Origin of the sequence: Caulobacter sp. X (assembly GCF_002742635.1) — a bacterium.
Lineage (GTDB): Bacteria > Pseudomonadota > Alphaproteobacteria > Caulobacterales > Caulobacteraceae > Caulobacter.
In genome coordinates this window covers 1,452,599-1,509,045 of sequence record NZ_PEGF01000002.1, presented here as the reverse complement: position 1 = coordinate 1,509,045, position 56,447 = coordinate 1,452,599, and the positions used below count along the sequence as shown (strand labels likewise).

Below are 56,447 nucleotides of genomic sequence, written 5' to 3'. Positions count from 1 at the left end.
TTCCAGGTTGCCGCTGATCGTCAGCTGGGTCTGCTTGTTGAGGTCACGGCTGTAGGAGCCGCGCAGCGTGGCCTTGTCCGACTTGGAGATCAGCGACCGGTCACGGGTCAGGTCGTCGGTGCTGTAGCTGTTGGCCAGCGCAGCGTAGTCGGCGAGGCTGGCCTTGCCCGTCAGCGCTGAACTGGGAACGCCGGCATAGGCGACCGAGCTTCCGGTCAGGCTGGACAGGTCCGCGATCGCGGCGCCGCCGACGCCGGCGATGTTGCCCGTCAGGTCGTAGGGCTGGCCGCTGGCGGCGCGGACGATGTCGCGGTCGGTCTCGAGCAGATAAGGCTCATGCGAGACCTGGACGTCGACGTTCCAGCGCTTGTCGCCGTCGATATGGACGCGATTGCCGCCAGCGCTGGGCGAGGTGCGGCCACCATCGGTCGCCACGGTCGCCGCGGCTTGGGTCTGCAGCGCTTTGTAGTTCTTCTTGAGGATGATGTTCACGACCCGCTGGTCGGCCTTATAGCCGTAGCTGAGCGCGACCTCCTCGGGCAGGATCTGGAAGCGCTCGATCGCCTCGGGCGGGATGCCCTGGATCTCCTGGAAGCCCGAGATGCGGCGGCCATTGACCAGCAGCACTGGACCGCTGCTGGAATCGCGGCCGCGCGTGCTGGTGGTCTGCGGGGTCAGCATGGTCAGCAGTTCGCCGATGCTGGTCGCGCCGAAGCTCTGGATCTCGGCCTCGTTCAGCTCGATGTCCGGCTTGATGTCGCCCTCGACCTTGCCGCGCGGATCGGCCTGGATGACCAAGCCTTCCACCTCGTTCGGACCATCGTCCTTCGGGGTCGTCTGCTTCTGCTCCTCGACGACCGGCGTCGCGGGAAACGGCGGGGCGGCCACGGCGGCGTTGGTGGGATCGAGCGCGGCGGCGGCCAGCCCGTAGAGAAGCACGGAAAGGGTCATTCGGCCCACGGAAGACGAGTTGCAAACCAGGTCGCCGCGACTGCGACGCAAACACTGGGGATCGCCGCTCCTTACGGGTCAGCGTCCCGCGTCGCAACGCCCCCGGGCGTTATCAAAGACTATGTGTGATAAAGCGCGCACCAGTGTGTCCTCTGCGCGCCTCCCTTAGGGTGAAGCTTTGAAAGCTGGTCACATTTGCAGCGCGGAAAGGCAACTTGTCGCAACGATGTTTCAAGAAAGAAACAAAACTGGGACTAGCCGACCTTCGCCATGTCTCAGCGCGCGCCCCGCCGAATCTCGCTGAGCAGCGCCTCTATCGCCTTGGCGTGCCCCGCGAAAAGATCATCCGGTGGGAAGACCTCCATGGGCGCGTCTGGCGTCAGCCCCCTGCCCTCCAGGTCCCGTCCATCCGGCGCCTTGTACAGCTCGGCCGGCAGCGCGAAAGCCCAGCCGTTCGGCAAGGGCTTGGGGAGCTGGTCGGAATAGGCGCCGCGCGTGGCGCCGCCCACCTGCTTCACGTTCGGCAGGGCCTTCATCATCAGGCCAAAGGTCTCGCCAGCGCTGACGGTGATGTCGCTGGTGACCAGATAGACGGGTCCGGTGAAGCGCGGTCCGTTGGCCGGTTCGACCGTCACCGCCTGCAACGGGGCCTTGGCGCCCACCGCGACCTTGGAATAGGCGGCGCGCGGCTGATCGGTGAACCGGCCGGCGATGGCGCGGCTGATGGCGTCGTAGCCGCCGCGATTGTTGCTGACATCGACCACCACGGCCTTGGCCCCGGCGAAGGCGGTCATCGCCTCGTCGAGCGCGGCGTCCAGCGGTCGCGGATCGTCGGGCGCGGCGTTACGGGCGAACGCGCCCATGGTCACGACGTTCAGATAGCCGATGTCCTCGGCCCGTCCCCAGAAGATCCGATTGTTGGCGGCCTGGCGCCCCTTGCCCGCCAGCACCCGGGTCAGGATCCCGTCGCGATAGGCCTGCAGCCACGCCTTTTCGCTCCCGTCGGGATCGGCGGCGTGGACACGCGCCAAGGTCGGCGCAACGCCGGGCTCCAGGTCGCGCTGGTCGCCGGCGACGAGGCCATGCAACTCGACGTGCGGATCATCCAGGCCCGCCAGCAACTCAGAAAGCGCCGCCCAGAGCTGGGCGTCATTCGCTTGAGGACCGACCTTGGCTAGGGCGGCCGCTCGCCGCGCTTTCCAATCCAGGCCGCGCTCGGCGGACCGTGGATAGACCTCGGCGAAGGTGTCGGCGACCAAGGCGGTGATGCGATCGGGCGTCCACGGCGCGGTCGAGGCGCAGGCCGCCGGGAGGCTGGGAAGACGGTCGAACAGATAGCGCGTGCTGGCGGGATCGCCGGCCAGGGTGATCGTTCCCTGCCCTTCCGCGCGCCAGACGCCCATGATCCCGTCCGGATCGGGCTCTCGGCGCGGATCGGCGTAGCAGGCGCCGCCGGCCGTCTGGAACAGCTTGCCGCCGTCCGGACCGAACTCGACGATCCAGCCATAGCCTCGGGACTTCCAGACGCCCCGCAGTTCGGAGGCGACCGCGCCCTTGCTCTGGACGGGCCAGAAGGGGCTTTCGGCGGACGCGGGAACGGCAAAGGCCAAAACGGCCGCCGCGAGACTCAAGGCTTTCATGGCGTGACGGTGAAGGTCGGCCTTGACCAAAGCCAGTGAAATCAGCGCAAGGCGACGAAGCCTGTTCTAGGCCAGCAAGACAGCCTGGGCCGACCGACGCAAGGACCGCGGCAAATCCGGCCCGTAGCCAAAGCGAACGACAAGGTCGGGCCGCTTGCCCGGCTCGCCCATCCAGGCGGCCATCCGGCGGCGCGTCGGCAGATCCTCGACAGGTTGGTTGAGGAAGGCCAGCTTCAGGCCCGCCGCCGTCGCCGTCAGCGCGAAACGGGTGAAGGCCCGGCCGACGGCGATCCAGCCGTCGGGCGTCTCGCTGGGACCGGTGAAGATCGCCGCGCCCGCCGAGCTGCGCATCCAGCGGGTGACGCGCTCGGCTTCGCCCTTCTTCGTCATGACCAGCGGCAGGAGCCGCTCGCCCAGCCAGCGCGGCGTGGTCAGGTTGCCCGAGGCGGCCGCGAACAGGCCATCACGCCGCGCCAAGGCTTCGGCCGCGTCGAAGCGGATCCAGTCGGTGAGCTCGCGCATGAAGGCCGGATCGGCGATCTGGGCGCTGTTTCCGGCGACGATCATGTCCGTCAGATGGTCGCGCTGGTCAGGGTCCAGGACCAGGCGCAGTCCGACCTCCCGTCCCACGGCCGCCTCCAGCCGGCGCAGCGTGGCCGCGTCTACGGGCCGACCGTCATAGGCGGTTCGGGTGGAGGCGCGGCGCGGGATCGCCTGGAATAGGGCGTCCGGACGGGGCTTCGCGCTGGACAGGGCGATGCGGACGCCGCCGCCCGGCAGCATCTCCGGCTCACCCGCCCAGCCGTAGCCGAGCCCCGCCTGGAGCAGGGTCTCGGTCGCGCAACCCAGACTCACGAACAGGTGGTGGTCGTCCGGATCGACGACCGGCGTGCGCCGCGAAAAGTCCGGCAGGATCTCGATCGCGCGCGCCTCGACGCGGAAGCGCCAGGGCTGGGTGTTATGGCCGTTCGCCGCCAGCGTCGCGGCGTGGATCAGGGCCATCATGGGCGCGCCGCCGCCGCCCAGGTCCGGCAGTCGCCAGAGGTCCCGGACGGCGCGGTCGTAAGGGTTCTCGCCGCCCGAACATCCCGTGACCAACAGGGGCGTGGCGGCGATCAGGGCGCGGCGGGTCGGCATGGCGGCGGCTCCGAAAGCCTGAGCGTGAGCCGCCGCCCGCCACTGCGCCTTGCGGCGCGTCAACCCCGCCCTATTCCGTCTTCAGATAGATCTCCGAGCCCTGTTCGCGGAACTTCTCGCTCATCTCGGCCATGCCGAGCTCGGCGCTGTTGGGCGCCTTGCCCGCCGCGAAGTCGCGGACCTCCTGGCTGATCTTCATCGAGCAGAACTTGGGCCCGCACATCGAGCAGAAGTGGGCGGTCTTGTGCGCTTCCTTGGGCAGGGTCTCGTCGTGGAACTTGCGGGCGGTTTCCGGATCGAGCGCCAGGTTGAACTGGTCCTCCCAGCGGAACTCGAACCGCGCGCGGCTGATGGCGTCGTCCCACATGGCCGCGCCAGGGTGGCCCTTGGCGAGGTCGGCGGCGTGGGCGGCCAGCTTGTAGGTGATGACGCCGGTCTTGACGTCGTCGCGGTCTGGCAGCCCCAGGTGCTCCTTGGGCGTGACGTAGCAAAGCATGGCCGTGCCGAACCAGCCGATCATCGCCGCGCCGATGGCCGAGGTGATGTGGTCGTAGCCAGGCGCGATGTCCGTGGTCAACGGGCCGAGGGTGTAGAACGGGGCCTCGTGACAGTGCTTCAACTGCTCGTCCATGTTGGCCTTGATCTTGTGCATGGCCACGTGGCCCGGCCCTTCGATCATCACCTGGACGCCGTGCTTCCACGCCACCTTGGTCAGCTCGCCCAGCGTGCGCAGCTCGGCGAACTGGGCCTCGTCATTGGCGTCGGCGGTCGAGCCCGGACGCAGGCCGTCGCCCAGCGAGAACGACACGTCGTAGGCGCGCATGATCTCGCAGATGTCCTCGAAGCGCTCGTAGAGGAAGTTCTCCTTGTGGTGGGCCAGGCACCACTTGGCCATGATCGAGCCGCCGCGCGAGACGATGCCGGTGACGCGCTTGGCGGTCAGGGGCACGAACGGCAGGCGCACGCCGGCGTGGATCGTGAAGTAGTCGACGCCCTGCTCGCACTGCTCGATCAGGGTGTCGCGGAAGACCTCCCAGTTCAGGTCCTCGGCCACGCCGTTGACCTTCTCCAGCGCCTGGTAGATCGGCACCGTGCCGATCGGCACGCTCGAGTTGCGGATGATCCAGTCGCGGATGTTGTGGATGTTGCGGCCGGTCGACAGGTCCATGACCGTGTCGGCGCCCCAACGCGTGGCCCAGACCAGCTTGTCGACCTCGTCGGCGACGGTGGAGAGCACCGCCGAGTTACCGATATTGGCGTTGATCTTGACCAGGAAGTTGCGGCCGATCGCCATCGGCTCCAGCTCGCCGTGGTTGATATTGGCCGGGATGATGGCGCGGCCGCGAGCCACTTCCTGGCGCACGAACTCGGGCGTCACGAAGTCCGGGATGCTGGCGCCGAAGTCGTCGCCGTCGCGCACGCACGGAGCGTTCTGCTCGCGGCGCAGGTTCTCGCGGATGGCGACATATTCCATCTCGGCGGTGATGATCCCGGCGCGGGCGTATTCCAGCTGGGTGACCAGCTTGCCCGGCTTGGCGCGATAGATCTTGCGGCCGGCGTTGGGAAACTCCGGAGCCAGGTGCTTGCCCTGCGCGAAGCCGTTGTCCTCGGGCTTCACCTGGCGGGGATCGGCGACGACCTCGACGTCGCCGCGCGCCAGCACGAAAGCCTCGCGCGAGCGCGGCAGGCCCTTCTCGATGTCGATGGCGACCGTGGGATCGGTATAGGGACCCGAGGGGTCATAGACCGTCACCGGAGGCTCGTTGGCCGACGGATGGACCGCCACCTCGCGGAACGGCACGCGAAGGTCGGGGAACAGCGCGCCGGCCTGATAGACCTTGCGCGAACCGGGGATCGGACCGGTCGAGATCGTCTCGGCCACGGCCTTAATGGTCGTCTGGATATTCATTTCGGGCGCTCCTCAAGCTTCCAAGGAGACCCGGACGTGTCGTGCTTGAGTCGGTCTGACGGACGCCTTCAAGGCCGCGCCCGCGTTCCCTCCCTTCGCCGGCATGACCCGGATCAGGTTCTACGGGTCAGGGCGGAAGCCCAATCTCAGCCGCGCGCGCGGCCCCCCGGTGAACAGGGGTCCGAAACTAGGCGGGTTGGCGGGGAGGTCAAGCGTTGATGCCGGTCAAGACAGGCTCTAGGCGTCGTCGCCCGCCTCGACCACGCCGCGCATGTGCATCAGCACGTCGGACTGGCCGCGTCCGACCTGGACAAAGCTCTCCGCCAGGGCGCGGGTCGCTTCCTGAAGGTCATATCGACCATCGTTGAACCGCAGCAGGACGCTCTCGATGTAGCGGTCCAGCAGCACTCGGTCTTCGCTTGAGAAGGTCATGGACATGGTCGAACTCTCCCGCTTGCTGAACGACCGCGCGTTGACGGAGATCAAAGGCTCGCCGCCGAGAAGGTATCGCACGCCGATGGATCGCCCTGGTCGTAGCCGCGACTGAACCACCGCATGCGCTGGGCGCTCGTGCCGTGGGTGAAGCTGTCGGGCACGACCTGGCCCTGGGTCTGCTTTTGCAGGGTGTCGTCGCCGACGGCTGCGGCCGCGCCCAGGCCATCCTGAATGTCGGCGCGATTGATGACGATCCGCCCGCCCGAAGCCTCGCCGGCATGCGCGGCCCAGACGCCAGCGTAGCAATCGGCCTGCAGCTCCAGCCGCACCGAACCGCTCTCCTCGCCGCGCGCGCCGAGGCGGCGGGCTTGCTGATCGGCGCCCAGCAGGTGCTGGACGTGGTGGCCGATCTCGTGGCTGACGACATAGGCCCGCGCGAAGTCGCCCTTCGCGCCGAAGCGGCCTTCCAGTTCCCGCCAGAACGACAGGTCCAGGTAGACCTTCTGGTCGGCGGGACAATAGAACGGGCCCATCGCCGACTGGCCCGTGCCGCATCCGGTGCCGGTGGAGTCGTTGTAGAGAACGATCGCCTCGGGCGGCCGGTACTGGACGCCTTGGTGTTGGAAGATCGGCCCCCAGACGTCGCGGTTGGAGGTCTCGATCACATCGATGAACTGGCCTTCGCGGTCGGAGACCTCGCCCCTGACGCCCTCCTGTTGGGCTGGCTGCTGCAGGCCCTGGGCGACGTCCATGGTCGTACGCGGATCGATGCCGAACACGAAATAGCCGATGGCCGCCAAGACCACCGCGCCGATCCCCCCGCCGGCGATCCCAACCGGTCCGAGACCGCGCCGATCCTCGATATTGCCGGACCGACGGCCGCCTTCCCACTCCATCAAAACCTCTTCGTCTTCAGCGTTTCGGTTCGCTCGCGGGCCGGATGGCGCGCATGCGGGCGTTGCTCTGCGCCAGGGCGTCCTGGGTCAGCTGGTCGATACGGCTCATGGCGTTGGCGCGGTCGGCCTCGCGTCGCGCCGGATCGTCCACGGGCCGCGCGGGCGGGACGGTCATCGACGGCGCGGTGAGCACGGAATTGGCGCGCTGCTGCTCCAGACCGCGCAGCAGGCTGTCAGTCCGGGCGCGCTCCTGGGCGTTGGAAGCTTCGATCTGGCCGGCCAGCAGGTCGCGCCGGACGTCTTCCAGCGCGTGGGCGGCGGCGTTGCGCGCCTCGATCTCGCGCAGGCTCTGAGCCTGGACGCTTCCGCCCATAGCCGTGATGCAAACCGATAGGCAAAGGACCTTCCGCACGCGACGCGCCGCTCCTGTTCGGGCCGGCCCGCCGCGCCGGTCAGGCGAGGATCAGGGCCGTTTGACGGTGAAACGCGCCAGTTCGGTCTTCGGCGCCGCCCAGTCGGGATTAAGCTCCGCCGCCTTGGCGTAGTCGAGATAGGCCGCGCGCAGGTTGCCAAGACCTTCGTTGGCCAGAGCGCGATTGTACAGCGCGCGCTCGGGGTCCTTGACGCCCAGCGACAGGCCCTTGTCGATCTGAGCAACGCCTTCCTGATAGCGCGCCTCGCCGACCAGGGTCGCGCCGCGGTTCACATAGGCTTCGCCGAGGCTGGGATCGATGCTCGACGCCTGGTCGAAGTCGGCGCGCGCCGCCGCGAACTGATGCTGGCGCATCTGCAGCACGCCCCGGTTCACATAGGTGCGGGCGCGGTCGCGGAAGTTCAGGTTCTCGAGTTCCAGCGCGGTGGTGCAGGCGAGCACGGCGCGGTCGTCGGACCGCCCCTTGAGCGCGGCGTCGGAGCATTCGTTGGCCGAGCCGCCGCCGATGATGAGGGTCGACGCGCCAGCCGCGCCGGCGAACAGGAAAGCCGCCGCGCCCAGCGCGACGTACGGGATCATCCGGGTCATGTCTTCCTCCGTGGAGCCGGTCGTTTTGGCGCCGGTTCTCAAGCCCCGATAATACCACCAAAGGCGCTGGACGCCCCCACCTTATCGTCGCATCGGCGGCCAGTCGTGGTAACAGGACAGCGACATTCCGAGGGACCATCGTTCATGCATCTCGCCCGCTTTCCCCGCGCCCGCTTCGCCCACCTGCCGACGCCGCTGGAGCCCCTGCCCCGCCTGGGCGCGGCGCTGGGGATCGACCTGTGGGTCAAGCGCGACGACTGCACCGGCCTGGCGGGCGGCGGCAACAAGACTCGCAAGCTCGAGTTCCTGCTCGGCGAGGCTCTGGCGCAGGGCGCCGACACCCTGGTCACCCAGGGCGCGGTCCAGTCCAACCACGTCCGCCAGACGATCGCCGCCGGCGCGCGCTTTGGCCTGAAGACCGAGGTGATCCTCGAGGAACGGACGGGCTCGAAGGCCGGCGACTACATGGGCAACGGCAATGTGTTGCTCGACAAGCTGATGGGCGCGGCGATCCGCTACGTCCCGGCTGGCAGCGACATGGTCGCCGAGCTGGAGGCCACCGCCGACAGCGTCCGCCGGCGCGGCGGCAAGCCCTATGTCATCCCGGGCGGCGGTTCGAACACGGTCGGCGCGCTGGGCTATGTCGACTGCGCCCGCGAGCTGATCGTCCAGGCCGACCAGATGGACCTGAAGATCGACCGGCTGGTCACCGCCACCGGTAGCGCCGGCACCCATGCGGGCCTCGTCGCCGGCTTCGCGGCGCTGTCGGTCGATGTTCCGATCCTGGGCTTTGGCGTCCGCGCGCCCAAGCCCAAGCAGGAAGAGAACGTCTTCAACCTGGCCGTCGCCACCGCCGAGACGATCGGCGCGGCCGGCCGGATCAAGCGCGAGGCGGTCGTGGCAGACTGCGACTATGTCGGCGAAGGTTACGGCCTGGTGGACCAGGGCGTGATCGACGCCCTGACCCTGGCCGCGCGGACCGAAGGCCTGCTGTTGGATCCGGTCTATTCGGGCAAGGCGATGAAAGGCCTGATCGACCAGGCGCGCAAAGGCTCCTTCAAGGACGAGCGCGTGGTCTTTTTGCATACGGGCGGCGCGCAGGGTCTGTTCGGCTATCAGAGCGTGCTGGAGCCGGCGCTTTAGGGAGCGAACCGATGAGCAAGGTCCTCGGCGTCCTGGGTGGCATGGGGCCCGCCGCCACCCTCGACTTCCTCGCCAAGCTGCAGGCCGCGACGCCGGTCCAGCGCGAGCAGGATCACCTCCGCGTGCTGGTCGACATCAATCCCAAGGTCCCCGACCGAAACCACAGCGACTCCGATCCCGGCCCGGTCCTGGCGAGCATGGCCGCGGGCTTGAGGGACGCCGGCGCGCAGGTGCTGGCGATCGCCTGCAACACCGCCCACGCCTATGCCGATATGGTCCGAGCCAGCGGCCTGCCCCTGGTCGACATGCTGGAGACGGCGGGCCTCGCGGCCAAGGCGCGGGGCGCGAGCACGGTCGGCGTGCTGGGCACCGGTCTGGCGCTGGGCCTCTACCGCGACCGGTTCTTCCATATGGGCCTGGAAGTGATCACGCTCGACGATCACGAGCAGGTCGAGTTCATGGCCCTGCTCTATCGCATCAAGCACGGCGACCTGAGCGCCGCATCGCGCGAGACCATGGCGGCCCTGGCCCATCGCCTGGTCGGCAAGGGCGCCCAGACCGTCGTCGCCGGCTGCACCGAAGTGCCGCTGGTGCTGGGCGCCGAGGACCTATCCGTCCCGTTCCTGGATGCGACCGAGACCCTCGCCCGCCGCTGCGTTGCGGTCTGCCTGGGTCGGGAGTCGATCTGAAGGCGCCCTCGGGCCTTGCGGTCCGAGGGCGTCTCCCAATCGGATCGCGTCAGGCGATGGTCGCCAGATAGGACTGCACGCCGCTCTTGGCGATGGCGATGCCCATCAGGTTGTTGTCGATGACGGTATTGCCGGTGCAACGGTCCGCGCCAGGGTACAGGACAGGCGTCCACTTCGCCGCGCCAAAGCCGCCGCCGGCCGTGCGCTCGACCACCGCGTAGGTCGCGCCCGCCTCGGTCGTGGCCGCCAGGGCGTAGCCGTTCGCGAAGGCGGTGATCCCTTCGAAGTGCGTGATCGTCCGCGGGTCGCCGTTGGCGTTGTAGGTGGTCAGGTTGGTGATCGCCTTCGTCGCCGCGTCGTAGTCCAGCATGAAGCCGACATTGATCGCGCCCTGCCCCAGATAGCCGCCGACGATGGTGTAGGCGTCGCTGCCCTCGCCGCCGTTCTGCCAGACGCCATAGGCGGTGGTGAGCGGACCCAGGCTGAGCTTCGTGAAGGTCTTGGCGCGCAGGTCGTAGACAAAGGCGCTGGCCGAGCCCGGATCGTCGGACAGATCGAAGTCGCCGACCACCAGGTCGCCCATCGTGCTGTGGGGAATGGTCGAGAACACCGCGCCGCCCGCGACCTTCTCGGGAACGTCCAGAACGGTCCAGACGCCCGAGCCGTCCAGCGGCCCCTCGTACATCATGCCGTGATCAGCCTGAGGCGCGGAGGCCTCGGCGTACTTGTAGCTGCCGACGGCGCGGATGTTGTTCGCGCCAATGCTCGGATTGAACAGCGGCGTGTTGGGTCCATAGAACGTCGAGGTCGTCACGGTCTGCCCCGCGAACACCGGCGTCAGGAAGGCGTAGCCGTCATCCGACGAGGGAAACAGAGGTCCCTTGTAGATCAACGCCTGCGGATCCCCGCCCTTGACCGGATGGTTGCCCGTCAGAACGACCGGATTGTTCGGTCCGCTCGCCTGACGCACGCCGGTGACGATGTCGCCGGGAGCGAGGATGTCATTGTAGGTAATCGTGGTCTTGTCGGAGAGAGTGGCGTCGCTCATGACACACCTTTTTGTGGTTTTTTATGGCACTGAAGCCATAGGTTGTCATAACATCGTTATGCGTGCATCTCCACGAAATCGTCCGCGCGAGAGCCTTGGAATGAGGTCCAAGCGCCTCAAAATGGGGGATTTCTGAAGGGCGGGCTCGGCAGGCCAAAGCCCAGCCGGACATCGATACGGGACGCCAGGCATGAAAACGCCCCCGGGCCCGACCGAACCCAGGGGCGTCGTCCTGTTCCCCAACAGGACAGCGTCGAACGCCGCCGCTCCGGGCGCGGTCTCGCCTCAAACCTGATCTCCAGCTATTCGCCGAAGATCAGTCGACGGACAACGCGTCCGGCTGTCGCAGCCTTGCGGCTAGAGCCCTTTCCGATCTGATTGGATCAGTCAGATCGGATAAAAAGGGCTATAATTCAAAATCTTAGAGCATTTTTCGATCCGGTAACCGTTTCACACTTATCGGAAAATGCTCTAGGCCCTCAGCAGCAGGTCCGTCGGGACCGCTTCCGACAGCAGCCGGCTCAGGGCGTACTGGTAGAGGCTGATGTCCTTCTGGTTCTGCGTCACGAGCTGTCGATAGGCCTTCGGCTTCAGCGGGGCGTCGCCGTCGTCTTCGGCGCGCGTGACATTCAGACGCTGCACGTTAGCCACGCGGCCTTCAAAGGCGGTTTCCGCCCAGGCCAGCGACTCTTAGGGGTGCTCGCAGACATAGAACCACAGCATGCGGTCGATCAGGGACTGGGCGGAGGCCATGTCCCGCTCGTAGAGCGGGGACCAGCCCGATCCGGTCAGTTGCCGGAAATGGTGATCGCACGTGTGCAGCACCACGGCCGGATCATCGCAGGTCACAAAGTCGTCCAAGGACAGGCGCTTGGCGAGGCTCACGGCGCGGAACCGCGGGTCGCGCGCCTGCTCGTCGGTCAGGTCGACCACGTGGCGGAAATAGCGATAGACCGACACCACGCGATCCACCGGCCAACGGAAGTTGGTCGCCGTCGGAATGCCGCGGCCGACGGCGTCGTAGATGTCGTGGCCATAGTGGCCGCTATAGAAATCATAGCCTCGGAACACATCGTAGCGCCCCGCGCGCAAAGCATGTTCGGTGGCGTCGTTCTCGATGCGCGGACAGCGTCTTTCCGAAGAAAAGAGGCGGCTCAGCGCGCTGACGACCGAAGTTCCTCCCGCCTTGGGATTGTGAAAGAAGAACAGCTGCTGCGCCAAGCCGCCACCTCCAAATCAGATGTGCAAAGCCCACTCCGATCAAACGAAGGAGCTGCGCCATTCCGTCGCGAGGAATTTAAACGGCGGGTGAAAAAATGCTGATTTCTACCTAGGATTTAGAATCCGCGTGGCGCGGCGACCGACTCTATTCGCAGACGCGCCGAAGATTCATCAGCACCTTGGGCGTATCGCGGCGCAGCGCTTCACGCATGAGCGCCTTGGGGACGGGCCAATCCACCGCCAGACGGTTCTCGTAGAACACGCGGGTCCGCCGGCCGCCGTCCAGCCCCTGGAGCCGCCATTCGCCCTGCTGGACCTTGAGGTCGCCCTCCACCAGCCGGAACCGGATCAGGCTGTAGGGCTCGTAGTCCGAGCGGAACACGATCCGCATGCCGGGAAAGACCAGATTGCGGCGCGTGATGTGCTCACGGATGTCCCAGCCTCGCGCCTGATCCCCCTCGACCACGCGGCAGCCGGTCAAGGTGCTGATCATGGCCTTGGCGGCCGCGCAGTCGGTCATGGTCCGCCAGACCTTCTGGACCGGCGCGTCGATGTCGATCACCGCCCGCACATGGCCGGCCACGCCGTCGGGATCGGGCGTGACCTCGGCATAGGCCTCGCCGCGCTTGAGCGCCGACTGGGCCTTTGGCGTCAGGTCGAACGCGTGCGCGCTGGCGGCGCAAGCCGCCCAGATCGCCAGGACAATCGAGATGCCATTTCGCATGACGCGCTCCACTTCCAACGAGATACGTCGGCGGCGCGTAAGCGGATGGATGCGGAAGCGCGTGACTAGGAGGCGCGCCCCAGGGCGGCGCGGACCACCTCCGGCGCGTGGTCGATGACGCGCAGATAGGCCGCCAGCGCCGGATCCAGGCGAGCCTCACCATGCTCCAGGTCTTGCAGCAGGGTCAGATCGATATGGAACACCGACGCGAAGTCGGCTTGCGAGAGCCCCGTGCGCCAGCGGACCGCCTGGACCAGGGCGCGTGCCGAGCGCGCACGCGCGGGGGTCGCGGCTTCGTCGATCGCGGGGTCGGCATGTCGGGTCATGGGTACGCTCCTGGAACTGCCCCTCCCCTTGGCCGAGTTTTAGGACGCCCTCATTGCAGAAATTCGACGGCTTTGAGTCAGGAAGCCGCCAGATCGTCGCCCGAACGGTCCTCGGCCGTCTTGGCCAGGAAGGCGGCGGTGGCCTCGATCGCCTCGACAAGTCCGACCCGCTCGATCTGAACGCCTTCAGGCAGGCTGGAAAACAGTCGCGTCGGCGCGGCGGCGTCCAGCATCACGAACACGCCGCGATCGTCCGCCCGGCGGATCAGGCGACCGAAAGCCTGGCTGATCCGGGCTCGCGCCACCGCGTCGTCATAGCCCTTGCCGCCGAAGCGCAGGCGACGCGCCTTGTGCAGCACGTCGGGGCGCGGCCACGGCACGCGGTCGAACACCAGCAGGCGCAGCGAGCGTCCGGGAACGTCCACGCCATCGCGGATGGCGTCGGTGCCCAGCAGGCAGGCGTCCTCCTCGGCGCGGAAGATGTCGACCAGCGCCCCAACCTCCAGCGGATCGACATGCTGGGCGTAGAGCGCCAGACCCTGGTCGGCGAGCGGCGCGGCGATGCGCTCGTGCACCGCCTTCAGCCGGCGGATGGCGGTGAACAAGCCGAGCCCGCCGCCGCCGGCGGCCAGGAACAGCTCGCGCATCGCCGCCGAGACCTGGCGCGGGTCTTCCTTGTTGACGTCCGTGACGACGAAAGCCTTGGCGTTGTTGGCGTAGTCGAACGGCGAGACCAGTCGCAGCACCTTGGGCGCCGACGGCAGGCGCGCCGCGCCCGTGCGCATCTCGGCCAGGGCGAAGGGATCCTCCAGCGCCGGATCGACCAGGGTGGCGCTGGTCACCAGCACCCCGTGGGCCGGCGACAGCACCGCCGCGCGCAGGGGCTCGGTCGGGTCCACCCAGTGCCGGCGGCAGGCGGCGTCGACGACGCGGCCATACAGGAACGTCGCCTCGAACCAGTCGACGAAGTCGGGGTCGGTCTCGCTGGGATCGACGTCGTCCTCTTCCAGCGCCTTCAGGATCGATCGCCAGGCCGGCAGGGTCATGCGGGCGCGGCGGTCCAGGCCGCGCAGCGCGCCTTCGATGCGGGCCCGTTCGGACGGCGCCAGATGCTCGGCCTCTTCGTCCAGAACGTCCTCCAGCGCGCGGGCCAAGGCCAGCAGCGGCGCCTCGATCGCGGCCAGGGCCTTGGCGGCCTCGGGCGCGCGCTCGCGGACGAGATCGATCGGCGGCCGCGCATCGCACTGCAGGCCAAGATCGGCGCCGCCGCGCTCGCTGGTGCGGGCGCGCAGCTGTTCGATCACGGCGACCAGGAAGTTCTCGATCGGGCCGATCGGATTGATCTGGCCGTCCGGCGGCGCGACCCGGCCCGACCAGCCTTCGCCCGGCAAGGCGGCGGCGGCGTGAATGGCTTGGCTCATCGCCTGCCGCGCGCCCTCGCGGTCGCCCAGGATGTCGAGCAGCCGCGCCTCTAGCCCCCGGCCCCGCCGGCCGCGACCCTCGGGACCTCGGATCCAGCGGCGCAGCTCAGCGGCCTCCGCGCCCGAGAGGGCGGCGGAAAAAGCGCTGTCGGCGGCTTCGAACAGGTGGTGGCCCTCGTCGAAGACGATGCGCTTGAGGCTGGTGGTCTCGTTGTCGCCCTTCAGGCCTCGCGCGGTACGAGCGCCGTCGAACGCCGCCTGAGTGAGGACGAGGGCGTGGTTGGCGATGACGATGTCGGCGCGCTTGGACGCCCGCACCGCCTTTTCGATAAAGCAGATCCGATAGTGCTGGCAGCCGGCGTGGATGCACTCGCCCCGTCGATCGACCAGGTTGGCCGGGCTGGCTTGGGCCGAGGGCGGCACCGCCGACAGCGTCGGCAGCCAGGCGGGGAAGTCGCCGCCGGTCATGTCGCCGTCGCGCGTCGCCCGCGCCCAGCGCGCAGTCAGGGCCAGGCCGATCAGGTCGCCATTGCCCAGCTGGGCGCCGTTGATCTGCTCCTGAAAGTTCAGCAGGCACAGGTAGTTCTCACGACCCTTGCGGACCACCGCCTTCTTGGCGCGCTCCTTGGGGTCGGGATAGATCGAACGGCTCTCGCGCTCGATCTGGCGCTGCAGGGCGCGGGTGTAGGTGCTGACCCAGACCGACGGCCCGTTGGCCTCGGCCCACAGCGAGGCGGGCGCCAGATAGCCTAGCGTCTTGCCAACGCCCGTGCCGGCCTCGGCCAGCATCATGCGCGGCTCGCCTTCGCGCTCGCGCGGCTGGAAGGCGTAGGACGCCTCCTTGGCGAAGGTCGCCTGGGCCTCGCGGATCTCCTCCAGGCCCGAGCGTTGCAGCAGCTCCGTCAGGCGCTGACCGGCGCGCTCGGGATCGATCGGCCGGGAACCCACCTCGCCGGGCGGCGCCTGGTCCTCCCACTCGGGCAGCCGCGCCCAGACATCGAGGCCCGAGCCGCGGAACTGGTTGCCGACAGGAACCGAGCGCAGGGCGCCGATGGCGGCGGGGCCCCAGGCCCAACCGGCCTTCGCCAACGTCTCGGCGACGGCCAGGGCCTCTTCCCGCGAGGGGACCGGCGTCAGGGCCAGCTCGCGCAGCAGGGCGTCGGCGCTCTCGCGCAGGCTCTGCGCCTGCTGGGCCGCGCCGTGCGGTTCGGGCAAACCCAGCGCCATGGCCAAGCCGACCGCCGACGGCGCACAGAAGGCGCCGGGACGGGTGAAGGCGTGGAGCTCCAGCACGTCGAACAGGCGGGGCGAACGCGACGGGGGCGACAGGTTCAGACGGCGCGCGGTCATCGCCCCGTGCGCGACCAGGACTGGTCCATGCTCGAACAGATCGCGGGCGTCGGGCGCGCGCAGCATCCGGCCCTCGCCGCCCCCGTCGGCCACGCCGGCCACGCCGGCGCGCGGCCCGGGCAGGACGACCAGGGCCGGGGCCAGATCCAGAGTCGGGGGGGAAACGGTCACGCGAGTCTGTTAGCAAGAACCGGGCGAAACAGAAAGGGAACACCGTAGACGCCGTTGCCAAATATGATCGCGCGTCCGAATACTTGGCCGCAACCTTCAATGGAGCCGCGCCGTGCGTCATTCCGCCTTCACCGCCTGCCTGATGGCGGCCGCAACGCCCGCTCTGGCGGCCGAGGTTCAGCCGCCGACGATCGTCGTCATCGGCAGCGGGCGCGCCGAGCGGCCGGCCGACTACGCCCTGTTGAACTTCACCTTGCGCGGCGAAGGCGTTACCCCGCCGCAGGCGGTGAAAGCCCTGGCCGAGGCTCAGGCCAAGCTGGACGCCAGCCTGCCCAAGCTGCCCGGAAAGCCGAACACCGAGCTCCGGAGTTCGGCGCTGCAGATCCGGGAAGTCCGCGCCAAGGGCTGCGACAACCGCGGCTATCCCCTGCCGGCCTCCGGCGATTGCGCGGTGGTGGGCGCGATCGCCACGCAGGGCTTCCAGGTGCGCGTCACGCCCGCGGCGCGGGCCGGCGACACGGCGTCATTGGTGGCCCAAATCGGCGGCGTCGACGTCAATGTCTCCGGCGGCGGGGTCACCGACGAGAACACGCTGGAAGACGCGGCGATGCGCGACGCGGTGGCCGACGCCAAGCGCCAGGCCGAGCTGTTGGCCGCCGCGTCCGGGGTGAAGCTGGGACCGGTCGTCCGCGTCCAGGACAACCAGGCCATGCCGATCATGGGCTACGCCAGTGTCAGCAGAGGGGATGTGGCCCCGCCGCCCCCGCCGCTGCCCGTTCCGCCCGTTCAGCTGAGCTCGCCATTGAACTACACGCCTCAGCCGGTGACCCGAACCGCGCGTGTGATGGTGACGTACGGTCTGGAGCCGTAATCTCTGGACGAAACAGAAGGGGAACATGCTATATCGCGGACAATGTCCGTAGGCGACGCCCTTCCTCCCCGCTTCCAGCAATGGTTCGCCGACCGCGGCTGGAGCCCGCGCGCCCATCAGCTGGCGATGCTGGAGAAGGCGCGCCAGGGCCGGGGCGCCCTGCTGATCGCCCCGACCGGCGGCGGCAAGACGCTGGCCGGCTTCCTGCCCAGCCTGATCGACCTGGCCGAGCGCCCGCCGCGCAACGCGCCCGCCGGCGTCCACACCCTCTACATCTCGCCGCTGAAGGCCCTGGCCGTCGACGTCGAGCGCAACTTGCTAACGCCCATTCGCGAGATGGGCCTGCCGATCGTGGCCGAGAGCCGCACCGGCGATACGGGCGAGAGCCGCAAGGCCCGCCAGCGCGTCCGGCCGCCGGACATCCTGCTGACCACGCCCGAGCAACTGGCGCTGTTCTGCGCCTGGGAAGGCGCGCGGGAGTACTTCGCCGACCTCGCCTGCGTGATCATCGACGAAGCCCACGCCATCTGGCCGTCCAAGCGCGGCGACCTGCTGGCGCTGGGTCTGGCGAGGCTGCAACGGTTCGCGCCGCGCATGCGGCGGGTGGGGCTGTCGGCGACGGTCGATGATCCGGACCTGGTGAGGAAGTGGCTGGGGGTGAATCGAGCGAAAGATCCTCCCCCGCTCGCGGGGGAGGTGTCGGCGGAGCCGACGGAGGGGGCCAGCGCGGCCAACCTCCAGCTCGCCCCCTCCGGCCCTCCGGGCCACCTCCCCCGCGCGCGGGGGAGGATCTCCGAACCCGATATCGACCTCGTCCTCGGCTCGGGCGGCGCCCAGCCGGTCGTCGAGGTTCTGGTGTCCGGCGGGCGGGTGCCATGGGCCGGCCACACGGCCGAGCACGCCATGGCCGAGGTCTACGAGATCATCAAGCAATCGAAGACGGCGCTGGTCTTCGTCAACACCCGCTTCCAGGCCGAGTTTGCCTTCCAGCGCTTGTGGGAGCTGAACGAGGACGACCTGCCGATCGCCCTGCACCACGGCAGCCTGTCGGCCGAGCAGCGCCGCAAGGTCGAGGCGGCCATGGCGCGCGGGGAGCTGCGGGCCGTGGTCTGCACATCGACCCTGGACATGGGCATCGACTGGGGCGACGTCGATCTGGTCATCCAGCTGGCCGCGCCCAAGGGCGCCTCGCGGATGGTGCAGCGGATCGGCCGCGCCAACCACCGGCTTGACGAGCCCAGCCGCGCCCTGTTCGTGCCCGCCAGCCGCTTCGAGATGCTGGAGTGCCGCGCCGCCGCCGACGCCATCCTGGAGAACCACCTGGACGGCGACCCGCCGCGCGTCGGCACGCTGGACACCCTGGCCCAGCACGTCATGGGCTGCGCCTGCTCCGAGCCCTTCGACATGCTCGGCCTCTACGACGAGGTTCGCTCGGCCGGTCCCTACGCGGAGCTGAGCTGGGAGGACTTCGAGACGGTCGTCGACTTCGTCTCGACCGGCGGCTACGCGCTACGCACCTATGACAAGTTCCGGCGGATCGTGAAGAACGCCGACGGCCTGTGGACGGCCCGCAACGCCCAGGCTAGGCAGCAGCACCGGATGAACGTCGGGGCCATCGTCTCGCCCGGCATGATCAACATCCGCATCGGCGGCGGCAAACGGCCGATGGGCGGAAGGAAGATCGGCGAGGCCGAGGAAGGCTATTTCGAGCAGCTGACGCCCGGCGACACCTTCGTCTTCGCCGGCCAGGTCTGGCGCTATAACAGCCTGGTCGGCGCCGACGCCTTCGTCACGCCCGCGCCGAACGACGACCCCAAGATGCCCAGCTGGGGCGGCTCGAAGTTCCCGCTATCGACCTATCTGGCCAGCCGCGTGCGCCAGATGATGCACGACGAGGCCGAATGGACCGCCCTGCCCGGCGACGTCCAGGAATGGCTGGCCTGGCAGAAGATCCGCTCGGCGATCCCCGACGAAGGCGAGATGCTGCTGGAGACCTTCCCGCGCGGGAAGCGGTTCCACCTGGTCTGCTATCCGTTCGATGGTCGCTTGGCCCACACGACCCTGGCCATGCTGCTGACCCGACGGCTGGACCGGCTGGGCGTCGGCCCGCTGGGCTTCGTCTGCAACGACTACGCTCTGAACATCTGGGCGCTGCGACCGATGGACGGCCTCGACCTCGACGAGTTGTTCGCCCAGGACATGTTGGGCGACGATCTCGAGGCTTGGCTGGACGAGAGCTTCATGATGAAGCGGGCCTTCAAGCACTGCGCCCTGATCGCCGGGCTCATCGAGCGCCGCCATCCGGGCGCGGAGAAGTCCGGACGCCAAGTGACCTTCTCGACCGACCTGATCTACGACGTGCTGCGCAAACACCAACCCGATCACCTGATGCTGCGCTGCGCCCGCCATGACGCGGCCACCGGCATGCTCGACATCGCGCGCCTGGGCGACATGCTGGCGCGGGTGCGAGGCAAGATACGCCACGTGCCGCTGGATCGCGTCTCGCCCTTCGCCGTGCCGATCATGCTGGAGATCGGCCGCGAGCGCGCGCCGGGCGACGCCGCCGGCGAGATGATCCTGGCCGAGGCCGAGGAAGACCTGATCGCCGAGGCCATGCATTGACCCGCTTTGCTCCTTCTCCCTGCGGCGGCCTGCGGATCGCATTGTGCGATGTCGAGGTCATGCTGCGCTGGTCTGGCGCGATGTGGCTGGAAAGCGAGCACACCCTGGTGGTCGCCGACCTGCACTTCGAGAAGGGCAGCAGCTACGCCGCGCGCTTCGGCCAGATGCTGCCGCCCTACGACACGCGCGAGACCCTGGACCGCCTGGACCGGGAGATCGCCCTGCTCTCGCCCCGGCGGCTGATCTTCCTAGGGGACAGCTTCCACGACGGCGGCGGCGAAGCGCGGCTGGCGGGAGACGACTACCGGAGGCTGGAAGGCCTGGCGCTAGGGCGTGAACTGGTCTGGGCCGTGGGCAACCACGACGCTGACGGGCCCAGGGCGCTGCCGGGCGACGTCATCGACGAAGCCGCGTTGATGGGCCTGACGCTACGCCACGAGCCCCAGCCGGGCGTGCAACTTGGCGAAGTCGCCGGCCACTTGCACCCGGCGGCCAAGGTCTCCAGCGGTCGAGGAACCGTTCGGCGGCGGTGCTTCGTGACGGACGGCCAGCGCCTGGTGTTGCCGGCGTTCGGCGCCTTCACCGGCGGGCTGAACATCCTGGACGAGGCGTTCTCGAACCTGTTCGACGGCGCGATGCTGGCCGGCGCCCTGGGTCCCAAGCGGGTCCACGCGGTCGGGATGGGGTCGCTACGGCCGGACTAGGCCGCCGCCGGGCGCTACATGTGAAGCGCCTGCTCCAGCGAGAAGGCCAGCGAGATGGCGGCGCCGGCGGTCATCAGAGTGCGCATGCGCGGACGCCAGGTGGGACCTTCGTGGTTCGTCACGTCCCAGACCCACTGCAGCAGCAAAAGCAGCAGGAAGCCCGACAGTTGCCACGCCGGGTCGAACTTCAGCTCGCCCAGCAACAGGCCAAAGCCCGCCAGGGGAAACAGCAACGAAAGCCCGAGCACCGACCATCGCGGGCTGGGGTTCTCGATCTCAAGTCCCGTGCGCACGCCCCCGAAGTAGGACACCATCGCGGTCGAATAGGCCAGCAACCCCACCAAGGCGGGGCTCTGGATTCTAGCGGGGCCGTAGCAGAACAAGGCCGATGAGACGAAAAATGGAATGAGGGTCGATAGACCAAAGACCCATACCGCCGGAGGAACCGGCGTCCGCCCGCCCACGGACTCGTTCATGATCAACTCCTTCGGAAGGCCGTCGAAACCGCCTTCCCTGCCCCGAGCGGGACTATTACCGACCCGAAGCCAGAGGTCCACGGACGATATGCGGCGAAATATACGGCGGCCGCGCGCCTCTCGCCTTTTCGACAATCAAATTGGAGGAGCCTTCGCGACGGATCAATGGGCCGAGGCCGCCAGACGACCCAGCGTCTCGCCATCGACCTCGCCCGAGGCCGGCAGCCCCTGGTCGCGCTGATAGGCGGCGATCGCCATCCGCAGCGCCGGCGAGGCTACGCCATCGCGCGGCCCTTGATAGTAGCCCAGTCGCGACAGAGCCTGTTGCGCCACGCCCAGATCGCCGCGCGCGGGACCGGCGGTCGCCGTGAGCGCCGCCGTCTGGATCGGGGCCTGGGCGCGGAAGGCCAGGGCCGAACGGTCCGCCGTCTGCAGAGCCTCGGCCGTCAGCTGAGGACGCAGGGCGTTGGCGCGGCTGCGGGCCGTCGCATCGCCCGCTCGGCCAGCGATCACGTACCACTTGTAGGCTTCGGCGGCGTTCTGGCTGACGCCCAGACCGCTTTCATAGAGCTGGGCCAGGTTGAACTGGCTGTCGACGAGGCCGGTGTCGGCGGCCTTGCGGAACCACACGGCGGCGGTCGTCGAATTGCGTGGACCGCCCTCGCCCTTGAAATAGTAGAGCGCCAGATTGTGCATGGCGCGCGGATCGCCGCCGTTGGCGGCCCGCTCGCTCCAGCGGCGCGCCTCGACCATGTCGCGCTTGACGCCGCCCTTGCCGCTCTCGAGCAGCTTGGACAGGTAGAACTGAGCGGCCGGATAGCCGCCGTTGGCGACGCGCTTCAGGCCCTCGAGGCCGGTGCGATCACCCGTTTCGATCTTGCGAATGGACTCGACAAACAGGGCCTTGGCTTCGTCCGACAGCGCCGGAGCGACCGGGGCGGCTTCGGTCTGAGCCGGCTTGGCCGGAGCCGAGGTCAGAGCGATCGCGGCGCGAGAACCGGTCGGGGCGACGCTGGCCTGGGCCGGCTTCCGCTCCGCCAAGGCCTGAGCGGTGCGCGGCGCATTCCCGCCGGCGTTCTGGTCGCCCAGCAGCAGCAGGCCGCCGACGCAGGCGCCGACCACGGCGGCGCTGCCGATCGCGACGGCCACGCTGGCGACGGTGGTCCCCATGCGGCGCTTGGGCTTCTTGGCCGAGAAGGCGCCGAAGCCGCCAAACAGCGAGCCGCCGGTCTTCTCGGCCTTGGCCTTATGGCCCGCGCCAACGCCCTTGGCGTCCGCGGCGGCGGCGGCGCGAGCGGCCGCTCGGGCCTGCTCGATGATCTCGCGGGTCGACAGCGGACGGTCCGGCTGGGCGGGCGCGGCTTGAGGCGCCGCCGCTTGCGGGGCGTCATCCCGCTCTTCTTCCTCGTCCAGGGCGTCGGCGAACGCGAAGTCGTCCGCGCCGAGCTCGTTGTCCTCGACCTCGTCCAGCGGGAATGCGTCGAGGTCGTCGTCGGCCGGCGGCGCCGCGTCGAACACGTCGTCGTCGGTGAAGGGCGAGGCCTCGCCAAGCACCATATCGTCCTCGAAAGGCGCGGCGGGCGGCGGGGTGAATTCGGTGACCGGTTCAGGCGCGGGCGGCGGCGAGACAGGCTCGGGCTTGCGCTGGGCCTCGTGCAGACGCGTGTCGATCTTGTCGCGCGCTTCCTCCAGCATGCGGAGCGTGCGCTCTTCGCTCTGGCGGATGCGGTCCAGCAGCTCCTGGCTGGAGCGTTCGTGGCGTTGGTTCAGGCGCTCGGTGACACGCGCCACCTGCTCGCCGACGTCGTCGATGGCCAGGGCGTTGCGACGCTCGGCGCTGCCGATCCGCTCGGTCAGCCGTTCGGTGATGCGGGCGATCTCCGCGCCCAGCTTTTCCAGAGCCTGGCCCTGGACGCTGTCATTGCGGTTCAGGCGAGTCTCAACGCTGGCGGCGATGCGCGCGACCTCGCCCCCGACCTGCTCGATCGCGGCGGCGCTGCGGTTCTCGGCGGCCTGGACGCGACGGTTGAAGGCGTCGGCGACGCTGACCACTTCGCGGCCCATGCGCTCGATGGCCTGGGCCGAGCGCTGCTCGGCGGCTTCGACGTGAGCGGCCATTTCGCCGAGCTTGCGCTCCATGCGGTCGAAGCGGCCGTCGGCGGTCTCGCGCAGACGCTCGGCCATCTCCAGACGCGCGGCTTCCATCTTCTCGCTGAGCGTGGCGGCCAGGCTGTCGAGGCGCTCCTGCATGCCGGCGGCCGGATTGGCGCTCTCGACGACGCCCAGGCGCTCATCAAGCGCCGAGAACGACGCGCCGAGCTCGCGCAGGGCTTCGCTGGTGCGGGTCTCGGCGGCTTCCAGACGCTCGCCCAGGCGAGCGACGACAGCCTCGACCAGTTCGTTCGGGTCCTGCGGCGGCGGCGCGGCTTGGGCGTCCAGACGGGCTTCGAGCGCGGCGATCGCTTCGCGGGTGCGAGCCTCGCCGTCATAGAGGTGGCCGGCGACCTTGCCCAAGGCCCCTTCCAGGGCGCGGAGAGCTTCCACCGACCGCGGTCCGGCGGCCTCGGCCTCGATCCGGCGGATGCGTTCGGCCGTGCGGGTCTGTTCGGTCTTCAGCTCGTCCACCGCGCCTTCGAAGCGGGCGGCGACGGCGATCTGCTCGCGCTCGGCGCGGCCGAGGCGCGCGATGGCGTCGCGAACGGAATGGTCGATGCCGGAGATGGCGGCGGCGTTGCGGCCCTCGGCCACTTCGATGCGGCGGGTCAGGCGGTCCAGCGCCACGGCGACCCGGCCGACCTGGTCAGTCTGCTCGGCGATCTCGGCGCGCGTCGGCTGGTCGCGGACAACTTCCAGATGGGCGCGGCTGGGGGTCTCTTCGCTCGCAGGGCGATGGTCGGCCTGACCATCGCCCTCGATGATCATCCGGTTCAGCCACTCGCCCAAGGTCATGCCGGAGCGACGCGCGAGGTCTTTGGCGACCTCACGTGCCTTGGGGTCGATCCCCTTAACGCTCCATGGCGAAGCCGCCGTCATGCGAATCTATCTCCCCGCATCTGGGGAAAACGCTAGTCAGCGATTCCTAGAGTGTAAACGCGACCTAAACGCTACATATAGCGTGTGCGGATTTCACTGTGGAGGAATCGGGACACAGGTCCCTAGTTCTGTAGCGCGGTTCAAAAGCAAGAGGGTTAACGCGACTTAACTATTTGCCAGGCACATTGTCGCAGGCCTAGAAGCCGCCATGGACCTGCCCCTGACCCTCGCGGCCTGCGCCCTATTCCTCGTTCTGGCGATCGTTTGCGGCTGGTTCGGCGCCCGCCCGATCAATGTTTTAAAGGGCCCGCGCATGGTCCCGTGGCGTCCGCTGATGATGGTCTGCGTGGTCGCCCTGATGCTGATGATGGTGCATCTGGCCAACCTGCTGGGCTTCCAGACCGGTAACCAACCGCGCTACTAGGTCGCGGCCTTCTTGGGTCGCTTGGCGAGCCCAGAGACCCCTCCGGACGACAGCAGACCGATGTCGGCGAGCAGGAAAGGGATGGCCCATTTCTGGGGCGCGGCAATGTAGCGCGGCTGCCAGACAGGGTCGTATTTGTCCTTGTACCGCCGAACGCCCTGGAAATTGTAGATCTCCTCGCCGCGCTCGTAGAGCAACCGGCCGACGCGGGACATGATCGGCGCCAGGGGCCGATCCTCCAGGCCGGCCAGCGGGGCCATGCCGAACTCGAACGCCTGATAGCCCTCGTCCTTGCCCCACTGCAGAAGCTCGACGAACAGATAGTCCATGACGTTCTTGGGCGCCTCGTCGGAGTAGCGCATCAGGTCCATCGAGAACGCGGTCTTCGAGGCGGTCAGCCACAGGGTGGCGAAGGCGACGATCTTGCCCTCCTCGCCGCGCACCACCGCCACGGGGAACTCCGCGACATAGCGCGGGTCGAAGCCGCCCATCGAAAAGCTCTTCTCGCCGCCCGCGTGGTGGCTGAGCCAGGCGTCGGAGATCGCCTTCAGCTCGCCCATGATCGCGTTGGCCGCGCCGACCGGCAGGACCTCGAAGGCCGCCCCGCCCTCTCCGGCCTTGCGCCAGTTGCGACGCAGGACCTCGCGACGGCGGCCGACCAGGCTGAACGCCTCCAGCGGCACGGCCGCGCTCTCGCCGGTCTTCTGGATGGCGAGGCCGAGATCGACGGAGTCCGGCAGGTCTTCCGGCCCAAGGCCATAGAACCCCGCGCGCGCGGCGTGGGCGTCGGCCAGTTCGCGGAAGCGCCAGAAGAGCTCCATCCGCTCGTCACGTCGGCCGACGGGCGCGCCCAGGGCGATCCACGAGCGACCGCGCACGCCGAACATCAGGAAGGTCTCGCCCGAGGCCGAGAACAGAAAGCGCTTGTCGCCCAGCAAGGCCAGGTTGGCGCTGGGCTCGGCGTCCTCGGCCTTGGCCAGGATGGCGCGGACCCGGTCGAACTCCGGATCGGTGTCGTCGACCACGGCGGGCGTCGCCGCCGTCGAGATCAGGCGCCAGACGCCCACGGCCAGCAGCACGATGGCGGCGGCCACCGACGAGCGAATGGCCCGAGCCGCCTCGTCATGGTCCTGCAGGACGCGGATCCAGGACTTGTCGGCGAATTCGGTGTGGTGGAAGGACCACCAGCCCAGCAGCCCCGCGCCGCCGATCGCAGCGGCGGCAGACAGCAGCCAGCCCGGCGTGATCTCCATCTTCGCCAGGGCGGCCTTGCGCGGGAAGGCGTCCCGGAACGGCAGGATGGCCAAGAAGCAAACCAGCAGGATCGACGTCTCTTCCCAGTTCAGGCCCTTGAAGATCGCTAGCACGGCGGCCGAGGCCAGCACGATCAGCGCCGCCCACCAGGCCGCGCCCAGGCGCGAGCGCAGACCGAAGGCCAGCAGCAGCAAGACGAGGCCCAGGATCGACGAGAAGAAGTGGCTGATCTCGATCAGCAGGTCGGGGGCGAAGGCCAGAAGGAGCAGGAAGCGGGTAGGCTCGGACGGCGTGGCCCCCGACGCCAGAAGCATGACCCCAGCCGACGCGGTCAGGATCGCCGCCAAGGTGGGGGCGATCGCGAGAGCCGCGGGCCTGAAAACTGTCGAGGACATCCAGATCCCGAAACGACGAATCCCTGACGGGATCCAGCAGCAGCCTCATATAGCCTGCAAAGTGTGAACGGGTCGCGGCCGTTGCGGCGAACGACCGTTTGAATCGACTTGCCCAAGCCCGCGTGTGGCGTAGTGTGGGCGCAACAACGACTGTCCGCTTAGGGAGATGAGACGATGGCCGATTTCGGGGGAACCGAACTCGACGCCTTCCGCGCCGAGACCCGCGCCTGGCTGGAGGCCAACTATCCGAAGTCCCTGAACGCGCCGATGGCCGAGGATGAGGCGCCGTGGGGCGGCCGCAAGATGGTCTGGAAGAACCCGGACGCCAAACTCTGGCTCGATCGCATGGCCGAGCGCGGCTGGACCGCGCCGATGTGGCCCAAGGAATATGGCGGCGGCGGCCTCTCCAAGGCCCAGAACAAGGTGCTGGAACAGGAACTGCGCCGCCTCAAGGCCCGCCCGGCCCTGATGAGCTTCGGCGTCTGGATGCTGGGTCCAGTGCTGCTGGAGTACGCCACCGAGGAGCAGAAGCAGCGCTTCCTGCCGCCGATCGTGCGCGGCGAGATCCGCTGGTGCCAGGGCTACAGCGAGCCCGGCGCGGGCTCGGATCTCGCGTCGCTGCAGACCAAATGCGAGGACAAGGGCGATCACTACCTGATCAACGGCCAGAAGGTCTGGACCAGCTACGCCGACCAGGCCGACTGGATCTTCTGCCTGGTGCGCACCGACACGACCAAGAAGCACGAAGGCATCTCGTTCGTGCTGTTCGACATGACCTCGCCCGGCGTCGAGGCCCGCCCGATCAAGCTGATCAGCGGCTCCTCGCCGTTCTGCGAAACCTTCTTCGACAATGTGAAGGTTCCCAAGGAACAGCTGGTCGGCAAGCTGAACGGCGGCTGGGACATCGCCAAGCGCCTGCTGCAGTACGAGCGCCAGAACATCAGCGCCTCGGGCTTCGGCGGCGGCGGCGGCCTCTCGCCCGTCGACGCGGCCAAGAAGGAGATCGGCGTCGATGGCGAAGGCCGGATCGCCGACGGCGACTTCCGCGCGCGCCTGGCCGCCCACTCGATGGACGCCCACGCCTTCATGCTGACCGTGCGCCGCGCCGAGGCGGAATCCAAGCAGGGCTCGGGCCCCAGCGCCGCCGTCTCGATCATCAAGTACGCCGCCGCCAAGATGAACCAGGAGCGCACCGAGCTGCTGGTCGAGGCCCTGGGCCTGCAGGGCCTGGGCTGGGAGGGCGAAGGCTTCAGCGCCGAGGAGTTGAACGCGCCGCGCGCCATGCTGCGCGCCAAGGGCAACTCGATCGAGGGCGGCACCAGCGAGGTGAACCTGAACGTCGTCGCCAAGCGCGTCCTGGGCCTGCTGGACCACCAGTAGTCCGATGATCGAGTTTTGGTACGAGTTTGCTTCGACCTATTCCTATCCGGCGGCCATGCGGATCGAGAAGCTGGCCGCCGACAAGGGCGTGGCCGTGGCTTGGCGCCCCTTCATTCTGGGTCCGCTGTTCCATGACCAGCAAGGTCTGAACGACAGTCCCTTCAACGCCTTCCCGGTGAAGGGCGAGTACATGTGGCGGGACCTGGCGCGCGTCTGCGACGCCGAGGGTCTGGCGCTGCGCCATCCCAGCCAGTTCCCGCGCAACAGCCTGCTGGCCGCCCGCGTGGCGATCGTCGGGCTGGAAGACGGCTGGACCCCAGCCTTCAGCCGCGCGGTCTATCAGGCCAACTTCGTCGACGACCAGGACATCGGCAGCCCGGAGATTCTGGCGCCTTTGATCGCTTCGGTCGGCGCGGGTCCGGAGCATGTCCTGGCGGCCGCGCAATCCGATCCGATCAAGACCCGCCTGAAGGACCACGTCCGTCAGGCCAGGGAGCGCGGTCTCTTTGGCGCGCCCAGCTTTCTCACCGCCGACGGCGAGCTCTTCTGGGGCAACGACCGTCTGGAACAGGCCCTCGACTGGGCCGCCCGTCATCAATCCAGGGAGCACGCCTGATGGCCGTCCTGACCGAAGAACAGACGATGCTGCGCGACGCCGCCAAGGGCTGGGCCAGCGAAAGCGCCCCCGTGGGGGCCCTGCGCAAGCTGCGCGACGGCAAGTCCGGCCAAAGCTTCGATCCCGCCGCCTGGAAGGACATGGGCGAGATGGGCTGGGCCGGGGTGATCGTGCCCGAGGCCTATGACGGCTCGGCCTTCGGCTATCTGGGTCTGGGCCTGATTCTGGAAGAAACCGGCCGCACCCTAGCGGCCTCGCCCCTGCTCTCCACGGCCATGATCGCCGCCTCGGCCCTGCAGCTGGCGGGCTCCGACGCCCAGAAGCAGGCCTGGCTGCCGCGCATCGCCAGCGGCGAGATCGTCGCCACCCTGGCCATCGACGAAGGCTCGCACCATGCGCCGGCGCGCACGGCCCTGACCGCGACCAAGAGCGGCGCGGGCTATGTCCTTAACGGGACCAAGACCTTCGTGCTGGACGGCGAGGCCGCCGACCTGCTGATCGTCGTCGCCCGCACCGGCGGCGCGCCGGGCCAGACCGACGGCCTGAGCCTGTTCCTGGTTCCTGGCGACGCGCCGGGTGTGAAGCGCACGCATCTGGCGCTGATGGACTCCCGCGGCGCGGCCCAGATCGCCTTCGATGGGGTCGAGGTCGCGGCCGACGCCGTCCTCGGCGAAGTCGACAAGGGCTGGGCCGTGCTGGAGCCCACCCTGGACCGCGCCTATGCGGGTCTCGCCGCCGAGATGCTGGGCAGCGCCAGCGCGGCGTTCGACATCACGCTGGACTACCTGAAGACCCGCACCCAGTTCGGCCAGGTGATCGGCTCGTTCCAGGCGCTGCAGCACCGGGCCGCCAAGTGGTTCACGGACCTGGAAACCACCCGCTCCTGCGTCGAGGCGGCGCTCGAGGCGCTGGACACAGGCGCCGACACCCGCGCCCTCGCCTCCCTGGCCAAGGCCAAGGCCTGCGAGCTCGTGCATCTGGCCAGCAACGAGATGGTCCAGATGCATGGCGGCATCGGCATGACCGACGCCCATGACGCCGGCCTCTACATGAAACGCGCCCGGGTCACCGAAGCGGTGTTCGGCGGCGCCAGCTTCCATCGCGATCGCTATGCGCGGCTGATGGGTTTCTAAGGCCCGAACCTCAAGCCACACCATGGCCAAAAAGCCGCCGTCACGGCGGCTTTTTTCTTGTCGATCATCAGGTTAGCGGAAGTCCGTCCAAGCCTCGACTGAGTAATAATGTCGAGAACCCGACGCATGCGCGCTCGGTCAAATGATGATCTTGCGACGCGAGTTGTTGAGCGCACTCTATTTTTGCACCGCTCCTGACTGGATTGTGTCGGCTACGCGACGGCGCCCCGCATTTGACCTGCCTATAGCTTGCAACCCTTGCCGTGAACCGGCGTTCGATTCCGCATGCTAGGGCTCCTACATCCCTTGAAGAACCGACTCCTTTCCGCGCTGCCGTCAGAGGACAAGGCTCTTCTGGTCCCGTATCTGACGCCGATGGACCTCGACAAAGGTCGCCTGCTGTATGATCCGGGCGACGCCATCGATCAGGTCTATTTCCCGAATGACGGCGTCATTTCGCTGATGACGTTGATGGAGAGCGGCGCGGCGATCGAGTCCGCCACCATTGGCCGCGAGGGCGCTTTGGGCCTGATGGCCGCCGTTGCCCCCCGTCAGTCGCTGTCGCGCGCGATCGTCCAGGCGCCGGGCTCGGCCTTGCGCATCGCCGCCGCGCCCTTGCACGAGGCCTGGAAGCGTAGCGCCACCCTCCGAGACTTGGTGGATCGCCACAATGAGGCGCTGTTCTGTCACGCGATCCAGTCCGTGGCCTGCAACGCCCTGCACCCCGTCGAGGCGCGGTTCTGCCGCTGGCTGCTGTCGTGCCACGACCGCATCGACTCGAGCACGGTCAGCCTGACCCAGGAGTTCCTGGCGGACATGCTGGGCGTGCAGCGCACGACCGTCACGGCCGTCGCCGGCTCGCTGCAGAATAAGGGTCTGATCCGCTACCGCCGGGGCGTGGTCGACATCCTGGACCGCGCCGGCCTCGAGGCCATGACCTGCGAATGCTACGGCGCGGTGCGCCGGAGCTACGAGCGGCTGCTGCCCGATCCGTTCGGCGACGAGGACGCGCCGAGCCTTCGCCTGCGCGGCTAGTCGCTAGCGGCGACGCGCCGGAGCGGGCGCATGAGCCAGACGCAGCAGGTTGGCCGCGCCCGGCGCGCCAAACGGCGTTCCGGCCACGACCAGCAGGCGCTCGCCCGGCGCGACCAGGCCCAACTCCAGCGCCTTGCTCGATGCGTCGGTCGTGACGACTTCCAGGCTGTCGGGCTGGGCGCTGACGCGCGGCTCGACGCCCCAGACCAGAGTCATGCGGCGCACGGCGCTGAGCTCCGGCGACAGGGCCAGGACCGGCTGCAGCGGGCGTTCACGGGCCAGGCGGCGCGCGGTGGCGCCGGTGGTGGTGAAGGCGACGAGGCACTTGGTCGAGCCGGCCTTGGCCGCGCCCGCGGCGGCGACGACCAGCACGTCGGCGTCGACGTCGTCGTGGCTCTGCTCGGCCTGCATCAGCTCGGGCCAGCGCGGATCGCGCTCCACCCGCTCGATGATGCGGTTCATCATCGAGACGGCTTCTTCCGGATAGTCGCCGGCCGCCGACTCCGCCGACAGCATCACCGCGTCCGCGCCCTCGTAGACGGCGTTGGCGACGTCTGAGGCTTCAGCCCGGGTCGGGGTCGGCGAACTGGTCATCGACTCCAGCATCTGGGTCGCGACGATCACCGGAATGCCCCGCTCGCGAGCGGCGCGCAGGATTTCCTTCTGAGCCACCGGCACCTCTTCCGGCGCCATCTCGACGCCGAGGTCGCCGCGAGCGACCATGACGCCGTCACAGAGGTCGAGGATCGGGCCCAGCACCTTCAGCGCCTGCGGCTTTTCGATCTTGGCCAGGACCGCCGCGCGGCCTTCGACGATGCGGCGCAGCTCGGCCATGTCCTCCGGCGCCTGGACGAACGACAGGGCGATCCAGTCGACGCCAAGACGCAGGGCGAAGGCCAGGTCCTCACGGTCCTTGGCGGTCAGGGGCGACATCGGGATCACGACGTCCGGCACGGCGACGCCCTTGCGCTCGGACAGCTTGCCGCCGTTGACGACCTTGGTGTTGGCGTAGCCGGGGCCGGCCTCGGTCACCGTCATCCGCAGCTTGCCGTCGTCCAGCAGCAGGGTCGCGCCCGGCCGCATGGCGGTCAGGATCTCGGGATGCGGCAGGTGCACCCGCGTCTCGTCGCCCGGCGTCGGATCGCTGTCGAAGCGGAAGGCCTGACCGGGCTTCAGCATGACCGGGCCGTCGGCGAACTTGCCGACGCGCAGCTTGGGTCCCTGCAGGTCGGCCAGGATGCCCAGCGGGCGGCCAACGACCTTTTCCGCCTCGCGGATCGCCGTGTAGACCGCCGCGTGGGTTTCGTGGGCGCCGTGGCTGAAGTTCAGGCGAAAGACGTCCGCCCCGGCCTTGGCCAGGGTGACGATCATCTCGGGCGAGCTGGAAGCCGGGCCGATCGTGGCGACGATGCGGGAGCGACGGGCGCGGATCATGCCGTCGCTCCTTGGTCGAAGATCAGTTCGCAGGACAGACCGCGTCGCCCTCGTTCGAGGCCAGCCGGATCTCGGTGAAGGTCATGGAGAAGCGACCGGACGTCATCAGCGCGAACGGCGCGGTCACCCGCGTCATGTCCGCGCCCTTGGCCTTGAAACAGGACAGTTTGATCTTGGCCGTACGCCATTCGCCGATTTTCGCACCTGACAACGTTGACGTAACGTCTACCGTCGCCCCGCAGGATTCGCCACAGCCGATGGCCATGGAAACCGGTTTCTCTGGGGACGCATCGACCCGGTAGCGGAGCATCACGGCCATGTCGCCGGTGGTCTGGCGCGACAGGTCGACCGGCCGGCCAGAGATCGCCAGCAGCCCCTGCCCTTCTCCGGTCCACTCCGCCTGGCGGGCGTTTTCCTGGGCGCCGGCGTCGATGGTCTTGGTCGCCACGGCGCCCGAGGTGGTCAGCGTCCAGGGCGACGGCGCGCGGCCGGCGAGGAAGTAGCGGTCCACGTTCATGGCCGCCGCCGAAGCCACGCCGGAGTCCTCCGACAGCGTCGCCACCTTGCCCGGCTTGGCGTAGCTCAGGCCGTAACCATAGGCGAACAGCGGGTCGTAGCCCTTGTCGCCGACATTGAGCGGCTCCTGGTCCGCGCGCTTGGGCCACGAGTACGAGAGCTTGCCCGTGAAGTCGAAGCGCGGCTTGCCCGCCGCGTCGCCGATCAGCACATCGGCCACGCCGCCGCCTTCCGAGCCGGGCAGCCAGGCGGCCACGAAAGCGTCCGAGGCGTTGATCTCCGGGTTGGTCCACAGCGGCCGGCCGCTCAGGAACACCGACACGACGGGAATGCCCTGGGCCTTCAGCTTCTTCAGCAGCGCCAGATCGGTCTTGTCGCCGGGCTGGTACTCGGCCGTGGCGATGTCGCCCTGGAATTCGGCGTAGGGGTTCTCGCCGAACACCACGATCGCGACGTCGGGCTTCTGCTTGTAGTCGCCGGAGGGCGACAACTCGGCGCTGCCGCCGCCGGCCTTCACCGCCTCGGCGACGCCGCCGAAGATCGACTGGCCGTTCGGGAAGTCGCTGTTCTTGTTGCCCGTGCCCTGCCAGGTCAGGGTCCAGCCGCCGGCGGCCTTGCCGATGTCGTCCGCGCCGTCGCCGGCCACCAGGATCCGCGCCGAGCTCTTCAGCGGCAGAACGCCCTCGTTCTTCAGCAAAACGAGGGACTTGCGGACCGCTTCTCGCGCGATCGCCCGATGCTCGGGCGCGCCCAGCAGCTCCAGCTTGCCTTCCAGCGGACGCTTGTTCTCGAACAGCCCCGCCTTGACCTTCACGCGCAGGATGCGACGCACCGCGTCGTCGATCCGCGCCATCGGGATCTGGCCGGCCTTCACCTGAGCCAGGGTGTTCTCATAGAGGCCCTTCCAGCTGTCGGGGGCCATGATCATGTCCATGCCGGCGTTGTAGGCCTGGGCGCAGCTGGTGGTCGTGCAGCCCTCGACCTGGCCGTGGGCGTTCCAGTCGCCGACGACGAAGCCTTCGAAGCCCATCCGCCCCTTCAGCACGTCGGTCAGCAGGCTCTTGTTGCCCGTGTGCTTGACGCCGTTCCAGCTGGAGAACGAGACCATCACCGACAGGATGCCGGCGTTGATCGCGGGCGGATAGCCAGCGTTGTGCAGGCGGATCAGCTCGGTCTCGGGCAGCTTGGCGTCGCCCTGGTCCTTGCCGCCGTCGGTGCCGCCGTCGCCCAGGAAGTGCTTGGCCGAGCCGGCGATGTGGCCCGTCGCCAGCGGCTTGCCGGCGACCAGCGCGCCCTGCAGGCCCAGGGTCATGGGACCGGCATAGGTCTTCACCACCTCCGGATCCTCGGCATAGCCTTCATAGGTGCGGCCCCAGCGCACGTCGCGCGGCACGGCCACCGTGGGGCCGAAGGTCCAGTCGGCGCCGGTGGCGGCCATCTCCTGGGCGGTCGCCTCGCCGATCCGGCGGATCAGGTCGGGATCGCGCGCCGCGCCCAGGCCGATATTGTGCGGGAAGATCGTCGCGCCGACGACATTGTTGTGACCGTGAACCGCGTCCACGCCGAAGATGATCGGGATTTCCTGGTGGCCGCCGCGGTTGTCCAGCGCCGCGGCGCGGAAAGCGTTGATCCACTCGATCCAGCGTTGGGCCGAGGCGCGATCGTTGCCGTCGGGCGCGCTGTTGCCGCCGACCAGCACCGAGCCCAGGCGGTATTTCTTGAGTTCCTCGGGCGTGATCGACGCCCCGTCGGCCTGGATGGTCTGGGCGACCTTCTCCTCGACCGTCATTTGGCTCATCAGCTTGGTGATGAAGGCCTCGGTCTTGGCGTCGGTGATCGTCGCCGGGCTGGCGGCCTTGGGCCACAGCGCGGGATGGGTCGTCGCGGGCCCCGAGGAGGCCTGGGCGAGAACCGCTCCCGAAAGTCCACCGGCGATCGCCAAGGCCAGGACGGAAACACGCAGGGAGCGACGCGAAAACATAGGCGGTCCTCGAAGGGCCTCTAACAAGGCGACAGGCTGGGAAGAAAAGCGCTCGGCGCGGCGCTTGCGGAGGACCGCGCCGAGCGAAAGAAAGCGACTAGAGGCGCCGCTTGGAGGGGAGTGATCGTGCGCGCAGGACGGCGCGACGGGCGCTGGATTGGCCAGGCGGGGTCATGACGTTTCCTCCTGACGCCGCCTTTCCGTGGGCGACCGTCTTGATCGCCGGCGATCTCATGTCGAATGGACAGCGCTGTCAAGAACAATCTATCTGAAATGCCTGAGTAAAGGTCTAGTTGGGCGCCTTGCCGGTGGACTCACGGACGACCAGTTCGAAATCGAGCAACCGCGAGGGCGGCGGCTCGCCCTCTGCATGCTCGACGCCGCTCATCAGCATGTCGGCGGCCGCCCCCGCCATGGCGGCGATGGGCTGGCGGACGGTGGTCAGCTGCGGCCAGGTGATCCGCGCGCCGGGCGTGTCGTCGAAGCCCGCGATCGACAGCTGGGCGGGCACGTCCAGGCGCATGCGGTTGGCCACCGCCATCACGCCCAGGGCCATGTCATCGTTCGAGGCGAAGATCGCGGTCGGGCGATCCTCGCCGCCCAGCAGGCGTTCGGCCGCTTCGAAACCCGAGCGGAACGAGAACCAGCCCTGCTCCACCCGGTCCGGGCGCACCGGCAGGCCAGCGTCGCGCATGGCGTCGAGGAAGCCCTGGTGACGGCGATGGGACGCGCCGTGGTCGGGGTGGCCAATGATGAAGCCGATGTCGCGGTGACCCAGTCCGATCAGGTGGTTGGTCATCTCGTAGGCCGCCCTGCGGTCGTCCATGCTGACCCAGGGCGCGCGCTCGACGTCATCGCCCGGCGCGATACGGACATAGGCGACGCCTTCCCGCTCGAGCGCGGCCAGCACGACGGGGTGGTCGCTGAGCGGCGGCGTCAGGATCACCCCGTCCATCCGCAGGGTCGCCAGCATCGGCGAGACCTGCTCCTCGACATCGCCCGTCGAGTCGATCGGCTCGACGATCAGGTGATAGCCCTCTCGCCGACACTGCGCGATCGCCCCCAATTGCACGTCGGTGACGTAGCCGGGGCTGGGGTTGTCGAAGAAGACGCCGATCAGATAGGCCTTCGCGCCTGCCAGGCTCCGCGCCGAGATGTTGGGACGATAGTTCAGCGCCGCCACCGCCGCCTGCACCCGATCGCGCGTGTCGGCCTTGACGTTGGGCTCGCGGTTGAGGACCCGCGAGACAGTCTTGATCGAGACGCCGCTCTCGCGGGCCACGTCGTGGATCGTGATCTTGGCGCTCAATTCCGTCCCCCGCCGCCCCTATTCGTTCGGTTTGGCGCGTACTTAGCCATGACAAGGCTGTCATGGCGATCCCTTTATCGACGCAACCGAGCGGCGGCAGATCGGCGCGCTTTACAGCTAGAGATCGAGCCGGATATCCAGATCCTCGCGTCGCGAGTGACGTACGGGGGGATGCGAGGATGCTGAACTGGAAGATTTTGGCCGTGGCCCTGGCGCTGGCCGCGACCTCGGCGCACGCGCAAGTCGCGCAAGATCCGGTCGCGCGGCTTAACCAGCTAGGCCGCTACGCCGGCCGGGCGACGATCTGCGAAGAGTTCGGTTTCGACGTCCACAAGGAACGCGTGGAAGCCTATGCCAACGCCGCCATCGCGCTCGGCCAGAGCGCGGGCTTCTCTGAGACCCTGTCCTATACCTACGTCAAGAACGCGATGGACCAGGCGATGCGGCAAGCTCAGAACGACATTAAGGCGATGTCAGGCTCGGGCGCTGAGGACGAAGCGGCCTTGGCGGCCAATATTCGTAGCCAGGCCAGGATCATCATCGCTTCCTGCCGGGAAGTCGCCAACGACCCCGCGGGCCGCAACATCGTCTCCGGGCCGCCCTTGAGCGACGAAAGCTTGCTGCGCGACGTTACCGACCCGCTCCTGACGCCCACGGGCTACGCAAGCTGGCAGACACCCTACATGCGCGCGGGGGCGGACATGGTGCAGGCGGTCGCCGTGTGCGCCACCCACCTGACCCGCGCCCAGTCGAACGCCTACATCGCGGAGCTCTACGCGCCCAACCGGTTCCCGGCGGCCGTCGAGGACAAGGCGCGCCAGTACTTCGACTTCTGGATGCAGAAGGGCCGTGACGAGATGGGTGACATGAATCTGGACGCCACGCAGTGCAACCGCCTGCTGACAGGCCGGGCGGCCGCATTGAAAGCGGCGCGCTAGGCCAAGGCCAGGGCGGCTCCTAAGAAACCGCCGCCCGGCCCTCCGGCGTCAGCGCCACCGCCGCGCCGATCAGCGCGGTGTGCGGATGCAGGATCACGTGGGTCGGGATCGCCTGGGTGAAGCTGGACAAGCGGCCCTTGGCCTCGAAGCGCTCGCGGAACGGGCTCTTCTCAAGGATGTCGATGATCCGGGGCGCGATGCCGCCGGCGATGAACACGCCGCCGCGCGCGCCCAAGGTCAGGGCGATGTCGCCGGCGGTGGAGCCCAGCACCGCGCAGAAGCGGTTCACGGTCGCCAGGCTGTCGGCGCAGCCTTCGACCGCGCGTTCGGTGATCTGCTTGGCGGTCAGGCTGTCGACCTTGCGGCCCTCGGCCTGGCCCAGGGCGACGTGCAGGTCTTCCATGCCGGGGCCCGACAGGATGCGCTCGACGGAGACGCGGCCGCCGTCCAGTTGCTGGGTCAGCAGGCGCAGCACCTCGATCTCGACCGCGTCGACAGGCGCGAAGGCGACATGGCCGCCTTCGGTCGCCAGAGGGATCTCGTGGCCGTGGCGGCGGACCAGACCCGCGACGCCGAAGCCGGTGCCCGGGCCGAGGATGGCCAGATCCCCCTCCCCCGAGGTCGGCAGCGCGCCGACCTGGCGGAGGTCCTTGGGCGCCAGACGCGGCGCGGCCAGGGCCTGGGCGGTGAAGTCGTTGATCAGCTTGGCGTTGCGGAAGCCGCCAGCGCGACGCAAGCCGTCTTCCGAGATCCGCCAGTCGAGGTTGGTCATGTGGACCTGGCCGTGGTCGATGGGACCCGCCACCGCCACCACCGCCTGATCGGCGTGCTTGACGCCGACCTTGCGCAGATAGGCCTCGATGGCGTCCTCGGCCGTGCCGTAGTCCTGGCCCTTGAAGGCGGTGGGCTCGATCAGGCGCGGGTCCGGACCGTCGAACTCGACCAGGGCGAAGCGGGCGTTCGTGCCCCCGATGTCGCCGACGAGGCCGAGACCCCCGCTGTGATTGCCGTCCATGACCTAGTGTTTCCTTACCCGAAGATGGAAGCGCCGGCGTCGGCGGCGCCGACCCCCGCTCGCATCCATCCGAACAGTTCCCTGCCAAAGCCCGGCTTGGCCGCCGGGACGTTCGCTGGCGCGCGGGCGAGCAGAGTCGCCTCGTCCACCAGGATCTTGAGTTCGCCGGTTTCGGCGTTGACGCTGATCACATCGCCGTCCTGGACATAGGCCAGGGGCCCGCCCTTGGCGGCTTCCGGCGTCACGTGGATGGCGGCCGGCGTCTTGCCCGAGGCGCCCGACATGCGGCCGTCGGTGACCAGGGCGACCTTGTAGCCGCGGTCCAGCAGCACCGAGATCGACGGCGACAGATTGTGCAGTTCCGGCATGCCGTTGGCCGACGGGCCCTGGAAGCGGACGACGACGACGACGTCGCGGTCGAGCTCGCCGCGCTTGAAGGCGGCGATGAAGTCCTCCTGCTCCTGGAAAACAGCCGCCGGGGCCGTGATCACGTGGTGCTCGGGCTTCACGGCCGAGATCTTCATCACGCCGCGACCCAGGTTGCCGGCCATCAGGCGCAGGCCGCCTTCCTTGCTGAACGGATCCGAGACCGGACGGACGATGGCTGGATCCAGGCTCTCGGTCGCGCCGTCGCGCCATTTCAGCTCGCCGCCGTCCAGGAAAGGCTCCTGAGCGTAGCGCGACAGGCCGGGGCCGGCGATGGTCAGGACGTCTTCGTGGACGAGGCCAGCCTTCAGCAGCTCGCGGATCACGAAGGCCATGCCGCCGGCGGCCTGGAAGTGGTTCACGTCGGCCGAACCGTTCGGATAGACGCGGGCCAAGAGCGGCGTGGCGCGCGAGATGTCGTCCAGATCCTCCAGCGTCAGCACGATGCCGGCGGCGTGGGCCATGGCGATCAGGTGCAGCGCCAGATTGGTCGAGCCGCCGGTGGCCATCAGCCCGACGACGCCATTGACGATCGACTTCTCGTCGATCATCCGGCCAACCGGCACGTACTCATTGCCCTTGGCGGTGACGGCGGCGGCGCGGCGCGCGGCCTCCTTGACCAGGGCCTCCCGCAGCGGGGTGTTGGGATGCACGAAGGCCGAGCCGGGCAGATGGAAGCCCATCAGCTCCATCAGCATCTGGTTGGTGTTGGCCGTGCCGTAGAAGGTGCAGGTGCCGGGGCCGTGATAGCTGGCCTGCTCGGCTTCGAGCAGCTCGGCGCGGCCGACCTTGCCCTCGGCGTAGAGGGCGCGGATGCGGGCCTTTTCCGAGTTGGGCAGGCCCGAGGTCATGGGCCCCGCCGGCACGAACAGGGCCGGCAGGTGGCTGAAGGTCAGGGCGCCGATCACCAGGCCCGGCACGATCTTGTCGCAGACGCCCAGGTACAAGGCCGCGTCGAAGGCGTCGTGGGTCAGGGCCACGGCGGTGGCCATGGCGATCACCTCGCGCGAGAACAGCGACAGCTCCATGCCCGGACGGCCTTGGGTGACGCCGTCGCACATGGCGGGCACGCCGCCGGCGAACTGGGCCGTGGCCCCGACCTCGCGCGCGGCGTCCTTGATCAGCGCCGGATAGGCCTCCAGCGGCTGGTGGGCCGACAGCATGTCGTTATAGGCCGAGACGATGCCGATGTTCGGCGCGTTCGGGTCGAGCGCGCGGACCTTGTCGACGCCCGGCGAGGCGGCGAAGGCGTGGGCCCAGTTGGCGCAGGACAGCTTGGCGCGGCCCGGCTGGCTGTCGATCGTCCGCTGCATGTTGGCCAGATAGGCCGCGCGGCTGTCCTGGCTGCGCGCCACGATGCGGGTGGTGACGTCTGCGATGACGGGATTGAGGCTCATGGCGTTACTCCGCCCAAAGGATGCGGACCTTGGCGCGGTCCTGCTTCAGGATGGCGGCGACCGGCAGGGCCGGATCGACGTCGCCTTCCAACAACGCCTTCTTGGCCGCTCCGGTGACCAGCAGCACGATCAAATCGGTGCGAGTCAGGGCGGCGAAAGTCAGGCTGAGACGCGGAATGTCGGGCGCGGGGTCGCTGGGCGGCACATCCAGGACCAGGCGGTCTGAGCGCGGGTCCAGGCCCTGGGCCAAGACCGGGTTGCCCGGGAACAGCGAGGCGAAGTGGCCGTCGGGACCGACGCCCAGCAGCACGGCGCCGAACGGGGTGGCGGCCTCGACGCCGGCCTCGGCGGCGCGGGCGCTGTCGGCGTGGCTCAGGCCGTCGACGTAGAGCGGCGCGAAGCCGGCCTTGGCCGCCTCGCCCACCAGCAGGTGACGGCGCACCAGGCCCTCGTTGCTGCTGGGATCGCTCGGCGGGACGAAGCGCTCGTCGGTCAGGGTGACCGTGATCTTGTCCCAGGGCGCGGTCAGCGTGGCGAGGCGATCATAGACGGGCGCCGGCGTCGTGCCGCCGGTCGCGGCGAAGCCCGTCCGACCCGCCGCGGCCACCGCGTTGGTCAGGGCGTCGACCAGGATCGACGCCGTGGCGTCATAGAGGGCTTCGCGCGAACCGAAGGCTTCCAGTTTCGGCATCGCCTAAGCCTTCCAGGACCGGCCGCCCGGCGAGATCAGCGCGTTGGCCGTCTGCGGCCCCCAGGTGCCAGCCGCATACGGCGCGGGATCGATGCCGGCTTCGGCCCAGGCGGCCGAGAGACCGTCGATGAAGCGCCAGGCCTGCTCGACCTCGTCGCGACGCACGAACAGGGTGCTGTCGCCGCGGAAGACGTCCAGGAACAGCTTCTCATAGGCGATGCGGCGGCGACCGCCCGTCTGGCTGAACGACAGCGACAGCGGCAGCGACTGCAGGCGCATGCCCTCTTCCGACAGTCCGGGCCGCTTGTTCATGATCGTCAGCGAGATGTCCTCATCCGGCTGTAGGTCGATGACCAGGCGGTTGGCGCACAGTTCGCCGTCGGTGGCGGGGCCGAAGATGTTGTGCGGCACCTTCTTGAACTGGACGACGATCTGGGTGCGGCGGTCGGGCAGGTTCTTGCCGGTGCGCAGGAAGAACGGCACGCCGTCCCAGCGCCAGTTCTCGATCGCCACCTTCATGGCCACGAAGGTCTCGGTCTTGGTCGGCTTGCCGACTTCCTCGACATAGCTGGGACGGGGACTGCCTTCGACCACGCCGGCCACGTACTGGCCGCGCACCGTGTCATGCGCCACGGTCTCCTTGGTGAAGGGGCGCAGGCACCGCAGCACCTTGACCTTCTCGTCGCGAACGGCGTCCGGATCGAAGCCCGAGGGCGCCTCCATGGCGACCAGGCACAAGAGCTGCAGCATGTGGTTCTGCACCATGTCCCGCAGCGCGCCGTACTCATCGTAGTAGGGCCACCGGTCGCCGACCTTCTCGGTCTCGGCGATGGTGATCTGCACGTGATCGATGGCGTTCCGATCCCACAGGGGCTCGAACAGCACGTTGGCGAAGCGCAGGGCGGTCAGGTTCTGGACCGTCTCCTTGCCCAGATAGTGGTCGATCCGGAAGACCTGGCTTTCGTCGACCACGGACGCCACGGCGGCGTTCGTGCGTTTGGAGCTCTCCAGGTCGTGACCCAGCGGCTTTTCCAGAATCAGACGGGTTCTCGGACCCGTCAGGCCAGCCGCCTGCAGCGCCTGGCAGGCCGGGCCGTAAATGCTGGGCGACAGCGAAAAGAAGATGACGAGGTCGCCGTGCGCGCCGATGCGCTCGGCCAGCTTCTTGGTGTCGTCCTCGCTGGTGATGTCGGCGGGCACATAGTCGAGGCGGGCGGCCAGGCGGCTCCAGGCCGCCTCCTCCACCGTCGCGCGCTTGCCCAGTTGCTCGCGCACCAAGGCCTTGTAGCTGTCGGCGTCATGGTCGTGACGCGCGACGCCGATGATCCGCATGTCATGCGGCAGCAGCCTGTCGACTTCGAGGAAGTACAGCGAAGGCAGCAGCATTCGCAGGGCCAAATCGCCCGCGCCGCCCAGCAGCACAAGGACTTCGCGGCCAGTCTCGCCGTCGTTCTTTTTGGTCACCAATGTCTTCCACCCTATGACAACGTTGTCATGACATGCCTGCGGCAGAATGGCAAGCGCGCGAGCTTGAGAGCCGAGCTGGAGAGGCCCTCCAACGCGAACCGAACCTCCCCGGCGAGGCGCCGAGCGAGCGGGCCTTACGTAGGACAAAGCCCGCGCCGCCGCCATAAGACCAATGGAGTTTCGACGAGGGTTTATTCACCCGTTCGGGCGGAAAGTGAAACGCCGTGCCTCTCAAGGTCACGAAACGGTCACGGCAAGGGACGGCTATGCCTTGCGGACGGCCAGGAGCCGTCAGCCGCCCGCGCGCGCCGCCGCGCCGGCAGGTTGTCCCGTGCGGAACTTGTCCTTCATCCGGGCGACCCAGCCGCTGAACGCCTCGTTGTCGGCGCTGACCTTGCCGAAGTCGGATGGCGAGACCGCCTCCGAACCCAGGCCCTGGAGCGCGACGCGCAAGCCGTCGGGATTGCCGGCGTTGTCGACGAAGCGCGTCCACCGCTGACGCAAACGGGCCAGCGACACGTCGTCATCGGCCAGGCTATAGGCCACCGACGCGCGCAGGAGTCGGGCCTCCTCGGCCGCCGACAGAGCGCCCTGCCCCTTCCAGCGATCGCCGAGCATCTTTTCGTATAGCGCCCCAGCGGTCGGCCAGGCGCGCTGCTTCCAGGCGATGTCGGCGCGAATCTCCTGGCCGTCCTTGGTGTTGTCGCGCTCGACCAGCTCGGCGGCGGCGTCGTAGCGGCCAAGGCCGATCAAGGCGCGGGCCGTGGCGACGCGGCGCTCGGCGTTCAAGGCGGGCGGCAGGATCGTCGTGCGGGTGGCGTTGATGGCGTTCAGCGCGTCCTCGGGACGCTTGTTCATCAGGTAGATCCAGGCCAGGTCGGTCGCGACCTGGGCCTTGGGCACGCCGTTCAGGCGGTTGTCGACCTGGTATTTCAAGAGCTTGGCGGCGTCATCCAGCAGGTCGACGTCCACCAGGCGACGCACCAGGTTGCGCACCATCTGGTCGCCGTCGGCGCCGATCGGGGTCAATTCCTGGAAGTCGTAGAACAGGCCCACCGCCTGGATCGGCTGCATGCCGTCGGCCAGGCCGTCCAGGAACAGCGCCCTGAAGGTGCTGGAGATCTCGCTCTGCAGCGCCAGGGCTTCAGGGCGGTCCGAACTGGGCCTGCCCGCCGAGCGCATGACCTCCAGCGCCTCGCGATAGCGGCCCTGGTCGATATAGAGCTTCCCGAGGGCGCGGATGACGTCCATCTCGACGCCGTCGCCGCGCCAGCGATAGCGGAGCTGGTTCAGGGTGTCGGCCGCCTTGGCCGCGTTGATTTCGCGCTTCTCGTATTGCAGGCGCGTGGCGTGCAGCAGGGCCGGCGCGGCCAGATTGTCGTACGGCGCCTTGGCGATGGCCTGGAACATCTTCTTGGCGCGGACCTTCTCGCCCTTGGCCTCGAAGATGCGGGCCTGAACCAGGCGAATGGCCAGCTGATCCTTCACGGGGACCTTCGGCTGGTCCAGCGCCTTGGCGATGGACTGCAGGGCGCCCGTCAGATCGCCGACGCCCAGCGCCGCCTCGGCCTGAGCGCTCAGGAACCGCGCCTTCCAGATTGGCGGAAACAGATCCAGCGCCCGGCCGCCGTTCGAGAACTTGGTCCGCGCGTCCAGCCACTGGCCGTTCTTGGTCGCGATATAGCCCCGCCACAGCGCGCTGGACGGCTCGTCCGCCAGGACGGGCGAGGAGAAGTCGGCGTCGGCTTCCGCATAACGACCGGCCAGCACCCGGGCCACGCCGCGCAGCCCCCGGAACTCCGGATTGGCCATCATCGTCTGGTGCTGGCGCGCGCCGGCGTTCAGCACGCCGATCGCCTCGAACGACATTTGCGAGCCGACCAGGAAGCGCGCGAGAGCCAGGCGCGCGGCGACGTCGGCGTTCTCGTCCGGCGCGGCGCTGACAGCGTTCTGCAGGGCGTTGTAGCGGGCCAGGAAGCCGCCGGATCCCAGCTTTGGCCATGCCTCCAGATCGATCAGGGCCGGCATCGACAGCGGCTGGGGCGCGCCGGCGACGGCTTCTTCCGGCGGCGCGGCGGCCGAGGCGGGCGACAGCGCCAAGCCCTTGGGCCGACCGATGCGAACCTCGTCGGCGCTGGCCTGGACCATCAGGTCCGAGGCGTAAGCCTCCGCCGCCAGGCCTTGCGCCGATTGCAGCAGGGCGAACTCGACATAGTCGCGGCGCGAGGACAGGCCCTTGGCCGGCGGCAGGGCCGGCGCGACGATGATCTTGTCCCCGACGGCCGGGTCGTCGACCCAGATGGCGCGGGTGACGCCAGCCACGGCCGCCGACAGCGCCGCCGACGGCGCGGCCTCGTCGCGGTTGATCTGGATGACGTCGGGGCTCTGCTGCGGTCCCGGACCGAAGCTGATGCGCCAGGTCGGACCCGAGCCGACCGCCACATAGGGCTCGCCCACCGGCGCCACGATGCGCAGGGCCGAATAGTCCGAGCCCTTCAGCGCCTGGATCCGCGCATAGCGGGGCGTGTTGGCTGGCAGCTTTGAGATATCGATCCGCGCGGGCGTGTCGAAGACGATCCAGACGGCCTCCCCGCGCCGGAACACGGCGGCGCCGGCGGGGGCGGCCCAGGTGAACGACAGGGTGACCTGGCCGTCGGCGCGCTCGATATCCGCCCTAACGACGCCGTCGCGCGGCATCGGGTTGGGACGCCCCACCGGCGGCGCGGGCGCGGCGGCTGGCGTGGCCTGGGCGGCGGCCAGCGCCCCGTCCTTGGCGAAGATATTGACGAAGCTGACGCCGTCGGCCGTCCCGACCTTGAAGTCCGCCTCGGCGGCCAGGGTCAGAACCAGCTCCAGCGAACCGCCCACATGGCGGGCGTCGGCGCTCTTCACCCAGCGCGGCGGGGCGATCTTGAGGGCGGAGAGATCGGGATTGGCGTCGCGGCTGAACCGCAGGATCAGCTTGTCGCCCTCGCGGCGCGCGGCCATGCGAGCCGCGCCGCTCCAGTGAAACTCGACCCGGGAGAAGTCCGCCGCCTGCGCGACACGCACGTCCAGCGCCGACCGCGCCGCGACAGGCGGCGGCGCGGCGTAGCCGGACGGCGCCAGCACGCCCGCGATGCACGCGGCGGCGACGCTGGATCGCAGGAGCTGGCGAAGGGTCATGAGCCTCCCTTAACCGGCCTTCTTGGGCGCGCCAGCCAGCGGCGCGCCAGCGGCTTGCTGGCCCGGCGCGGCGGCCTGGGCGCCGTTGTCGGCGACGGCGGCCTTGCCCTTCTCGACCACGGGATTGGCGAGGCGCGCGGCCAGGCGTTCGGTCAGGACCTTGGCGTCGGCCGGAGCCATGTTGGCCAGGATCATCGCCAGGGTGCGTTCCTTCATCTTGGCGGCGATCGGCAGGCGGACCTCGTCCGACAGCAGGGTCATGCGAGCGGCGGCGTCCTTGGGCTTCATGCCCTGATAGACGGTGACCAGACGATCGACCTCGGCCTGTTTCTGGGAGTCGACCTGGCCCAGCAGGCCCTGGATGTCGCCCTTCAGGCCGGTCAGGGCCTTCATCTTGGCGTCCAGCTTGGCCTCGGCGGCGGCCAGCAGCTGCAGCTGGACGTCGATGTCCTGCTCGCGCTGGTCCAACTGGCCGCGACGCGCGCCCAGGCTCTGCAGCACGCGCAGCTCGGCGGGCGAGAGACCGGCCTCCTTGGCCAGCGCGTCGGCCGACGGCGCGCAGGCGCGCGGCAAGCTCTGCGGCGCCTTGGCGGCGGCGGGTTGGCCCGCGCCTTCGGCCGAGGGCGCGCCCTCGCCAGCCTTGCCTTCCGGCTTGACCGCGCCTTCAGCGAAGGCCTTGGCGCCGCTCAGCATGTCCGGCAGCGACTTGGCGCCGGCCAGGGCGTTGATGGCCAGCACGCCGCCGACGGCGACGCCAACCAGGGGCAGGATGCGCGGAACGTTCTTCATCGGCGGGCTCTGGATTGGGGTCCGGGACGCGGGGGCTCGCCCGGTCCGTCGAAGAGGTCATCATCGATCCGCGCCCGTGAACGAGGGGTTTCGGCGGGCGCGACAGGCGCGCCCAGGATCGGGCGAGCGCTGGGCGGAAGGCGATCTTCCCGCTCCAGCAGGCGTTCAAAATCCTCGGCCTTCAGGCGACGCTCGGCGGAAGGCGGCGGAGCCTCCACACGCCCCCGAACCGGCGCCGGCGCCTCACGCTCGGGGCGAGCCGGCGGCGGACGGCTGATCCGCTCGTCCAGCTGGGCGGCCAGGGCCTGGGCGCGCTCGATGCGGATCGCCAGGGTCTCGGCCGCCTCGTCGGTGGCGGCGCGCAGATCGGCCAGGCCCTGCTCGGCGCGGGCGGCGGCCTGGTCGAGATCCTTCACGGCCTTGGCGAAGCCCTCGTGGCTGTCGCGCAGCGCCTTCAGGCGGCGCTCCAGACGCCAGCCGAAAGCCAGCGCCACGATCAGCAGCACCGCCAACAAACCGTTCATGGCGAAAGCGACGAGACTCATTTCAGCTTCTGCACGGCCTTCTTGGCGGCCGGCGTCAGCGGCGCCTCGGCGCGGATGGCGATCGAGTGATTGCGACGGCCCATGCGGCCGCGGGTCAGCGGGATGGCCCCGGCGCGCAGCTCGACCAGGCTGTCAGGGGTGGCGTTCAGCATCAGGGTGTCGCCGACCTGCATGTTCAGCACGCGCGACAGCGGCAGCTGCTGCTCGTCGAGCACGGCGCGAACCTCCATCTGGGTGGTCCAGAGTTCGGTGGCCAAGTGGCCTTCCCAGATGTTGTCGCGGCCGAACTTCTCACCCATGAACTGCTGCAGCAGCATCTTCCGGATGGGTTCCAGCGTGGCGTAGGGCAGCAAGAGCTCGATGCGGCCGCCGCGGTCTTCCATGTCGATCCGCAGCTTGACCAGGATGGCCGCGTTGGCGGGACGGGCGATGGCGGCGAAGCGCGGGTTGGTCTCCAGGCGGTCCAGCGAGAAGGCGACCGGATGCAGCGGTTCGAAGGCGCTCTTGAGGTCGTGCAGCACCACCTCGATCATCCGCTGCACCAGCACGCGTTCGATCGTGGTGTAGGGCCGGCCTTCGATGCGCATCGCCGCCGTGCCGCGACGGCCGCCCAGCAGCACGTCGACGATCGAGTAGATCAGGTTCGAGTCGACCGTCAGCAGGCCGTAGTTGTCCAGCTCCTCGGCCCGGAACACCGCCAGGATGGCCGGCAGCGGGATCGAGTTCAGATAGTCGCCGAAGCGGATCGAGCTGATGTTGTCGAGGCTGACCTCGACGTTGTCGGACGTGAAGTTCCGCAGGGACGTCGTCATCAACCGCACCAGGCGGTCGAAGACGATTTCCAGCATCGGCAGGCGTTCGTACGACACCAGCGCCGAGTTGATGATGGCGCGGATGCCCGTGCGGTCCTCGGAGCCGTCGCCCGACAAGTCGAAGCCCAGCAGGCTGTCGATCTCGTCCTGGTTCAGGATGCGTTCGGAGCCGCCCTCGCCGCCGCCGTCGTCCCAGCCGGCCATGCCGCCCGAGAAGTCGCCGAACTCGTTGACCCCGTCGCCGCCGGCGTTCTCAGCGCCCCACTGATCGTTTTCGTCCGCCATGATCGTTCGCCCCAACCAGCCCGAAGGCTCAGTTGATCAGCATCTCCTCGATGAGGACCGCGTTCACCTTAGCCGGCGCGGCGACCAGGTTCACCCGGCGCAGCAGCTCGACGCGCAGTTGGTAGGTGCCTTGGCTGCCGTTCAGGTCTTCGGGACGCAGTTCGCGCAGGAACGTCTGGAACATGTCCTGCAACCTGGGCAGATTCGGCGTCAAAGCCTCGGCCGTCTCTTCGTCCGGCAGCTCGAAAGTCAGTTTCAGCTTCAGGAAGGTCGACTTGCCGTCGGCCGTCTGCATGTTCACGACGATGTCGGGCAAGGTGTAGAACACCACGCCGTCCGGACCTTCCTTGATCACCGGCGCGGGACCCGCCGCGGCGGCCGCGCCGCCCTCGCCTTCCTTCTTCTCGCCGTGACCGCCTTCCTTCTTCTCTTCCTTCTTTTTCTCTTTCTTTTCAGCGCCATGCTCGCCGGCTTCGGCCGCCGGCTTGGGCTTCAGGAGAAAGAAGGCCGCAGCGCCGCCGCCGCCCAGGACGAGGACGCCGGCCGCGATCGCGATGATGAGAATAGGCGGCTTCTTCTTGGCGGGGGCTTCGCCTTCGGCGCCCTCTTCACCTTCCGGAGCTTCCTGATCGTTCTGAGCCACGCGCGCGGTTCCTTGGAATCTATATCTCTTACTCATGCGCGAGCATGGTTAACGATGTGTTTTGGAGGCCATTTGGTCGCAGGCTGAATCTGCCCGGCAGAGTCCGACCAACACCCCCGCATTAACCTTTCTATTTGCTGTTTTTATTGAACTTTTCGCTCTGGCACGAAGGTTGCTTCAGGAGGTGCGGCGCATTTGTCGCGCCAGCCGCCCGAGTTAACTCGTCATGGACAACGCGCTTTACGTCGGCCTTTCGCGCCAACTGACGCTTCGCCGCGAGCTGGACATCGTGGCCAACAACATCGCCAACGCCAATACGACGGGCTTCAAGGTCGAGGACCTGATGGTCCGCACCGAGCAGGCCAAGCCGGCCAAGACCCTGGACGGGTCGGCCCCGGTCAAGTTCGTGCTGGATAGCGGCGTCGCCCGCGACTTCACCCAAGGCGCCATGACCAAGACGGGCGGCGACTTCGACCTGGCGATCGAGGGCAACGGCTTCTTCCGCGTCCAGACCGGCGGCGGCGAGCGCTACACTCGCGACGGTCGCTTCACGACCAATCCCCAGGGCCAGATCGTCACCCAGGGCGGTCATCCAGTGCTGGACGAGGGCGGCGGGCCGATCAACATCGACCCCGTCCTGGGCCCGGTCAGCATCGGCAAGGACGGCATCGTCACCCAGGGCGCGGTCCGGGTCGGCAAGATCGCCGTGGTTCGCCCCGACAACCTGGCCTCGATGGCCAAGGACGGCGACAACCTCTACCGCAACACGACCAACACCACCCCGCAGCCCGCGCCGGACGCCGTCGTCCACCAGGGCATGCTGGAAGCCTCCAACGTCCAATCCGTCGTCGAGATCACCAAGCTGATCTCGGTTCAACGCGCCTACGAAAGCGTCGCCAAGATGATGGACAACACCTCCGAACTGTCCCGGACCGCCGTCGAGCGGCTGGGCAAAGTCAACTAAGGGACGCTAGCCCATGCAAGCTCTCCGCACCGCCGCTTCGGGCATGGCTGCTCAGCAGCTGAACGTCGAAGTCATCTCGAACAACATCGCCAACATGAACACCGTTGGCTTCAAGCGCCAACGGGCCGAGTTCCAGGACCTGCTGTACCAGACGATCGAGCGCGCCGGCTCGCAGTCGTCCAGCGACGGCAACATCGTCCCGACCGGCGTGCAGGTCGGCGGCGGCGTCAAGGCCGGCTCGGTCTATCGCATCACCGAGCAAGGCACCCCGACCCTGACCGACAACCCGCTGGACGTCGCGATCCAGGGCAAGGGCTACCTGCAGATCCTGCTGCCCTCGGGCGAGACCGCCTACACCCGCGCCGGCAACTTCTCGACCAACGACCAGGGCCAGATCGTCACCGAGGACGGCTATCAGGTCCAGCCGGGCATCACGGTCCCGCAGAACGCCACCGACATCATCATCAGCAAGACCGGCCTGGTGCAGGTGAAGCTGGACGGCCAGACCCAGCCCCAGACGATCGGCCAGCTGCAACTCGCCAACTTCCTGAACGAGGGCGGCCTCGAGGCCATCGGCGACAACATGTTCCTGGAGACCGCCGCCTCGGGCGCGGCCAACCTGGCCGTGCCGGGCCAGCCGGGTTTCGGCTCGCTGCTGCAGCACTACACCGAAGCCTCGAACGTCGACTCGGTCTCGGAAATCACCGCCCTGATCACCGCCCAGCGCGCCTACGAGATGAACTCCAAGGTCATCACGACGGCCGACCAGATGCTGCAGACCACTTCGCAGATGAGGTCGTAAGCCGATGAAAGCGCTGCTGATCGCCGCCGCCGCCCTCGCCTTCGCCGCTCCGGCTCTCGCCGGGACGCCGGTGAGCCTGCGGATGGACACCACCGACGCGGACGGCCGCGTCACCCTGGGCGACCTGTTCGACGGCGTCTCCGGCGCCGCCGCCAACCTGGTCGTCGCGCCCCGCATGGGCCCTAGCGCCGTGCTCGACGCCGGCCAGGTGCAGATGTTCGCTCGCCGCGCCGGCTTCGACTGGGACAACAGCCAAGGCATCCGCCGGATCATCGTCCGCGAGGGCGCCGACAACGGCGGCGCCTCGACCCGAGCCGGCCTGGCCGGCGCCGCGCGCGGCAACGTGGAAGTTCTTGCCTACGCCCGCAGCCTCTCGGTCGGCGAAATCGTCCAGCCGGAAGACCTGGTCTGGGCGAAAATGGCCGGGGCCCCGGCCGACGCGCCGCGCGACTCGGACGCGGTGATCGGCCTGGCCGCCAAGCGCCCCCTGCGTGAAGGCGCCGCGGTCTCGACCCGCGACGTGACCGCGCCCCAGGTCATCAAGACCGGCGACCTGATCACCGTCACCTACAGCGACGGCGGAATTTCCCTTTCGCTTCAAGGCAAGGCCATGGCCGCCGCCTCGACCGGGGACGTGATCGCCGTCCAGAACACGCTGTCGAAGAAGATTATCCAGGCTGTCGCGACGGGCCCTGGCTCGGCCGCCGTCGGCCCGCAGGCCCAAGGCTTGCAAGCTCGTTCGCAACCCGTCCGTTTCGCCGCTCGCTAAGAGGCTCTGACCCATGCGTCGCCCCGCTCTCATCGCCGCCACCCTGCTGCTGGCCCCGCTGGCCGCCTGCTCCACCGTCAAGGAAGCCGTGAAGGGTCCGGACCTGGCCCCCGTCGGCTATCCCGCCGCCCTGGCCCCGATCCAGCAGCAATATGTTTCGGCCCGCGAACCGGCCCCGCAGGCCGCCTCGGCCAACTCGCTGTGGCGGGTCGGCGCGCGCGCCTTCTTCAATGACCAGCGCGCCAGCCGCGTCGGCGACATCCTGACCGTGATGATCGACATCGACGACAGCGTCGACACCAAGAACCAGACCTCCAGCTCGCGCGCCGCCACCACCAAGGCCGGCGTCCCGCATCTGCTGGGCCTGGAATCGAGCCTGGGCAAGGTGCTGCCGGGCGGCTTCGATCCGGCCAACGCGCTGGAGACCGGCTCGAACACGACCAATTCGGGCGCGGGCAGCATCAAGCGCTCGGAGAAGATCAGCCTGACGATCGCCGCCGTGGTCAGCCAGGTCCTGCCGAACGGCAACATGGTGATCCAGGGCACCCAGGAGGTCCGCACCAACGCCGAGCTGCGCCAGCTGACCGTGGCCGGCATCGTCCGTCCGGAGGACATCTCCTCGGCCAACACCATTCGCCACACGCAAATCGCCGAGGCCCGCATCAGCTACGGCGGCCGCGGCGACATCAGCCGCGTGCAGAAGACCCCGGCCGGCCAGGCGCTGGTTGAGCGCTTCTCGCCGTTCTAGGCCGGGCTTAGAGGCCAATCTTCACGGGCGCGGCGACCAGGCGGTCTCCGCGCCCGTTTCGCTTTCAGGAGCCATTCAGGTCCAAGCCGCGTTGATCGCATGAGGAGGACCTCCATGCCGCCCCGCGCCCTTCCGATTGTCGCCTGGCTCCTGGTCGCCGGATTGACCGGCTGCGCGCACGAGAAGGTCGCAGCGACCGGCTATCGGTGGTCCTATCTGGCCGACGCCGGCGAGGATCCCCGCCTCGCTTACGGCCGCCCCAACAGCGACGACGTCGTGCTGATGATGCGCTGCCGGCCCGACGCGGGCGAGATCGACCTGTCCGCCGTCGGCCTGTCAGGCGGCGAGCTGGTGCTGACCTCGGGCCGCAGCGAGAGCCGTTTCGCCGCCGCCAAGGTCGACGACGCCATGAGCGAAGGCCTGATGGAGGCGCGCGGCAGCGCCAGCGCTCCGGCGTTTCAGGCCTTTCGCAAATCGGGCGATCTGACGGTGCTCGCCAAGGGTCAGCGCCATAGTCTGGCGGCCGACTCCAAGGATCGGGCTGACGTGCGGGCCTTCTTCAAGGCGTGCGGGGCTTAGGCCCGGACTTAAAGGCTTTCCGGGCTCACGCCCGGCGGCCCGCGCCCGCCGCGCTGACATTGTCCATGCCGAGCGCCGACAGCGCGCCGCGCAAGATGCCCTCGGCGTCGAGGCCGGCCTGGGCGTACATGGCGTCGGGCTTGTCCTGGTCCTGGAAGACGTCGGGCAGGCAGAGCGTGCGGATCTTCAGGCCGCGATCCAGCGCGCCGTGCTGGGCCAGGGCCTGCAGCACGAAGGCGCCGAAGCCGCCCATCGCGCCTTCCTCGACCGTGACGATCGCCTCGTGCTCGCGCGCCAGGCGCAGCAGCAGGTCGAGATCGAGCGGCTTGGCGAAGCGGGCGTCGCAGACGGTGGCGGACAGGCCGCGCGCGGCCAGCAGGTCGGCGGCCTTCAGGCTCTCCGACAGGCGCGTGCCGAACGAAACGATGGCGACGCTGGTCCCTTCGCGGACGATGCGGCCCTTGCCGATCTCCAGCGGCTCGGCGACCGCCGGCATGTCGAGGCCCAGGCCCTCGCCGCGCGGATAGCGGAACGCCGAGGGACGGTCGTCGATCTCGGCGGCGGTGGCGACCATGCGAGCCAGCTCGACCTCGTCGGCGGCGGCCATCAGCACCATGCCCGGCAGAGCGCCCATGAAGCCGATGTCGAAGCTGCCGGCGTGGGTGGGGCCGTCGGCGCCGACCAGGCCCGCGCGGTCCATGGCGAAGCGCACGGGCAGGCCCTGGATCGCCACGTCGTGGACGACCTGGTCGTAGCCGCGCTGCAGGAAGGTCGAATAGATCGCCGTGAATGGTTTCATGCCGTCGGCGGCCAGGCCCGCGGCGAAGGTCACCGCGTGCTGCTCGGCGATGCCGACGTCGAAGGTGCGATCCGGGAAGGCCTTGCCGAACAGGTCAAGACCCGTACCCGAGGGCATGGCGGCGGTGATGGCGACGATCTTGTCGTCCTTCTCGGCCTGCTTGATCAGCTCCTGGGCGAAGACCTTGGTGTAGCTGGGCGGGCCGCCGGCCGACTTCTGCTGCTGGCCGGTGACCACGTCGAACTTGACCACCGCGTGCAGCTTGTCGTCGGCGCCCTCGGCTGGGGCGTAGCCCTTGCCCTTCTGGGTCACGCAGTGGACCAGCACCGGCTTGTCGGCGAAGGCCTTGGCGTTCTTGAGCACGCTGACCAGGGCGTCCATGTCGTGGCCGTCGATCGGGCCGACATAGTGGAAGCCCAGCTCCTCGAAGAAGGTGCCGCCCGTGACCATGCCCCGGGCGTATTCTTCCGCCTTGCGGGCCGCCTCGCGCATCGGGCTGGGCAGCTTCTCGACCACCGTCTTGCCCAGCTTGCGCACCGAGCGATAGGCGCCGCCCGAGACCAGGTTGGCCAGGTAGGCGCTCATGCCGCCCACCGGCGGGGCGATCGACATGTCGTTGTCGTTGAGGATGACGATCAGGCGCTTGGTCGTGTCCGTCGCCGCGTTCATCGCCTCATAGGCCATGCCCGCGCCCAGCGAGCCGTCGCCGATCACGGCGATGACGCTATTGTCCTCGCCCCCATTGGCCACTCGGGCGTCGCGCGCGGCGCAGAAGCCGAGCGCCGCCGAGATCGAGGTGGCCGCGTGGGCCGCGCCGAACGGGTCGTATTCGCTTTCGGCGCGCTTGGTGAAGCCCGACAGGCCCCCGCCCTGGCGCAGCGTGCGGATGCGGTCGCGGCGGCCGGTCAGGATCTTGTGCGGATAGGCCTGGTGGCCGACGTCCCAGATGAGAATGTCCTTGGGCGTCTCGAACACGTGGTGCAGGGCCACGGTCAGCTCGACCACGCCCAGGCCCGCGCCCAGGTGGCCGCCGGTCACCGACACCGCGTCGATCGTCTCGGCGCGCACCTCGGCCGCCAGCTGTTTCAATTCGCTGACGGACAAACCTCGCGTGTCGGCGGGCGAGGCGATGGTGTCGAGCAAGGGCGTTTTGGAAGACATGTCGGAAGAAAGCGCGGTCAGTTGCGGCGGTCCAGCACGAAATCAACGCTTTCGCGGAGATGTTCGGCCCGCTCGCCAAAAATTTCGAGATGGGAACGCGTTTGTTCGGCCAAAAGCGTCACGCGCTCTTTCGCCGCGTCCAGTCCCAGCAGGGTGACGTAGTTGGCCTTGCCCTTGGCGGCGTCCTTGCCGCCGGCGGCCTTGCCCAGGGTCTTTTCGTCGCCCTCGGCGTCGAGGATGTCGTCGACGATCTGGTAGGCCAGGCCCAGGTCCTGGGCGAAGGCCATCAGGGCGTGGCGCTCGGACTCCTTGGCGCGGGCGATGATCAGCGGGATCTCGAAGGCGAAGGCGATCAGCGCGCCGGTCTTCAGTCGCTGCATGCGGGCCACAGCGCCCAGATCGTCGCGGACGCCCAGGATGTCGATCATCTGGCCGCCGACCATGCCGCGCGCGCCGGAGGCGATCGCCAGCTTGCGCACCAGCTCCGAGCGGATGTGGGCGTCGTCGTGGGTGTCCGGATGGGCCATGATCTCGAAGGCCGCCGTCTGCAGGGCGTCGCCCGCGAGGATGGCGGTGGCCTCGTCATACTGCTTGTGCACGGTCGGACGACCGCGGCGGACGTCGTCGTCGTCCATGGCCGGCAGGTCGTCGTGGACCAGGCTGTAGGCGTGGATGCACTCCAGCGCGCAGGCCGCCCGCAGCACCGGCCGCTCGGGCAGGTCGAACATCTTGCCGGTCTCGAGGGCGAAGAACGGCCGCAGGCGCTTGCCCGGCCCCAGCGCCGCATAGCGCATGGCTTCGGTCAGGCGGCTCTCCGGACCATCGGCCCGAGGCAGCAGCTCATCGAGCGCCACGGTGACGATGTCGGCGGCCTGGACGATCCGGCGGGCCAGGTCGGAGGCGAGGTCGGTCAAGGGCGGCTCCCCTGGCTCAGCGGACGCGCGCCGCCCATCAGTTGAACTCGGCCGCTTCGGCGGACACAGCCCCGCCCTGCCCGAGGACGATCTTCTCGACCTTCAGGCGCGCGGCTTCCAGCTTCTTCTCGCAGTGGGCCTTCAAGGCCGCGCCGCGCTCGTAGATGTCGATCGAGCGCTCCAGCGGCGCCTGACCCGATTCCAGCTCAGCCACGATCCGTTCCAACTGCGCCAGGGCTTCCTCGAAGCTCAGGGCGGAGATGTCGGCGGAAGGGTTCGTAGCGTCGGTCATTGCAACTCTCGGGTGTGCGGATCTAAGCCTAGAGGCCCGCAAGCTCATCGACAACGGCCTAGAGCTTGCCGTTGGTTAAGGGAAGAGGGTTTGAACTCAAGCGCGGCGGAAGCGCTTGATGCTCCAATAGCCGTGTCCTTGATCCAACAGCTTGGTCAGGCCGCGCTGCTTCAGTGCGTCGGCGATCATCCAGTTGAAGAAGCCGTGGGCCAGGACCAGCACGTCCTGGCCGGAGTCCGAAAGCTCGATCAGCAGGTCCGCCGCCTGCCCGGCCCGGGCCTCGGCCGCCTTGCGCGTCTCCTGGCCGCCGTGATGGTCGAAGAACCACCACCAGAACCGGGCGAAGAAGCCCAGACGCTTGGGCGACATGCGGATCCAGAGCGGCCAGGGCGGCGGCGGCAGCGGCGCCTCGATGAAGGTCGGGTCGGTCGCGAAGGCGCGGTCGCCGACCACCGCCCGCGCCGTTTCGATCGAGCGGCGGCGGGTCGAGGCGATGATGACGTCGGCGCTCTTCGCCAGCTCCACCAGGCTGGCCGGCGGAACCTGCCCTTCCTTGAGGCCGCCCTCCTCGTACCGCGCCCACCAAGCCCCGTATTCGGGCGCGTTGAGGCGCACCTTGCGCGACAAGGCGGGTTCGCCATGGCGGGCCAGGGTGATGACGCCCGGGCGGGCGATGGGGGATGCGTGGTCGGCGGTGACGTCGGCCATATTGAAGAGAGAGCGGAAATCCCGTCCTCTCGTTCCTCCTGGAAAAACGCGTGCGCGCGGCGGCGGCGAACGCCCCGGCTCCGGACGGTGGTAGCCCCCCTGGCCCGGCGACACAACCCGCCCGTCGCTTGAAGGCTCAGGTCATGGCAGCTACTCAGGTCGCCATGACCGACACGCTCCGCCGCGCCACGATCGACGACGCCGACACCCTGTCCAGCCTGGGCGCGCGCACCTTCGCCGAGACCTTCGCGCACCTCTACCCGCCCGAGGACCTGGAGACCTTCCTGGCCTACGCCTACGGCCTGGAGCGCACGCGCAACGACCTGGCGCATCCGGACAAGGCGTCGTGGATCCTGGAGGACGAGCACGGCGAAGCGATCGGCTACGCCCTTGCAGGCCCCTGCGACCTGCCGCACGACGACGTGAAGCCCGGCGATGGAGAGCTGAAGCGCCTCTATCTGCTCAAGTCGCATCAGGGCGGCGGCCGGGGCTCACGCCTGCTGAACACGGCGCTGGAATGGCTGGAGAAGGACGGTCCGCGTCCGCTGTGGATCGGTGTCTGGTCCGAGAACTTCGGCGCGCAGCGGCTGTATCAGCGGCTGGGGTTCGAGAAGGTCGGGGAGTACTTCTTCCCGGTCGGCGAGACGCGGGATCTGGAGTTCATCCTGCGACGGGGGTGAGCTCGAATAGCGCCCCCTCCGGCCCTTCGGGCCACCTCCCCCGCTTCGCGAGGGAGGATGATTGCCGCCATCCTGCCCCGCTTGCGGGGGAGGTGGATCGCCGCGGATACGCGGCGAGACGGAGGGGGCGTTGCGCAGGCTCGCATTAGGCCCCACAATCCGAACAACCGTTCGAAAGCCGCGCCGATGTTCCTTCGCTTCTTCTCCGAGCTCCGCCAGGCCAAGGTTCCCGTGTCCTTGCGCGAATACCTTCTGCTGATGGAGGCCCTCGACAAGGACGTCATCGACCGCACGGTCGAGAACTTCTACTTCCTGTCGCGCGCCAGCCTGGTGAAGGACGAGAAGAACCTCGACAAGTTCGACCGCGTGTTCGGCCACGTCTTCAAGGGCCTGGAGACCGTCAACGAGGGCCTCACCGCCGACATCCCGGAAGAGTGGCTCAAGGCCCTGACCGAGAAATTCCTCACCGACGAGGAAAAGGCCCAGATCGAGGCCATGGGCGGCTTCGAGAAGCTGATGGAGACCCTGCAGGAGCGCCTGCGCGAGCAGAAGAAGCGCCACGAGGGCGGCAACAAGATGATCGGCTCGGGCGG

At 68.6% G+C, this 56,447-nt stretch carries 51 protein-coding genes and 1 riboswitch (2 of these 52 running past the window's edge); of the genes, 18 read left to right on the top strand and 33 right to left on the bottom strand.

The genetic code is table 11. From position 1 onward, the window contains the following. The 8 genes from CSW60_RS19480 to CSW60_RS19445 form a co-directional block, all read right to left on the bottom strand. Positions 1-951 carry the start of a TonB-dependent receptor gene (locus CSW60_RS19480; RefSeq protein WP_099538816.1) on the bottom strand. It extends 1,782 nt beyond the left edge of the window, so only the first 951 of its 2,733 coding nucleotides appear in the window; the start codon lies at positions 949-951; the stop codon falls past the left edge of the window. A 275-nt stretch (positions 952-1,226) separates the two neighbouring features. Further along, on the bottom strand, positions 1,227-2,561 hold the full coding sequence (locus CSW60_RS19475) for a S41 family peptidase (RefSeq protein ID WP_236634315.1): 1,335 nt from the start codon (positions 2,559-2,561) through the stop codon (positions 1,227-1,229). A gap of 96 nt (positions 2,562-2,657) precedes the next feature. Then, positions 2,658-3,728: a hypothetical protein gene (locus CSW60_RS19470; RefSeq protein ID WP_099539190.1), complete on the bottom strand. Its 1,071-nt coding sequence runs from the start codon at positions 3,726-3,728 to the stop codon at positions 2,658-2,660. 70 nt (positions 3,729-3,798) lie between these two features. Next, a complete protein-coding gene (thiC, locus tag CSW60_RS19465; protein WP_099538815.1) occupies positions 3,799-5,637 on the bottom strand; it encodes a phosphomethylpyrimidine synthase ThiC in 1,839 nt (612 codons plus the stop codon). A gap of 73 nt (positions 5,638-5,710) precedes the next feature. Further along, a riboswitch (TPP riboswitch) is annotated at positions 5,711-5,816 on the bottom strand. A gap of 58 nt (positions 5,817-5,874) precedes the next feature. Next, positions 5,875-6,075: a hypothetical protein gene (locus CSW60_RS19460; protein ID WP_143324222.1), complete on the bottom strand. Its 201-nt coding sequence runs from the start codon at positions 6,073-6,075 to the stop codon at positions 5,875-5,877. A 44-nt stretch (positions 6,076-6,119) separates the two neighbouring features. Beyond that, the gene (locus CSW60_RS19455) at positions 6,120-6,968 is read right to left on the bottom strand and encodes a neutral zinc metallopeptidase (RefSeq protein ID WP_099538813.1); all 849 of its coding nucleotides are present in this window, start codon (positions 6,966-6,968) and stop codon (positions 6,120-6,122) included. A gap of 16 nt (positions 6,969-6,984) precedes the next feature. After that, positions 6,985-7,380, bottom strand: a complete 396-nt coding sequence (locus CSW60_RS19450; protein WP_143324221.1) for a hypothetical protein — start codon at positions 7,378-7,380, stop codon at positions 6,985-6,987. 51 nt (positions 7,381-7,431) lie between these two features. Beyond that, on the bottom strand, positions 7,432-7,989 hold the full coding sequence (locus tag CSW60_RS19445) for a hypothetical protein (RefSeq protein WP_066683086.1): 558 nt from the start codon (positions 7,987-7,989) through the stop codon (positions 7,432-7,434). A 144-nt stretch (positions 7,990-8,133) separates the two neighbouring features. Between CSW60_RS19445 and CSW60_RS19440 the strand changes: the two genes are divergently transcribed. Both CSW60_RS19440 and CSW60_RS19435 read left to right on the top strand, forming a co-directional pair. After that, entirely contained in the window at positions 8,134-9,132 is a 999-nt protein-coding gene (locus CSW60_RS19440; protein WP_099538811.1) for a D-cysteine desulfhydrase, read from the top strand. An 11-nt stretch (positions 9,133-9,143) separates the two neighbouring features. Next, positions 9,144-9,821: an aspartate/glutamate racemase family protein gene (locus CSW60_RS19435; protein WP_099538810.1), complete on the top strand. Its 678-nt coding sequence runs from the start codon at positions 9,144-9,146 to the stop codon at positions 9,819-9,821. Between the two features lie 49 nt (positions 9,822-9,870). On the opposite strand, the gene CSW60_RS19430 is transcribed toward CSW60_RS19435, so the two are convergent. From CSW60_RS19430 to CSW60_RS19410, 6 genes are all read right to left on the bottom strand, one after another. Next, positions 9,871-10,869, bottom strand: coding sequence for a hypothetical protein (locus tag CSW60_RS19430; protein ID WP_099538809.1), 999 nt, complete (start codon positions 10,867-10,869; stop codon positions 9,871-9,873). Positions 10,870-11,340: 471 nt separating this feature from the next. Then, positions 11,341-11,520, bottom strand: coding sequence for a hypothetical protein (locus CSW60_RS24165; protein WP_236634314.1), 180 nt, complete (start codon positions 11,518-11,520; stop codon positions 11,341-11,343). A gap of 39 nt (positions 11,521-11,559) precedes the next feature. After that, the gene (locus CSW60_RS19425; RefSeq protein ID WP_236634313.1) at positions 11,560-12,090 is read right to left on the bottom strand and encodes a hypothetical protein; all 531 of its coding nucleotides are present in this window, start codon (positions 12,088-12,090) and stop codon (positions 11,560-11,562) included. Between the two features lie 145 nt (positions 12,091-12,235). Continuing rightward, positions 12,236-12,814, bottom strand: coding sequence for an SRPBCC family protein (locus tag CSW60_RS19420; RefSeq protein ID WP_236634312.1), 579 nt, complete (start codon positions 12,812-12,814; stop codon positions 12,236-12,238). A gap of 65 nt (positions 12,815-12,879) precedes the next feature. After that, on the bottom strand, positions 12,880-13,140 hold the full coding sequence (locus CSW60_RS19415) for a DNA-binding transcriptional regulator (protein ID WP_099538807.1): 261 nt from the start codon (positions 13,138-13,140) through the stop codon (positions 12,880-12,882). A gap of 77 nt (positions 13,141-13,217) precedes the next feature. After that, a complete protein-coding gene (locus CSW60_RS19410) occupies positions 13,218-16,082 on the bottom strand; it encodes an ATP-dependent DNA helicase (RefSeq protein ID WP_099538806.1) in 2,865 nt (954 codons plus the stop codon). Positions 16,083-16,194: 112 nt separating this feature from the next. Here CSW60_RS19410 and CSW60_RS19405 point away from each other — a divergent pair, with 112 nt between their 5' ends. From CSW60_RS19405 to pdeM, 3 genes are read left to right on the top strand one after another with little or no spacing between them, the layout of a single operon-like run. Continuing rightward, a complete protein-coding gene (locus CSW60_RS19405) occupies positions 16,195-16,953 on the top strand; it encodes an SIMPL domain-containing protein (RefSeq protein WP_099538805.1) in 759 nt (252 codons plus the stop codon). Positions 16,954-16,995: 42 nt separating this feature from the next. Next, complete coding sequence (locus tag CSW60_RS19400; RefSeq protein WP_099538804.1) at positions 16,996-19,575, top strand: ligase-associated DNA damage response DEXH box helicase; 2,580 nt, start codon at positions 16,996-16,998, stop codon at positions 19,573-19,575. Beyond that, the gene (pdeM, locus tag CSW60_RS19395; RefSeq protein WP_099538803.1) at positions 19,572-20,279 is read left to right on the top strand and encodes a ligase-associated DNA damage response endonuclease PdeM; all 708 of its coding nucleotides are present in this window, start codon (positions 19,572-19,574) and stop codon (positions 20,277-20,279) included. The genes CSW60_RS19400 and pdeM overlap by 4 nt, the downstream gene beginning before the upstream one ends. Positions 20,280-20,293: 14 nt before the next feature. Here the strand turns inward: pdeM and CSW60_RS19390 are convergent, their stop codons facing one another. Both CSW60_RS19390 and CSW60_RS19385 read right to left on the bottom strand, forming a co-directional pair. Continuing rightward, positions 20,294-20,755 carry a DUF3429 domain-containing protein gene (locus tag CSW60_RS19390; protein WP_099538802.1) on the bottom strand — a complete coding sequence of 154 codons (462 nt, stop codon included), beginning with the start codon at positions 20,753-20,755 and terminating at the stop codon, positions 20,294-20,296. Positions 20,756-20,917: 162 nt separating this feature from the next. Further along, the gene (locus tag CSW60_RS19385; protein WP_099538801.1) at positions 20,918-23,788 is read right to left on the bottom strand and encodes a peptidoglycan-binding protein; all 2,871 of its coding nucleotides are present in this window, start codon (positions 23,786-23,788) and stop codon (positions 20,918-20,920) included. A 208-nt stretch (positions 23,789-23,996) separates the two neighbouring features. On the opposite strand from CSW60_RS19385, the gene CSW60_RS19380 reads away from it, so the two are divergent. Then, the gene (locus tag CSW60_RS19380) at positions 23,997-24,212 is read left to right on the top strand and encodes a hypothetical protein (RefSeq protein WP_099538800.1); all 216 of its coding nucleotides are present in this window, start codon (positions 23,997-23,999) and stop codon (positions 24,210-24,212) included. On the opposite strand, the gene CSW60_RS19375 is transcribed toward CSW60_RS19380, so the two are convergent. After that, positions 24,209-25,861 (bottom strand): bifunctional lysylphosphatidylglycerol flippase/synthetase MprF, encoded by a 1,653-nt coding sequence (locus tag CSW60_RS19375; protein WP_099538799.1) that lies wholly within the window; start codon positions 25,859-25,861, stop codon positions 24,209-24,211. The two genes, CSW60_RS19380 and CSW60_RS19375, sit on opposite strands and share 4 nt — an antisense overlap. Before the next feature lie 174 nt (positions 25,862-26,035). Between CSW60_RS19375 and CSW60_RS19370 the strand changes: the two genes are divergently transcribed. The 4 genes from CSW60_RS19370 to CSW60_RS19355 all read left to right on the top strand — a co-directional run bounded on the left by CSW60_RS19370 (position 26,036) and on the right by CSW60_RS19355 (position 30,025). Beyond that, positions 26,036-27,241, top strand: coding sequence for an acyl-CoA dehydrogenase family protein (locus tag CSW60_RS19370; protein ID WP_099538798.1), 1,206 nt, complete (start codon positions 26,036-26,038; stop codon positions 27,239-27,241). A 4-nt stretch (positions 27,242-27,245) separates the two neighbouring features. Continuing rightward, positions 27,246-27,857, top strand: coding sequence for a 2-hydroxychromene-2-carboxylate isomerase (locus CSW60_RS19365; protein WP_099538797.1), 612 nt, complete (start codon positions 27,246-27,248; stop codon positions 27,855-27,857). Next, positions 27,857-28,990: an acyl-CoA dehydrogenase family protein gene (locus tag CSW60_RS19360; protein ID WP_099538796.1), complete on the top strand. Its 1,134-nt coding sequence runs from the start codon at positions 27,857-27,859 to the stop codon at positions 28,988-28,990. Before CSW60_RS19365 ends, CSW60_RS19360 begins: the two co-directional genes overlap by 1 nt. 306 nt (positions 28,991-29,296) lie before the next feature. Then, positions 29,297-30,025 carry a Crp/Fnr family transcriptional regulator gene (locus CSW60_RS19355; RefSeq protein WP_099538795.1) on the top strand — a complete coding sequence of 243 codons (729 nt, stop codon included), beginning with the start codon at positions 29,297-29,299 and terminating at the stop codon, positions 30,023-30,025. A gap of 3 nt (positions 30,026-30,028) precedes the next feature. Here CSW60_RS19355 and pyk read toward each other — a convergent pair whose 3' ends face one another. The 3 genes from pyk to CSW60_RS19340 form a co-directional block, all read right to left on the bottom strand. Beyond that, entirely contained in the window at positions 30,029-31,459 is a 1,431-nt protein-coding gene (gene pyk / locus CSW60_RS19350) for a pyruvate kinase (RefSeq protein ID WP_099538794.1), read from the bottom strand. Between the two features lie 22 nt (positions 31,460-31,481). Next, entirely contained in the window at positions 31,482-33,956 is a 2,475-nt protein-coding gene (locus CSW60_RS19345; protein WP_099538793.1) for an exo 1,3/1,4-beta-D-glucan glucohydrolase, read from the bottom strand. Between the two features lie 289 nt (positions 33,957-34,245). Next, entirely contained in the window at positions 34,246-35,265 is a 1,020-nt protein-coding gene (locus CSW60_RS19340; protein ID WP_099538792.1) for a LacI family DNA-binding transcriptional regulator, read from the bottom strand. A gap of 179 nt (positions 35,266-35,444) precedes the next feature. Between CSW60_RS19340 and CSW60_RS19335 the strand changes: the two genes are divergently transcribed. After that, positions 35,445-36,203 carry a hypothetical protein gene (locus CSW60_RS19335; protein WP_099538791.1) on the top strand — a complete coding sequence of 253 codons (759 nt, stop codon included), beginning with the start codon at positions 35,445-35,447 and terminating at the stop codon, positions 36,201-36,203. A 19-nt stretch (positions 36,204-36,222) separates the two neighbouring features. Here the strand turns inward: CSW60_RS19335 and glk are convergent, their stop codons facing one another. From glk to fliL, 9 genes are all read right to left on the bottom strand, one after another. Continuing rightward, complete coding sequence (gene glk, locus CSW60_RS19330) at positions 36,223-37,218, bottom strand: glucokinase (protein ID WP_099538790.1); 996 nt, start codon at positions 37,216-37,218, stop codon at positions 36,223-36,225. Between the two features lie 14 nt (positions 37,219-37,232). Further along, the gene (edd, locus tag CSW60_RS19325) at positions 37,233-39,041 is read right to left on the bottom strand and encodes a phosphogluconate dehydratase (RefSeq protein ID WP_099538789.1); all 1,809 of its coding nucleotides are present in this window, start codon (positions 39,039-39,041) and stop codon (positions 37,233-37,235) included. Positions 39,042-39,045: 4 nt separating this feature from the next. Continuing rightward, the gene (gene pgl, locus CSW60_RS19320; protein WP_099538788.1) at positions 39,046-39,732 is read right to left on the bottom strand and encodes a 6-phosphogluconolactonase; all 687 of its coding nucleotides are present in this window, start codon (positions 39,730-39,732) and stop codon (positions 39,046-39,048) included. A gap of 3 nt (positions 39,733-39,735) precedes the next feature. Next, on the bottom strand, positions 39,736-41,196 hold the full coding sequence (gene zwf / locus CSW60_RS19315) for a glucose-6-phosphate dehydrogenase (protein ID WP_099539189.1): 1,461 nt from the start codon (positions 41,194-41,196) through the stop codon (positions 39,736-39,738). Positions 41,197-41,490: 294 nt separating this feature from the next. Next, complete coding sequence (locus tag CSW60_RS19310; protein ID WP_099538787.1) at positions 41,491-44,364, bottom strand: endoglucanase; 2,874 nt, start codon at positions 44,362-44,364, stop codon at positions 41,491-41,493. Between the two features lie 9 nt (positions 44,365-44,373). After that, the gene (locus CSW60_RS19305; protein ID WP_099538786.1) at positions 44,374-45,153 is read right to left on the bottom strand and encodes a MotE family protein; all 780 of its coding nucleotides are present in this window, start codon (positions 45,151-45,153) and stop codon (positions 44,374-44,376) included. Continuing rightward, positions 45,150-45,698: a DUF6468 domain-containing protein gene (locus CSW60_RS19300; protein ID WP_099538785.1), complete on the bottom strand. Its 549-nt coding sequence runs from the start codon at positions 45,696-45,698 to the stop codon at positions 45,150-45,152. The genes CSW60_RS19305 and CSW60_RS19300 overlap by 4 nt, the downstream gene beginning before the upstream one ends. Next, complete coding sequence (gene fliM / locus CSW60_RS19295) at positions 45,695-46,795, bottom strand: flagellar motor switch protein FliM (protein ID WP_099538784.1); 1,101 nt, start codon at positions 46,793-46,795, stop codon at positions 45,695-45,697. The genes CSW60_RS19300 and fliM overlap by 4 nt, the downstream gene beginning before the upstream one ends. Before the next feature lie 28 nt (positions 46,796-46,823). Then, positions 46,824-47,474 carry a flagellar basal body-associated protein FliL gene (gene fliL / locus CSW60_RS19290; protein WP_099538783.1) on the bottom strand — a complete coding sequence of 217 codons (651 nt, stop codon included), beginning with the start codon at positions 47,472-47,474 and terminating at the stop codon, positions 46,824-46,826. Between the two features lie 190 nt (positions 47,475-47,664). Between fliL and flgF the strand changes: the two genes are divergently transcribed. From flgF to CSW60_RS19265, 5 genes are all read left to right on the top strand, one after another. After that, positions 47,665-48,402, top strand: coding sequence for a flagellar basal-body rod protein FlgF (gene flgF / locus CSW60_RS19285; protein ID WP_099538782.1), 738 nt, complete (start codon positions 47,665-47,667; stop codon positions 48,400-48,402). Between the two features lie 13 nt (positions 48,403-48,415). Continuing rightward, positions 48,416-49,204: a flagellar basal-body rod protein FlgG gene (gene flgG, locus CSW60_RS19280; protein ID WP_099538781.1), complete on the top strand. Its 789-nt coding sequence runs from the start codon at positions 48,416-48,418 to the stop codon at positions 49,202-49,204. Between the two features lie 4 nt (positions 49,205-49,208). Continuing rightward, positions 49,209-49,973, top strand: a complete 765-nt coding sequence (flgA, locus tag CSW60_RS19275) for a flagellar basal body P-ring formation chaperone FlgA (protein ID WP_099538780.1) — start codon at positions 49,209-49,211, stop codon at positions 49,971-49,973. A 13-nt stretch (positions 49,974-49,986) separates the two neighbouring features. Continuing rightward, positions 49,987-50,721 (top strand): flagellar basal body L-ring protein FlgH, encoded by a 735-nt coding sequence (flgH, locus tag CSW60_RS19270; protein WP_099538779.1) that lies wholly within the window; start codon positions 49,987-49,989, stop codon positions 50,719-50,721. A gap of 114 nt (positions 50,722-50,835) precedes the next feature. Continuing rightward, positions 50,836-51,300, top strand: a complete 465-nt coding sequence (locus CSW60_RS19265; RefSeq protein WP_099538778.1) for a hypothetical protein — start codon at positions 50,836-50,838, stop codon at positions 51,298-51,300. 25 nt (positions 51,301-51,325) lie between these two features. Here CSW60_RS19265 and dxs read toward each other — a convergent pair whose 3' ends face one another. The 4 genes from dxs to CSW60_RS19245 all read right to left on the bottom strand — a co-directional run bounded on the left by dxs (position 51,326) and on the right by CSW60_RS19245 (position 55,174). Continuing rightward, positions 51,326-53,260, bottom strand: a complete 1,935-nt coding sequence (dxs, locus tag CSW60_RS19260; protein ID WP_099538777.1) for a 1-deoxy-D-xylulose-5-phosphate synthase — start codon at positions 53,258-53,260, stop codon at positions 51,326-51,328. 17 nt (positions 53,261-53,277) lie between these two features. Beyond that, positions 53,278-54,174 (bottom strand): polyprenyl synthetase family protein, encoded by an 897-nt coding sequence (locus CSW60_RS19255; protein WP_099538776.1) that lies wholly within the window; start codon positions 54,172-54,174, stop codon positions 53,278-53,280. A 37-nt stretch (positions 54,175-54,211) separates the two neighbouring features. After that, positions 54,212-54,466, bottom strand: coding sequence for an exodeoxyribonuclease VII small subunit (locus tag CSW60_RS19250; RefSeq protein ID WP_013078521.1), 255 nt, complete (start codon positions 54,464-54,466; stop codon positions 54,212-54,214). A 96-nt stretch (positions 54,467-54,562) separates the two neighbouring features. Next, positions 54,563-55,174 carry a histidine phosphatase family protein gene (locus tag CSW60_RS19245; protein WP_099538775.1) on the bottom strand — a complete coding sequence of 204 codons (612 nt, stop codon included), beginning with the start codon at positions 55,172-55,174 and terminating at the stop codon, positions 54,563-54,565. A 143-nt stretch (positions 55,175-55,317) separates the two neighbouring features. Here CSW60_RS19245 and CSW60_RS19240 point away from each other — a divergent pair, with 143 nt between their 5' ends. Together CSW60_RS19240 and CSW60_RS19235 are read left to right on the top strand one after the other, a co-directional pair. After that, a complete protein-coding gene (locus CSW60_RS19240; protein WP_099538774.1) occupies positions 55,318-55,854 on the top strand; it encodes a GNAT family N-acetyltransferase in 537 nt (178 codons plus the stop codon). Between the two features lie 186 nt (positions 55,855-56,040). After that, positions 56,041-56,447 carry the beginning of a VWA domain-containing protein gene (locus CSW60_RS19235; protein ID WP_099538773.1) on the top strand. It continues 772 nt past the right edge of the window, so 407 of the gene's 1,179 nt are visible here — the first part of the coding sequence; the start codon lies at positions 56,041-56,043; the stop codon falls past the right edge of the window.

What these genes read in the sequence shown, in the direction of transcription:
- fliM (WP_099538784.1), bottom strand. Translation starts at nt 46,795, where the DNA reads ATGGCGGACGAAAACGATCAGTGGGGCGCTGAGAACGCCGGCGGCGAC.
- CSW60_RS19415 (WP_099538807.1), bottom strand. Translation starts at nt 13,140, where the DNA reads ATGACCCGACATGCCGACCCCGCGATCGACGAAGCCGCGACCCCCGCG.
- CSW60_RS19360 (WP_099538796.1), top strand. Translation starts at nt 27,857, where the DNA reads ATGGCCGTCCTGACCGAAGAACAGACGATGCTGCGCGACGCCGCCAAG.
- CSW60_RS19265 (WP_099538778.1), top strand. Translation starts at nt 50,836, where the DNA reads ATGCCGCCCCGCGCCCTTCCGATTGTCGCCTGGCTCCTGGTCGCCGGA.
- thiC (WP_099538815.1), bottom strand. Translation starts at nt 5,637, where the DNA reads ATGAATATCCAGACGACCATTAAGGCCGTGGCCGAGACGATCTCGACC.
- CSW60_RS19390 (WP_099538802.1), bottom strand. Translation starts at nt 20,755, where the DNA reads ATGAACGAGTCCGTGGGCGGGCGGACGCCGGTTCCTCCGGCGGTATGG.
- CSW60_RS19455 (WP_099538813.1), bottom strand. Translation starts at nt 6,968, where the DNA reads ATGGAGTGGGAAGGCGGCCGTCGGTCCGGCAATATCGAGGATCGGCGC.
- CSW60_RS19375 (WP_099538799.1), bottom strand. Translation starts at nt 25,861, where the DNA reads ATGTCCTCGACAGTTTTCAGGCCCGCGGCTCTCGCGATCGCCCCCACC.
- flgH (WP_099538779.1), top strand. Translation starts at nt 49,987, where the DNA reads ATGCGTCGCCCCGCTCTCATCGCCGCCACCCTGCTGCTGGCCCCGCTG.
- pyk (WP_099538794.1), bottom strand. Translation starts at nt 31,459, where the DNA reads ATGATCCGCGCCCGTCGCTCCCGCATCGTCGCCACGATCGGCCCGGCT.
- flgF (WP_099538782.1), top strand. Translation starts at nt 47,665, where the DNA reads ATGGACAACGCGCTTTACGTCGGCCTTTCGCGCCAACTGACGCTTCGC.
- CSW60_RS19385 (WP_099538801.1), bottom strand. Translation starts at nt 23,788, where the DNA reads ATGACGGCGGCTTCGCCATGGAGCGTTAAGGGGATCGACCCCAAGGCA.
- dxs (WP_099538777.1), bottom strand. Translation starts at nt 53,260, where the DNA reads ATGTCTTCCAAAACGCCCTTGCTCGACACCATCGCCTCGCCCGCCGAC.
- CSW60_RS19335 (WP_099538791.1), top strand. Translation starts at nt 35,445, where the DNA reads ATGCTGAACTGGAAGATTTTGGCCGTGGCCCTGGCGCTGGCCGCGACC.
- CSW60_RS19440 (WP_099538811.1), top strand. Translation starts at nt 8,134, where the DNA reads ATGCATCTCGCCCGCTTTCCCCGCGCCCGCTTCGCCCACCTGCCGACG.
- CSW60_RS19245 (WP_099538775.1), bottom strand. Translation starts at nt 55,174, where the DNA reads ATGGCCGACGTCACCGCCGACCACGCATCCCCCATCGCCCGCCCGGGC.
- CSW60_RS19345 (WP_099538793.1), bottom strand. Translation starts at nt 33,956, where the DNA reads ATGTTTTCGCGTCGCTCCCTGCGTGTTTCCGTCCTGGCCTTGGCGATC.
- CSW60_RS19240 (WP_099538774.1), top strand. Translation starts at nt 55,318, where the DNA reads ATGGCAGCTACTCAGGTCGCCATGACCGACACGCTCCGCCGCGCCACG.
- flgG (WP_099538781.1), top strand. Translation starts at nt 48,416, where the DNA reads ATGCAAGCTCTCCGCACCGCCGCTTCGGGCATGGCTGCTCAGCAGCTG.
- CSW60_RS19420 (WP_236634312.1), bottom strand. Translation starts at nt 12,814, where the DNA reads ATGCGAAATGGCATCTCGATTGTCCTGGCGATCTGGGCGGCTTGCGCC.
- CSW60_RS19400 (WP_099538804.1), top strand. Translation starts at nt 16,996, where the DNA reads ATGTCCGTAGGCGACGCCCTTCCTCCCCGCTTCCAGCAATGGTTCGCC.
- flgA (WP_099538780.1), top strand. Translation starts at nt 49,209, where the DNA reads ATGAAAGCGCTGCTGATCGCCGCCGCCGCCCTCGCCTTCGCCGCTCCG.
- CSW60_RS19445 (WP_066683086.1), bottom strand. Translation starts at nt 7,989, where the DNA reads ATGACCCGGATGATCCCGTACGTCGCGCTGGGCGCGGCGGCTTTCCTG.
- CSW60_RS19435 (WP_099538810.1), top strand. Translation starts at nt 9,144, where the DNA reads ATGAGCAAGGTCCTCGGCGTCCTGGGTGGCATGGGGCCCGCCGCCACC.
- glk (WP_099538790.1), bottom strand. Translation starts at nt 37,218, where the DNA reads ATGGACGGCAATCACAGCGGGGGTCTCGGCCTCGTCGGCGACATCGGG.
- CSW60_RS19305 (WP_099538786.1), bottom strand. Translation starts at nt 45,153, where the DNA reads ATGAAGAACGTTCCGCGCATCCTGCCCCTGGTTGGCGTCGCCGTCGGC.
- pgl (WP_099538788.1), bottom strand. Translation starts at nt 39,732, where the DNA reads ATGCCGAAACTGGAAGCCTTCGGTTCGCGCGAAGCCCTCTATGACGCC.
- CSW60_RS19460 (WP_143324222.1), bottom strand. Translation starts at nt 6,075, where the DNA reads ATGTCCATGACCTTCTCAAGCGAAGACCGAGTGCTGCTGGACCGCTAC.
- fliL (WP_099538783.1), bottom strand. Translation starts at nt 47,474, where the DNA reads ATGAGTAAGAGATATAGATTCCAAGGAACCGCGCGCGTGGCTCAGAAC.
- CSW60_RS19310 (WP_099538787.1), bottom strand. Translation starts at nt 44,364, where the DNA reads ATGACCCTTCGCCAGCTCCTGCGATCCAGCGTCGCCGCCGCGTGCATC.
- CSW60_RS19300 (WP_099538785.1), bottom strand. Translation starts at nt 45,698, where the DNA reads ATGAGTCTCGTCGCTTTCGCCATGAACGGTTTGTTGGCGGTGCTGCTG.
- CSW60_RS19370 (WP_099538798.1), top strand. Translation starts at nt 26,036, where the DNA reads ATGGCCGATTTCGGGGGAACCGAACTCGACGCCTTCCGCGCCGAGACC.
- CSW60_RS19470 (WP_099539190.1), bottom strand. Translation starts at nt 3,728, where the DNA reads ATGCCGACCCGCCGCGCCCTGATCGCCGCCACGCCCCTGTTGGTCACG.
- CSW60_RS19430 (WP_099538809.1), bottom strand. Translation starts at nt 10,869, where the DNA reads ATGAGCGACGCCACTCTCTCCGACAAGACCACGATTACCTACAATGAC.
- CSW60_RS19250 (WP_013078521.1), bottom strand. Translation starts at nt 54,466, where the DNA reads ATGACCGACGCTACGAACCCTTCCGCCGACATCTCCGCCCTGAGCTTC.
- CSW60_RS19380 (WP_099538800.1), top strand. Translation starts at nt 23,997, where the DNA reads ATGGACCTGCCCCTGACCCTCGCGGCCTGCGCCCTATTCCTCGTTCTG.
- edd (WP_099538789.1), bottom strand. Translation starts at nt 39,041, where the DNA reads ATGAGCCTCAATCCCGTCATCGCAGACGTCACCACCCGCATCGTGGCG.
- CSW60_RS19365 (WP_099538797.1), top strand. Translation starts at nt 27,246, where the DNA reads ATGATCGAGTTTTGGTACGAGTTTGCTTCGACCTATTCCTATCCGGCG.